Source organism: Amycolatopsis sacchari, from assembly GCF_900114035.1.
Taxonomy (GTDB): Bacteria; Actinomycetota; Actinomycetes; order Mycobacteriales; family Pseudonocardiaceae; genus Amycolatopsis_E; species Amycolatopsis_E sacchari.
Window position 1 is genome coordinate 110,290 of the sequence record NZ_FORP01000008.1, and the last position, 53,781, is coordinate 164,070.

A 53,781-nucleotide genomic window follows, 5' to 3' on the forward strand; every position below is an offset into this window, starting at 1 on the left:
ACGAGGACACCCCGGTCTTCGTCATTTCGGTGGCGGCACAGCTGTCCGGGCTGCACGCCCAGACGTTGCGCGCCTACGACCGGCAGGGTCTGGTGTCGCCCGGCCGCACGCCGGGCGGCGGGCGCCGGTACTCGATGCGGGACATCGCGCTGCTGCGTGAGGTGCAGCGGCTGTCCCAGGAGCACGGCGTCAACCTGGCCGGGATCAAGCGCATCATCGAGCTGGAGAACCAGGTCGACGCGCTGCGCTCCCGCGTGCAGGAACTCACCGAAGAGCTCGCCGCCGCCTACGCCGCGGCGGAACAGGCCGCGGCGGCGGTGCACGCCTCCTACCGAAAGGACCTCGTGCCGGTGCGGCAGGAGACGGCGCTGGTGGTGTGGAAACCCCGGCGCCGCTGAGGTTTTCCCGGAAGGGGGCGGGGTTTTCTCCGCCCCCTTCGTTCATCGCAGGTGCTGGGCGAAGAACGCGAGCACGCGCCGCCAGGCGTCCTCGCTGGACTCCCGGTGGTAGCCCACCCCCGCGATCCGCATCAGCACGTTGAGCGGGCCGAGGTGGGCCTGGTTGGCGAAGCTGTGCCCGGCTTCGGGGTATTCCTTGACGTCGTGCGGGATCCCGCGCTCGGTCAGTTCGTTCTCGAGCTTCGCCGCGGCACCCTTGAGCCCCGGGTCCCGCTTGCCGAAGCTCGCGACGACGGGGCACGCTTCGTCCAGAATGGACAGATCCTTGGGCAGCTGCCCGTAGTACGGCGCCGAGGCGTCGAACCCCTGCGTCGCGGCGACGAGCGCGAACCCGCCGCCCATGCAGAACCCGACGACGCCGACCTTCCCGCTGCAGTCCTCGCGGCCGGCGAGCAGCTCGCGGGCGGCGGAGATGTCGTCGAAGGCACGTCCGCGCCCGGCGGTCAGATCCTTGAAAACCGTTTTGACGCAACGGAAGAACCCGCCGCGCGAGTACAGGTCCACGCTCAGGGCGACGTAACCCGCGGTGGCGAACCGGTCGGTGATGTTGCGGGCGTCCTCGGTCAGCCCGGCCACGTCGTGGATCACCACCACCCCCGGCCACGGCGGTTCGCCCGACACCTCTCGTTGCGGGAGCGCGAGATAACCGTCGATCGTGCCGTCCGCAACGGGGATCATGTGCACCTCAATCGATCGTGAACGGGTCGTACCTGATCTGGTCGAGCGCCGTGCCCGCGACGAGCATCCGCGACACGGTGGCCCTGATCATCCCCGGGGAACCCGACACGAGCACGTCGTGCCCCGGCCAGGCGCCGTGGCGCGTCACGACGTCCGCGAGCGTGCCCTGCTCGCAGCCCGAGAGCCCCGGCCCGCGCTCGATCACGGGCGTGACCGTGAGCCAGGGGTTGCACGAGGCCAGCATCCGCAGCCCCTCCAGCGCGTACAGGTCGTCCCGCGTGCGGCCGCCGTAGAACAGCCGGACCCGCGGGTTGTCGCCCCACTGCTGGAGGTCGTCGAGCATCGCCTGCAGCGGCGCGACCCCGGTGCCGCCCGCGATCATCAGTACGTCGCGGCCGGACTCGCGGTCGACGTAGAGCCGCCCCAGCGGCGGCCCGAACCGCCAGACGTCGCCCTTCTGCGTGTGGCTGACGATCGCCCGCGAGACCCAGCCGCCGTCCACGGCGCGGACGTGGAACTCCAGCGAGCCGTCCTCGCGGGGCGCGTTCGCCGGGGACAGGTACCGCCACAGGCGCGGCCGCTGCGGCACCTCGACGCTCAGGTACTGCCCTGGCCGGTACGGGATGGGCTCCTCCGGCTCGACCCGCACCATCGCGAGGTCCCAGCTGAGCCGCCGGTGCTCGGCGACGGTGGCGGACCAGCTCGGCGGGTTGGTGTCGGCGGCCGCGGCCTCCTGCATCTGCCGGGCGATGATCGTGAACGCCTCGGCCCACGCCCGCTCGACCTCCGGCGTCCAGTCGGGGCCCAGCTGCGCGCGCATCGCGGCGAGCAGCGCCGTGCCGATGGCCTCGTAGTGGCGGGGGATCACGCCGAACTTGCGGTGGTCGCGGCCCAGCTGGCGCAGGAACGGCACGAGGTCGTCGGGCTGGTCCACCATCTGCACGACGTGCACGAGCGCCCGCACCATGCGGTTGCGCTGGACCTCCATGTTGATGGGGAAGAAGTCCCGGGTCGCCGGCGCGATGGTGAAGAGCATCCCGTAGAAGAACTGCGTCACTTCGGGTAAGTACGGCTCCGCCTTCGCCCAGGAATCCTGGATGAGCCGCACCATCGCGGTGACGGCTGGGGGCGCCTCCCGGTACACGGACCGGGGGACGGGACTCACGGGCTCGGCGGTCATCGGTTTCGAAGTGCTCCGGGGGGGCGCGCTGGTGATCGGACTCGATTATTCACGAACGCGCAATAGCAGGGGTGTGCAGCGCAGGTCCAGGTTACCGGGGGCGTCACTGCGTGAACTGCTCACGAATATTCCACCCCATTCGGTCAGGGGTAATCTGGAAAGTGGGACACGATTAAGTCGTAGAGTAACCGCTTCTGGGCTGAATGCTCCCGTTGTTGCTCCGTCTGGGTGGTAAAAGCCGTCAGCCAGAAGTGGTCCGGCTCACGTTCCCGGTGGTGTCCGCGACCGACTACGCCTCGTATAGTTGTATGTGACAACCAATCAGGAGGCGGCATGAGCCTGAGCGAGCAGGCCGGGATCGAACTGCTGCAGCAGCTGCGGATGGCGGGGCAGCTGCAGCACGCGTGGGGGACCGCCTCGTGGCAGCGCGACCAGCCGGGACTGCACCCCGCGGCGGCGATGCTGCTCGGCGACCTCGCGCTGCACGGCGAATCGCGGCCCTCGGAGCTGGCCAAGCGCAAGATGGTCGACGTCTCGGTGATCAGCAGGCAGATCGCGCAGCTGGTCGCCGCCGGACTGGTCGAGCGCCGCCCGGCGCCCGAGGACGGCCGCGCGGCGCTGGTGAGCCTGTCCGAGCAGGGCATGACGGAGCTGAAGCGCTGGCGGGAGAAGCACCTGGAGTTCTTCCGCACCGCGCTCGCGGACTGGAGCGAGGAGGAGGTCGTCGCGCTGAGCGAGCGCCTCGCCGCGATGAACGACGCGCTGCGCAAGGCCGTCGGGGAACGCTGATCAGGGTTTTTCCCCGTACCGCCCGGTGCGTGCGGCGGGCAGGATCGGGAGCATGGCAAAACTGGTCTACGGCGGACTGGCTTCGCTCGACCTGTACACCGCCGACGCCGACGGGAAGTTCGACTGGAGCGTGCCCGACGACGAGGTGCACGCGTTCGTCAACGACCTCGAACGGTCCATCGGCACGTACCTCTACGGCAGGCGGATGTACGAGACCATGTCGCCGTGGGAGACGGACCCGTCGATCCCCGGGCAGTCTCCGTCCCTGCGCGACTACGCGGAGATCTGGCAGGCGGCGGACAAGATCGTCTACTCGCGCACGCTGGAGCGGCCCCGCACGGCGCGGACCCGCGTCGAGCGGGAGTTCGACCCCGGCGCGGTCCGCGAGCTGAAGGAGCGCTCGGACCGCGACCTCTCGATCGGCGGCCCGGAGCTCGCCGCGCCCGCCATCCGGGCCGGGCTGGTCGACGAGTACCACCTGTTCCTCAACCCCGTGGTCGTGGGCGGCGGCAAGCCGTACCTGCCCGCCGGGACGCGCCTGGACCTCGAGCTGGCCGACGAGCGGCGCTTCGCGAACGGGGTCGTCTACCTCTGCTACCGAACTCGTCAGACTTGAGCGGAACACGCTCAACTTTTCTGACGTTGTACCTGGCGAGAACACAGGCTTTCGACATGGAGTGTGGGGATGGACGCTTTCAACCCGACGACGAAGACCCAGCAGGCGATCTCGTCGGCGGCGCAGGCGGCGACCGTGGCGGGCAACCCGAGCATCGCCCCGGCGCACCTGCTGGGCGCGCTGCTGGCCCAGAGCGACGGCATCGCGGGCCCGCTGCTGACCGCGGTGGGCGCCGACCTGGCGCAGGTCCGCAACGACCTGGAGCCGATCACCGGCGCACTGCCTTCGGCGACCGGTGCGACGGTGTCCACCCCGCAGTTCGACACCCCCGCGCTGAAGTCGCTGACGCACGCGCAGAAGCTCGCCACCGAGCTGGGTGACGAGTACGTCTCGACCGAGCACCTGCTGGTCGGCCTCGCCGCCGAAGGGGGCCAGGTCGCCGACCTGCTGAAGCGCCACGGCGCGACCCCGGAGGCGCTGCGTGAGGCCTTCACCAAGGTCCGCGGCTCCGCGCGCATCACGAGCCCCGACCCGGAGGGCACGTTCAAGGCGCTGGAGAAGTACGGCGTCGACCTGACCGAGCGCGCCCGCAAGGGCGAGCTGGACCCGGTGATCGGGCGTGACACCGAAATCCGCCGCGTCGTGCAGGTGCTGTCTCGGCGCACGAAGAACAACCCGGTCCTGATCGGTGAGCCGGGCGTCGGCAAGACGGCGATCGTCGAGGGGCTCGCCCAGCGGATCGTCGCGGGCGACGTGCCGGAGTCCTTGCGGGGCAAGCGGGTCGTCGCGCTGGACCTCGGTTCGATGGTCGCCGGCGCGAAGTACCGCGGTGAGTTCGAGGAGCGGTTGAAGGCCGTCCTCAAGGAGATCACCGACTCGGCGGGCCAGGTCATCACGTTCATCGACGAGCTGCACACGATCGTCGGCGCGGGCGCGACCGGCGAGGGCGCGATGGACGCGGGCAACATGATCAAGCCGATGCTGGCCCGCGGTGAGCTGCGCATGGTCGGTGCCACCACGCTCGACGAGTACCGGCAGCACATCGAGAAGGACGCGGCGCTGGAGCGGCGTTTCCAGCAGGTGCTGGTCGGCGAGCCGTCCGTGGAGGACACCATCGGCATCCTGCGTGGCCTCAAGGAGCGCTACGAGGTGCACCACGGTGTCCGCATCACCGACGCCGCGCTGGTGTCGGCCGCGACGCTGTCCGACCGCTACATCACCGCGCGTTTCCTGCCGGACAAGGCGATCGACCTCGTCGACGAGGCCGCGTCCCGGCTGCGCATGGAGATCGACTCCCGGCCCGTCGAGATCGACGAGGTCGAGCGGGCGGTGCGCCGCCTGGAGATCGAGGAGATGGCGCTGGCCAAGGAAGAGGACATCGCCTCGAAGGAGCGGCTGGAGGCGCTGCGTGCCGAGCTGGCCGAGAAGCGCGAGGAGCTGTCAGCGTTGACCGCGCGCTGGCAGAACGAAAAGGGCTCGATCGAGAAGGTCCGCGAGCTGAAGGAGCAGCTGGAGCAGCTGCGGGGCGAGGCGGACCGCGCCGAGCGCGACGCCGACCTCGGCCGTGCCGCCGAGCTGCGCTACGGCCGCATCCCGTCACTGGAGAAGGAGCTGGAGGCCGCGCAGCAGAGCACGGCGTCGAGCTCCTCGGGCGCGGACGTGATGCTCAAGGAGGAGGTCGGCGCGGACGACGTCGCCGACGTGGTCTCCGCCTGGACCGGCATCCCCGCCGGGCGGCTGCTGGAGGGTGAGACCGGCAAGCTGCTGCGGATGGAGGAGGAGCTGGGCAGGCGCGTCGTCGGGCAGCGCGAGGCCGTCACCGCGGTCGCCGACGCCGTCCGCCGCACGCGGGCCGGGGTCGCCGACCCCGACCGGCCCACCGGGTCCTTCCTGTTCCTCGGCCCGACCGGTGTCGGCAAGACCGAGCTGGCCAAGGCGCTGGCGGAGTTCCTGTTCGACGACGAGCGCGCGATGACGCGGATCGACATGAGTGAGTACTCCGAGAAGCACTCGGTGGCCCGCCTCGTCGGTGCGCCTCCCGGCTACGTCGGCTACGACCAGGGCGGCCAGCTGACCGAGGCCGTCCGGCGGCGGCCGTACTCGGTGGTGCTGCTGGACGAGGTCGAGAAGGCGCACCCGGACGTGTTCGACGTGCTGCTGCAGGTCCTCGACGACGGCAGGCTGACCGACGGCCAGGGCCGCACGGTCGACTTCCGCAACACCATCCTGGTGCTGACGTCGAACCTCGGCTCGCAGGCGATCGCCGACGCGGCCATGGACGAGCGGCAGCGCCGGGACGCGGTGCTCGCGGTGGTGCAGCGGCACTTCAAGCCGGAGTTCCTCAACCGGCTGGACGACATCGTGGTGTTCCACTCGCTCGACACCGAGCAGCTGACGTCCATTGTGGACATCCAGATCGAGCGGCTGGCGCAGCGCCTCGCGCAGCGGCGGCTGACGCTGGACGTGACGCCGGGCGCGAAGGAGTGGCTGGCGCTCAACGGGTTCGACCCGATCTACGGCGCGCGGCCGCTGCGGCGGCTCGTCCAGTCGGCGATCGGCGACCAGCTGGCGAAGAAGCTGCTGGCGGGCGAGATCCGCGACGGCGACAGGGTCCGGGTCGACATCCCGGACCTGGAAGCCGGTGACGCGCTGACGGTGACGAAGGCGTAAAGGCGCCTGTTCACGGCCGCCTCCGGAGTTCTTCCGGAGGCGGCCGTTTTCGTGTCCGGGTATCGACTGGAGCGGCACCGGTCGTCCAGAATGGCCCGAGCCCTGATCGACCGCCGGAGGCCGCCGTTACCGCACTGACCTCGCGCCCCGCGGTGCTCGTCCGCGTGTCGTTCGCCGTGCTCGCCGTGGTTTCGCTGGTGCTGGGCTACCTCGGGCTCGCCGAGCACCTCGCGCACAGCACCCAGTACGCGCACCGCCCGCTGGACCTCCTGTACTACGACCTGCAGCTGTTCGTCATCAACTCGGCGCCGGTGTCCAACGGCGGGCCGTACCCGTGGCCGCTGGAGGTGAGCCGGTTCCTGACCCCGGCGGTCACCGGCTACGCCGTGGTCGAGGCCGCGCGGCTGCTGTTCGCCTCGGAGATCGCGCGGTTGCGGGCCCGGCGGCGGGCGCGGCACATCATTGTGTGCGGGAACTCACCGGCGGCGAGGACGCTCGCCACGCACCTTTCCGCCGAGCACCGGGTCATCCGCGTGGAGAGCGCACGCAGCCCGGCCCCGCTCGTCGCCGCGGGCCTTCCGCGTGCGTCGCGGCTGTACGCCTGCGCCGACGAGACCGCCGCGAACATCGCGACCGTGCTCGCGGCCAGCCAGGTCGAGCGCCGGACGCGGGCGTCGCTGGAGATCTACGCGCACGTGTCGGATCCCGAACTCGGCGAAGCGCTGCGCGACCGCGGCTGGCGCGAAGGCCTGTCGGTGGACTTCTTCTCCCTCGACGGGGTGGCCGCCAAGCAGGTGATCGCGGCCGAGCAGCCGGACGGGGAACGGCTCGTGGTGAGCGGCCTGAGCGCCTTCGGCCGCGCGCTGCTGCTGGAGCTGGCGCGGCGCGCCCGGCAGCGTCCGGTGGAGGTGACGGTCGTCGATCCCGATGGCGAGGCCGTCGTCGCCGAGCTGCGCGCACGTCACCCGTTCTTCGCAGTGCACTGCCGCGTCACCGTGGTACCCGTCTACCAGCCGGAACCAGGTGTGCATCTGGTCTTCGTCTGCCACGATGACGAGGAACGTGCGCTTCGGGACGGCCTCAACGCCGCGGCCACCGTCGACGCGACGCGGGGCACCGTGATCGTCCGGATGGCGGAACTGGCCGGCGTCGGTGAGATGATGGTGCAGCACGGTCAGGAGGACCGGCTGCGATTCGTGGGAGTGCTGGACATGGCGAGCGTGTACCTATCCGAGCGGATCACCGATTCGCTGGCGCGGGCCGTGCACCGGCGCTACGTGCGGGACCAGCGGGCGCTGGGGCAGGACGAGCGCGTCAACCCGTCGCTCGTCGACTGGGACGACCTGCCGGACACGCTCCGTGACGCCAACCGCGCCTCAGCGGGTGACATCGAGCGCAAGCTGGAACTCGTGGGCTGCCGGCTCGTGCCGAGCCTGGAGGCGGTGCCCTTCGCCTTCACCCCGGACGAGGTCGAGCGGCTCGCGGTCGCCGAGCACGAGCGGTGGGTCGCCGAGCGCCGCGCGGACGGCTGGCGGTACGGCGCGGAGCGCGACAACCAGCGGAAACTGCACCCGGACCTGCGGCCGTGGGAGGAGCTCGGCGAGGCGGAGCGGCAGAAGGACCGCAACGTCGTGCTGGCGCTGCCGGAGATCCTGGCCGACGCCGGCTACCGCATCGAGCGGCGGTAGGTGCGGCTCAGCGGAGCCGGTGCAGCCACATCCGCCAGAGGACGGCGGTGGGCACCCCGCTGGTGAGGACGGTGCCGAGGACGAGCAGGAAGCCCGACTGCGCCTGCGCGCCCGCGACCAGGATGAACAAGCCCGCCACCATCGAGCAGAGGGCGCCCAGCGCCGCGAGTACCACGCTCGGCACCCGCATCGGCCGCAGTTCGGCCAGCCGCTGCGCGAGGCGCGGGTTCTCCTCGGCCAGCTGCCGCTCGATCTCCGTCAGCCGCCGTTGCTCTTCGCCGTGAAGTGCCATGCCGCACCGCCTTCACCCCCATTATGATCCCGCTCACGGTGCTTTGTCAGCGCGACGTTCGGAGTGAACTTTTTTCAGCTGTCGTCCTGTTGCTCACGGTGAGTAGGTAACATAACCTGCCGTTAACACTCGTGGGAGTTCGCAGTGGGGGACTGCGCCCGCGGGCAGGAGAGGGAGGTAAGCGACATGAGCGTGCGCCAGGAAGAGACCACGCCGATCTTCGCGGAACTGACCGCGGAGTTCGACCTCGAGAAGCTCCTCGGCGAGGCCGGCGAACCGGAAAAAGGTGCCGAGCAGGGCGAATGACCCCAGACCCGGCGTCGCCGGGGCGGTGATCGTGCCAGGCTGATCGCATGACCGATGCGATGCGGGCCGAGACGATCACGATCACCGGGGACGGCGGTGACGAGATCGAGGCCTACCTGGCCAGGCCTCTCGACGAAAAGCCGCGTGGCGGCGTGGTGGTGATCCACCACATGCCCGGGTACGACGCGGCCACCAAGGAAATCGTGCGCAAGTTCGCCGCGCACGGGTACAACGCGCTGTGCCCGAACCTGTACTCGCGTGAGGCACCGGGCGCGGATCCCGACGACGCCGCGGCGGCCGTGCGCGCCGCGGGCGGGGTGCCCGACGACCGCCTCGTCGGCGACGTCGACGGCGCCGCCCGGTACCTGAAGGCGCTGGACGGCGCGAACGGGAAGATCGGCGTGATCGGGTACTGCTCCGGTGGGCGGCAGACGTTCCTGTCGGCGTGCAGCCTGGAGATCGACGCGGCCGTCGACTGCTACGGCGCCTTCGTCGTCAACGAGCCGCCCCCCGAGCTGGCGAACATGAAGCCCCTGCTCGGTCTCGCGCCGCAGCTGTCGTGCCCGCTGCTGGGCCTGTTCGGCGCGGAGGACAAGTTCCCCGGCCCCGAGGAGGTCGCGAAGCTGTCGGCCGAGCTCGAACGGCTGGGCAAGGAGCACGAGTTCCACACGTACGAGGGCGCGGGGCACGCGTTCTTCGCCGTGGACCGGCCCAGCTACCGCCCTGAAGCGGCGACGGCGGGCTGGCGGCGCGTCTTCGACTTCTTCGGCAAGCACCTTTCGGCGTGAGGGGATCTCCCATGTGCACGTACCAGACGGAAAAGATCGAGGTCACCGGCAGCGGGAAGGCCGCGGGCGGCTGGTTTTCCCTGTCGCACGCGACGGTTTACGTGGACCACCCGGTGCACGCGCCGTTCGGGCACACGGTGAACATCGACTTCATCAACCCGGGCGAGGGCCCGTCGGCACGCGTTCCGGTGGAGCTGACGGAGGAAGCCGCACTGGCACTCGTGGACGCGATCCAGCGTGCGATCGCTTCGGCGCCGAAGGGCCTGGCGTCCGTGAATCAGTGACCACTGTGGACTGTCCACAGTGGTCAAGCGGGTAGCAGCGCGGACTCGGTCGGGGGCGTCGGGGCGGACTCGGTGCCCTTGCCGGGCCCGAGCTGCGTCCAGAGCACGACCTCGTCGCCCTCCTGGGCGCCCGCGGTGGCGATCGGCGCCTGCGCGACGACGATCCCGGAGGCGGGCTCGGGCTCGCCCTCGGGCCCGCGCGGGACGAGCCCCGCGCGGCGCACGATGTCACAGGCGTCCTGGGCGCCCAACCCCACCACGTCGGGTACCTCGGTCACCGGGCGCTGTCCCCGCATGGGTCGAGTGTAGGGCTCCCGGGGCCGGAACATCAGCTGTCGAAGAACAACCACCTGATCACGGTCCACAGCCCGATGCCGAGCAACCCGAGCACGAGCAGGACGATCGTGGCGAAGATGAGCCAGCCGACCACCTCCTCGCCGGGTTTGGCCTGGATCACCGTGCCCTCGTCCGGCTCGGGCAGCGGCCGCCGGAACCACTCGCCCGCGTGTTCCTGCGAGCAGAACCAGAGGTAGTACTCCCCTTCGTCGACGCGCACGTCGACGTCGAACCAGCCCTCCTCGTCGTCCTGGACCCGCTCGCAGAAGGAGCAGCGGGGCCCTGTCGTTTCCATGCACAGATCATGACCGAGCGGCGGTAGTGGGGCGAATGAGTTTCACTGATGCCATGACCCGGCACGGCGCGGCGCGGGCAGGAGCACGTTCGGCCGGGCGCAGGCGGAGGCGGCGGGCGCACCGGTGATCGAGGCGGCCTACCGGGTGTGGGTCGAAGCGCCGCGCGCCCAAGGGCTGGCGAGGGGAATCGCCCGCGACGGCGAGGACCACCGTGACCTGTGGTTGCGGTGGCAGCGGCATGAGGACTCCTTCTTCGCCACGGACGGCACCCGGGCACGGGCGGACCTGATCGTCGACACGACGACGCCGGTGCCGCCCCCGGGGTGAGGGGCGGCACCGGCCGTCAGAAGGGCCAGTTCGCGTTCCGACCGGCCTCGAGCAACGCGATCATCCCGAAGGACGCGTCGTTGAGCCCGGCGAACGTGTGGCTCCGCCCGGTGCCGCTGGGCGCGTGCCCGTAGCGGTACCCGGCCAGGTTCCACGTGTACATCGGAACTCCCGCCTGGACCGGGCCGTCGGCCGCCTGCTCGTCGGTCAGGACGACGATCCGGTCGTGCCGCCGGTAGTGCCGTTCCACGGCGGCAGTGGTGTACGTGCCGCCGTTGAGGAAGTACCCCGACGACTGCCACCGGTCCACCGCCCGCAGCAGGTTTTCCCCGCGCCGCAGGGAAAAGACCTTGCTGTCGTGCGAGTAGGAGACGACGTCGGCCCGGTCGCACGCCTGTGCCAGCGCGAGACCGAACATCCTCGCCGCGTTCCACCGGCGGAGCGTGCCGTCCCGGGAGAACCGGCTCGTCATGCTGCCGCTCGTGTCGATCAGGATCAGCGTCCGCCCCGAGAGCCGTGGCACGCCGCGCAGGGAGTGCTGCAACGCCTGCTCGAGCGGGCCCTTCCAGCGGTCGTGCGCGGCGGTGCGGTAGGCCGACAGGAACCGCAACGGCAGCTGGCGGCTCGTCCGCACGGCTTCGGGGTCCGACAGCTCGGCCGCCACCCGGGTGGCGACCTCGTCGCTGATCCCGGCCTCGTCGAAGTTGCGCAGGTTCCGCAGCTTCGCCATGTAGCCCATGGACGGGACGAGCGCCTCCCACGCGGCAGCCGTGATCGGCCCCTGCAGCCAGCCCGCGACCGACTCCCACGTCATGCCCGCCTCCGCCAGCGCCACCGGGGCCACCCGCCGCTGCCCGGCGGGCAGTGACGTGAGGCGCCGGCGAGCGGTGAGCGTGCCCAGCGACGTGGGGAGGTCGCTCCCGCGGTCGCGGCGGGCGTCGAGGATGTGCTGGAAACAGGTCGGCCTGCCAAGCGGTGCCTGCCTTGGGGTGCACCAGTTCCAGGACGTCCGCGAACCGGATCGCCCGCGCCGCGGAGTCCCACTTCAGGTAGGCGCGCTCGGTGTACAAACGCTCACGGCGTCCGCGATCCCCCGCTTGACGGGCTTCGGGATCGCGCGACCGTGTGCGGCGAACCAGTAGCCGAGCAGCTCACCGGGTTCGTCCGCGCGCTGCAGCACCGACGACACGACGGAACGGGAGAGCACGTGCGCACCCACGGACAGTCGCGCGTGGGCGAACTCTGCCGCACCGACGAGTGCGGCGGTGCGGAAGTTCGCCTCGGACCGCAGCCAGCGCAGGAACCGAACTGTCCACTCTGGATCGTCGAGGGTCGTTTCCCGGACCAGAGCGGTGAACCGGTTGTCGCGTTCTCGAGCGGACTCGTAGAAGGCGTCTTCACCGGCCAGGCGCCAGAAGTAACCCTCACCTGCGCACCGGTTCAGCGGGCCGCGGCTGGACCAATGTAGAGAAACCACCCGCGGCGGTTCAACCGGATTTTCCGGTGCCCGGCAACACCCGACCTCCGATGCGTCCTACCACTTTCGTACAGGGGTTGATCATCCCGTCGGTTGTCGCGGTCGCCGTGGCCGGGCCCCTAGCTTCGGGAAACGTTCCCCTCACAGGAGGTTTCCCTTGCCAGCAAGAACTTTGGCGGTCTGCGCGACCGCACTCGCCCTGGCCATGTCGGCCGTGACACCGGCGTTCGCGGTGTCCGGTGGACAGCCGGTGTCCGATCCGGCGACCGCGCCCTGGATGGCGACGATCGCCAGGAAGGGCACCGCGCCGCTGGTCCAGCGGGAATTGTGCGGCGGTGTGCTGATCGCGCCCGACCGGATCGCCACGGCGGCGCACTGCCTCGACCACACCGATCCGACCAACCTGGAGGTGCACGTCGGCGGCGGCACGCTGTCCACCGACCCCGGGCGCATCGTGCCCATGAAGGGGTTCACCACGCACCCCGGCTACCGGTTGATCTCCCCGCCCGGCAGCCCGGGCGACTTCGCCGGCTCGGCAGCGGCCGATGACGCCGCCATCATCGAGCTGGCGCGGCCGGTCCGGGGCGTGCCGGTACTGCCGGTCGCCCGGCACACCCCCGCGCCAGGCACGCCGGTCGCCGTCTTCGGCCACGGTCAGACCGGGCCCTACGACCCGCAGAACCCGTCGAGTTCCTACGGTGATGCGCTCAACGTCGGCAGGATGAGCGTCCTGGACCACGCGAGCTGCGACGAGCAACTCGCCGGGGTGGTCGACGCCGCCTCGGTGGTGTGTGCGCAGGCCGCGGGGACGACCATCTGTGCGGGCGACAGCGGCGGTCCCCTGGTCGAATACGGGGACGAAGGCCCGGCACTGGTCGGGCTGACCAGCTTCGGTGGCGAAGTGCGGAGCAAGCAGTGCGGGCAGGACGCTCCCGGTGGCTTCGCCGAGGCCGCCAAACTGCGTTCGTTCCTCACCCAGCGGCATCCGGTGCTCGCGCCGAGGCCGACCGGCGAACCCGCCATCACCGGCACGAAGGCGCCCGGCTCCACGCTGACCTGCCAAGCGGCCGGGTGGGCCGGCCGCGCCCCCGACTCGGTGACGTACACCTGGGATGAGGGGCTGGTCGACTCCACCGGCTTCGTCACCTACGTGCCGATCAAGGGCGCTCCCCTGACGCCCACGCTCGCCCTGAACGCGGATCTCGCCTCCCACAGCCTGTTGTGCGTGCTGGTCGCGCAGACCCGCGGTGGCGTCGTGGAACTGGTGTCCGACCCGCGGTAAGCCCCACAAAAAGAACCACTGTTCTGCTAGTATCGAGACAAGCAGAACAGCGGTTCTTTTTGTGGGAGGTGTGATGCCCCGGCTCACCGATGCGCGCAAGGAGCTCCGACGTGCGCAGATCACCGAGGCGGCGGTGCGGTGCTTCGGTCGCAACGGTTTGGAGCGGACGTCGATCACGGACATCACGGCCGAGTCCGGGCTGTCCACCGGGTCGATCTACGCGCACTTCCGCAACAAGGCCGAAATCGTGCAGGCCACGGCCCGCGCGACGCTGGCCCAGCGCGCGGAGGTGCTCGGCGAGTACGCCCGGGACGACAACCCGCCAGACCCCGACGAACTCCTCGCCCGCATGACCTCGGTCATCGATCCGGTCGAGGCCAGGTTCGGGGTGCAGATCTGGGGCGAGGCGACGACCAACCCCGCCATCGGCGCCATCGTCGTGGACATGATCGACCGGCTGCGGGCGATGGTGCGTGACTGCGTGGCGTCGTGGCTGGTCAAAGCCGAAGGCCACGAGCCTGCCGAGGCGCGGGAAAAGGCCGCGCCCATCGCGCACCGGGTGCTGGCGCTCTACCTCGCTGAACTGCTCCGCATTGCCCTGCCAGGTGAAGGAGAACTGTGAAGACCATCGTCTACCGCGACAACGGCGGCCCCGAAGTCCTCGAACTCGTCGAGCGCGATGTGCCCGCACCCGGCGCCGGGGAGGTCCGCGTCCGGGTCGCCGTGTCCGGCGTGAACCCGACCGATGTGCAGGCCCGCGCGGGAATGGGGCACGCCAAGAACTTCCCGGAGATCACCCCGCACCACGACGGTGCGGGCACGATCGACGCCGTCGGCGAGGGCGTCGATCCGGGGCGGGTGGGCCAGCGGGTGTGGCTGTTCATGGCCGCTGCCGGACGGCCTGCGGGCACCGCTGCCGAGTACACCGTCGTGCCCGCCGAGCGGGCCGTGCCGCTGCCCGACGACGCCGGGTTCGACGTCGGCGCCGCGCTCGGGGTCCCCGCCCTCACCGCGCACCGCGCGCTCACCGTCGCCGAGGACGGGCCGCGCCGGCTGGCGCCCGGTGCGCTCAAGGACAAGGTCGTGCTCGCCGCGGGCGGGGCCGGTGCGGTCGGGCACGCCGTGATCCAGCTCGCGCGCTGGGCGGGCGCGACCGTGATCAGCACCGTCAGCAGCCCCGGGAAGGCCCGCTTGGCCGCCGCCGCGGGCGCCCACCACGTCGTCAACTACCGCGAAGGCGACGCCGCCGCCGCGATCCGCGAGATCGCGCCCGACGGGGTGGACGTCATCGCCGAGGTCGCGCTCGGCGCGAACCTCGAACTCGACCTGTCGGTGCTCCGCTTCCGTGGCACGCTTTCCGTCTACGCCAACCAAGGCGGTGTCCCGGTCGAGCTCGACGTACGCCGCACGATGGTGCTGAACACCCGCTTCCAGTTCCTGGTGCTCTACACGGCCGGACCGGAGGTGCTCAACGCCGCCATCGAGGACGTCACCGCGGCCGTCGCCGACGGTGCCCTGCCCGTCGGCGAGGACCACGGTCTGCCCCTGCTGCGCTTCCCGCTCGACCGCGCGGCGGACGCGTACCGGGCCGTCGAAAGCGGTGCCGTCGGCAAAGTCCTGGTGGACCTCCCGTGACGTCGGCGGGGAGCCTTCCGCGAAGCACCCCGGCCGAGCAGGGCGTGGACATGAGCGGGATCGACGCGTTCCTCGACGCTCTGGCGCCGCTGCCGGATGTCGAGCTGCACAGCCTGATGGTGGTGCGGCACGGTCACGTCGTGGCCGAACGCTGGTGGCAGCCGTACCACCGGAATTCGCCGCGCTTGCTGTATTCGCTGAGCAAGAGCTTCGTCTCGACGGCCCTCGGCTTCGCGGTGGCGGAGGGCCTGGTGGACCTGGACGCCACCGTGCTGTCCTACTTCCCCGGCTGGGACAGCCTGGTGACCGACTCGCGGTCGCGGTCCACATTGGTCCGGCACGTGGCGGCGATGGCCAGCGGGCACGCGGACGAGCGGGAGGCGCAGGCGCTTCGGGCCGGCAACGGTGATCCGGTGCTCGGCCTGCTCCGGTTGCCGCCCGAGTTCGAGCCGGGCACGTTCTTCGCCTACAACCAGCCCTGCACGAGTGCCCTCGCCGCGGTCGTGCGCAAGGTCAGTGGCAGCTCGTTGACGGAGTTCCTGACGCCGCGGCTGTACGAGCCGCTGGCGATCGACGTCCACGGCTGGGCGCGTGACGAGAACGGTGTCGAAGCCGCGCATTTTGGACTGCACACCACGACCGAGGCCATCGCCAAGCTCGGCCAGCTGTACCTGGACGACGGCGTCTGGTGGGGAAAGCGGTTGCTGCCGGACGAGTGGATCGCGGAAGCCACGCGGGCACAGGTGAAAACCGACGGTACCGACCCGGACTGGCGGCAGGGTTACGGCTTCCAGTTCTGGGTCAGCAGGCACGGCTACCGCGCCGCGGGCGCACACGGGCAGTTCGCGCTGGTGCTCCCCGAGGCCGACGCGGTGGTGGCGATGACCGCCCAGAGTCCGAACATGCAGGCAGTGCTGGACGAGGTGTGGACGCACCTGCTCCCGGCGTTGATGGCGGAGCGCGGCCCGGCAGGGCCGTGGCCGACGCTGTCTCCGTCCCTGCCGGTCCCGGCGGGCACGGCCGGCCCGATCCCCGCCGGAAGGTATTTGCCCAAGCGCGGCAAGGATTTCCTGCGAGCGGTCGACCTGAGCGAGGACGCGATCACCCTGCTCGACGACGGCCCACCCGTCACGGCAGCGCTCGGCCCGCCGCGCAGTTGGACGACGAGCGGTACCCACGCCACGGCGTACGCGTGGTCCGGCGGGTTGCTCCAGGTGGACGTGATCTTCCTCGACACCCCGCACCGGCTACGTCTGACGTTGGATCCGGGGGATGCCACGTTCGAGGCGGTGTGGCAGTCGCCTCTGGTGGCGCCGCAGCCGTTGGCCCGACTGCGCATGCCGCGTGAAGTTGGGGCTGGGTAAGGGAAGAGGAAGCGTGCCGACCGATGCCCGTGGATGACGAACCGATAAGTCGTTCGCGCGGCGACCGCTCACGCTGCAAGACTGTCTCGACGGCAGCGTCGGGCGGGGATGCCTCAGCCAGTGCGGAGCAGATCTTGCAGGCGCCTCATCCTCACCGGGCCAAGCAGTTGGGCCGAGGTGTGCGCGGTTTCGACGAGCACGAGTGGGAGGCCTGCCGCTACGACATCGTGGTCGAGGGCTCCATCGCCAAGTTCAGCCGGTACCCCGAACTGCGCCGTTTCCTGGTCGGAACCGGCGAGCGGGTGCTGGTGGAGGCCAGTCCGCGCGATTCCGTCTGGGGCATCGGACTGACCCAGGACGACCCGCGAGCCAACGACCCCGAACAGTGGCAAGGCCTGAACCTGCTGGGCTTTGCCCTGGCCGAAGCCCGAAACGCGCTCGCCGGGCTGACGTGATCACGCTCCCGCCGGACAAGCACCTGGCGGCACGGGTGACGATCTCGGCCCCGCGAACCCGCAATCACAGGTCGGTGGCGCGGGGATGCCGGGGTCCGTAGAGGCCCACTTGACTGCCACCGGGTAGCGGGATCCGGCTCAGGCGCCCCCATCGGGCTTCGGTGACCTCCGCGCACGTGACGCCCTTGGCGGCCAGTTCGCTGATCGTCACGTCCAGATCGTCGCACATCAGGTACAGCTCGTGAGAAGCGTCGGCCTCGGCGGGGTGCACGGCGACCTCAGCGGGCGGAAGCTTGAAGATCAGCCAACCGCCGCCGGCGTCGACATGCGGGTAGTCGAGGACCTCACGGAAAAACGATCGGTCAGCTTCCGCGTCATGGCTGTAGATGATGACGTGCGCTCCAGAGATGCCCATGCGACCACCGTCGCAGTCAGCTGTCTCGAAGGGGAGAGTGGGGCGCCTGGGGCTCGAACCCAGAACCTACGGATTAAAAGTCCGCAGCTCTACCAATTGAGCTAACGCCCCCGGTGGCCCCTGCCGGAGCGGGGCACCGCCACGTAGCCTAGTCGTTCCTCTCACCCTTGCGGTACGCGGGCCGTCCGGCGGAGCCACAGCAGGCCGATCACCGGCAGGACCAGCGGGATGAACAGGTACCCCTCGCCGTAGCCCGACCACACCGTCGCGTCCGGGAAGGCCGCTTTGTCGAAGATGCTCAGCGTCCCGACCGTCAGCACGCCCAGCAGCTCCACCGTGCACGACGCCAGCGCCACCCGGAACGACATCGAGCCCGAGCGGGCCAGTGCGACCGTCGCCACGATGTAGATCACCGCGGCCACCGCCGACAGGACGTACGCGACCGGCGCCTCCGAAAATTTCGTCGCGATCTGGACCGCCGCCCGTGACGTCGCGGCCAGTGCGAAGATCGCGTACACCGCGACCAGGATCCGGCCGGGACCCGTCGCCGTCTTCCGCTGCTCAGGCACTCGCGCCTCCCCAGATCTCGTGCAGCCGCAGCACCATGACCGGGATCGCCAGGCACACCACGCCCAGGATCACCGTGCTCGACCGGCTCCGCTCCGCCAGCGCCCACGCCGTGCCGGCCGGGATGATCACCAGCGAACCCACCAGGTACGCCAGGAACGTCGCGAGGCTGCCCGGGTGACCGCCCCGCACGAGCCCCACGATCCCGATGACCAGCTGCACCACCAGCAACACCTCGACCACAGCCAGTGCCACGAGCAACGGCCGCTGCGGTTCCCGGTTCCGCGCGGCGGCCACGAAGGCCCAGGCGGCGACGAAAAGCGAGGTCACCGCCACCGCTACCGCGAAGCCCGAGATCACCTGCCGAGCTTAACCCGGGCCCCGTCACCCCTACTCGCGGGTGAAGCAGGGGCGGCAAAAGAACCGGCGGCCTGGAAGTTATGCCTCCATTTGGGTGGTGTAGTCGTTACGCCGGGTCTTCGTTACCTGGTGGTAACGCGGGCGTGCGTGGTCCCAACAACGCCGAAACGGCCTATTGGTATTCACCGGGGTCGGGGGTGCAAGATGGCGGCACCGCAAAAATTGCCGCGGAGGAGCCCCCGAAATGGATCTCAGGTACGAGGCGTTCTGCTTCGCCGATCCGCTCTTTTTCGACGAGCAGCGGAACACCGCCGAAAGCGGTGAAGAATTCTCGAAATCGCTGCCCGAACCTGACGGCGGGTGGCTGTGCGCCGAGCGGGGGGTGTGGCGCTACTTCCGCCCTGTCGACCGCGATCTTCCTTCGCAGGGCTGGAAAATCCACGTCTCGGGCACGCCGTCGAACGCCCGCCGGGTACTCGTCGAGGTGTGGCGGTACTGCCTGGAAAGATCGATTTCCTTCAAGCACCTGCGCACGGTCGAGATGGTGCTGGCGAACAATTCAAAGTACGCGGCGCGGGAGGGCAGCGGCAAGCTCGCCACTATTTATCCGAGTGACAACAATGAGCTGAAACGCGTACTTCATGATCTGTCGGGAGTTCTTTCCGGGGAGTCCGGGCCCTACATTCTCAGCGATCTGCGCTACGGTGGAGGTCCACTCCACGTCCGTTACGGTGGTTTCTCCGAGCGCTGGGTGGAGGCCGACGGCCGCAGAGTGCTCGCCGTGTGCAAGCCCGACGGGACACTCGTCCCCGACGAGCGGACCCCCACCTTCCAGCTGCCGGACTGGGTCGAGCTGCCCGAGTGCCTCGCCCCGGACCTGGCGGCCCGCCGCGGCGGCGACCCGGCGCAGTTCCCCTACCGGGTGACCTCCTCCCTGCACTTCTCCAACGGCGGCGGGGTCTACCTGGCCGAGGACAAGGCCGACGGCCGCGAGGTCGTGCTCAAGGAGGCCCGCCCCCACGCCGGACTGGACCGCGACCACGTGGACGCCGTGGCCCGCCTCCACCGCGAGCACGACGTGCTGCGCCGCCTCGCCGGCATCCCCGGCGTGCCCGCCGCGCACCGCCTGTTCACGGTCTGGGAGCACCACTTCCTCGCCATGGACCGCGTGCCCGGCATTTCCCTCGCCTCCTGGCTCGCCCACCACTACCCGCTGACGCGCCGCGACGCCGCCGAGCGTGACCTGCCCGCGTACGCGGAGCGGGCGAACGCTCTGCTCGGCAGGCTCGCGAAGCTCCTCGACGCGATCCACGAGCGCGGCATCGTCTTCGGCGACCTGCACCCCAACAACGTGCTGGTGGACGACGACGACCAGGTAGCGCTCGTCGACTTCGAACTCGCCTTCCCCGCCGACGCGCCCGGCCGCCCGGCGCTCGGTGCGCCCGGGTTCAAGGCCCCGCCGGGGCTGACCGGCGTCGCCATCGACGACCACGCGCTCGCCGCCCTGCGGCTGTGGCTCTTCCTGCCGCTCAACGCGTTGCTCGAACTCGCTCCCGGCAAGCTGCCCTCGCTGCTGGACTTCGTGCGGGACCGGTTCGGCCTGCCGCCGGACCACGGGGCCGAGCTGGTGCGGCCCGGCCTCGAACCGATCCACACCGACCTCGACGACCCGGAACCGGACTGGCCGCTCGTCCGCAAGGCCATCGCCACGGCCGTCCTCGCCAGCGCCACCCCCGACCGCACCGACCGGCTCTTCCCCGGCGACATCGACCAGTTCCAGGTCGGCGGCGCCTGCTTCGCCGTCGGGGCCGCGGGTGTGCTGCACGCGCTCGACCTGACCGGCGGCGGACGGCACCCCGAGCACGAGCGGTGGCTGATCGAGTCCGTGCGGCGTGACCCGCCCGCCCGTCCCGGTTTCTTCGACGGCGCCCACGGGATCGCGTACGTGCTGGAGAACTTCGGCTACCGGGACGAGGCGACCCTCGTGCTCGACGAGTCCGCCGCGCTGGTCGAGCAGACCACCGAGCCGGGCCTGTGGTCCGGGCTCTCCGGCATCGCGCTCAACCTGCTGCACTTCGCGGACACGCGCGACGACCGCGAGTACCGCGAGCAGGCCGTCCGCATCGGCGCCGAGCTGACCGGGTACACCCCGGCCCCACCGGGGAAGTTCGCCAAGGCCGGGCTGGTCAGCGGCTGGTCGGGGCCCGCGCTGCTGTTCGTGCGGTTGTTCGAGGAGACCCACGACCGGGCGTGGCTCGACGCGGCCGACCGGGCGCTCAACCGGGAGCTCGAGGAGTTCGTCGAGACCGACGACGGCTCGCTCCAGGCCAAGGACGGGCGGGCCCGCACCCTGCCCTACCTCGCGGTGGGCAGCGCGGGGGTGGCGCTCGTCGCCGAACACCTCGCCGCGCACCACCCGGACGCCGAGAGCGTCGCGCGGCTGCGGGGGCTGCGCGAAGCGTGCCGCGGCGAGTTCGTGATCCACCCCGGTCTGCTGTACGGGCGGACCGGGCTGATGGCCACGCTCGCGGCGGGCAGGCACCGCGGGGCGGACCCGGTCGCCGAACGGGCGATCGAGGTGCACCTGGCGCGGCTGGCCTGGTACGCGATCCCCTTCCGCGGCGGCATCGCGTTCCCCGGCAACCAGCTGCTGCGGCTGTCCATGGACGTCGCCACGGGTGGCGCCGGGATCCTGCTCGGGCTCGGCGTCGTCCTCGACGGCACACCGGTGCTGCCGTTCCTCGGCGGCCCACAGGCTTCGGTCCGACCGGACCGGGGAAAGTGACAGGAGAAAGGCGAAACGATGGATCTGGTTCTCGACCTGCAGGCCATGGAAGCCCCCGAGCACGGCGGCGGCGGCGACGGTGGCGGCCACCCGATCAGCAACCTGAGCCTGCTCGCCGGCTGCGCGAACAGCACGCTGAGCCTCCTGGGCTGCAGCACCATCTGATCGGAGCGGGTGGGAGCGGCGCAGGCCAAGTGCGCCGCTCCCATTCGTGCCTACCGCGTCCGGCCCCGTCGGGGCAAGGAGGTTCCACATGACGGGCGAGGAGCTGCTGCGCGCGGCGACGCGGCGCGTGCGGGGGCGCGCGCTGCTGGTCGTGCTCGTGACCGCGGGTGCGGCCGCGGCGAGCCTCCCGCTGCCGTCGGCGCTGGCGGGCGCGGTGGACTCCGCGATCGCCGGGCGGACGAACCTGGCGCTGGTCGCGTTCGTGCTGGTACTGGGGGCCGCGGAGATCCTCGCGGAGGTGGCCGGCGGGATCCTGACCACGAGCGTGACCAGCACGTCGACGGCGTGGCTGCGGCGGCTGCTGGTCGACCGGGTGCTCGCGCTGGGGCTGCGCTCGCGGTTCGCCGAGGGGGACGTGCTGAGCAGGCTGACCGGGGACTGCACGGCCGCCGGGGCCATCGTGTCGATCGTCGTGCAGCTGGGTTCGTCGGTGGTGATCAGCACCGGGGCGGTGGTGCTGCTCGCGCTCATGGACTGGCGGCTCGCGCTGGTCTTCCTCGGCAGCGTGCCGCTCGCGCTGCTCACCGCCCGCGCGCACCTGCGGCGCACGGCCGATGACGTGCTGACCTACCAGCGGGTTTCCGGCGAGTTGTCGGCGCGGCTGCTGGACGCGGTGCGCGGACTGCGCACGATCGCCGCGTCGGGCACCGCCGAGCGTGAGGCCGGGCGCGTGCTCCGGCCGCTGCCCCGGCTGCACGCGGCGGGACGGGGCATGTGGCGGACGCAGGCGCGCATGGTGTGGCGTGCCGCGTTGCTGCTGCCCGCCGTCGAACTCGCGGTGCTCACCGCGGCCGGGTTCGGGGTGCTCGCGGGGCGGTTGAGCATCGGGCAGGTGCTCGCCGCGCTCGGGTACGTGACGCTGGGGATGAGCCTGGTCCGCCAGATCCCGTTGCTCACCACGCTTTCCCGTGCTCGGTCGAGCGCCCACCGCATCGACGAGGTGCTGTCGGAACCGGTGCCGGAGCGCGGCGGGACGACCGTGCCCGAGGGGGACGGGGTGCTGGAGTTCGACGGGATCCGGATCCCCGGCGGCAGCCTGGTGGCGGTCGTGGGCCGTTCGGGTTCCGGGAAGTCCACACTGGCGGCGCGACTCGGGGGCCTGACGCCGGACGGGGTGCGCCTCGACGGCACGCCGGTCGCCGAGGTTCCACGTGCCCTCGTCGGTTACGCCTTCGAGCGGCCCGCCCTGATCGGGGACACCGTTGCGGACGCGGTCGCGTTCGGCGCCGGGGCGGGGCGCGACGCGATCCGCGCGGCCTGCCGCCAGGCGCAGGTGCACGACCTGGTCGTCCGGCTGCCCGAGGGGTACGACACCCCGCTCGCCGAAGCGCCGCTGTCCGGTGGGGAGGCGCAGCGGCTGGGGCTCGCGCGCGCGTTCGTCCGCCGTCCGCGGGTGCTGGTGCTCGACGACGCGACGGCCAGCCTCGACACCGTGACCGAGTCCCTTGTGGACAGTGCGATCCGGGAGTCCGGCAGCACCCGTGTGGTGGTGACGCGCAGGCCGACCACCGCCGCACGCGCGGATCTGGTGCTGTGGCTGGAAAACGGCGTGGTCCGGGCGGCCGCACCGCACGACGTGCTGTGGCGGGAGCCGGACTACCGCGCGATCTTCACGGAGGGGACGTGAGGCTGTACTGGCGCGCGCTGGGCGCGCAGTGGCGCGGCGGGCTGGTCCTGGCCGCGTGCTCGGTCGCCGAAGGGCTGCCCGCGTTCACCTCCGGACGGCTGGTGCAGCTAGCGGTGGACGACGGGTTCGCCGCGGGAAACCCGGGGCGCGGCGTGGCGTGGCTGCTCGTGTTCGGGGCGGTGGCGCTGGCCGGAGCGGGCGCGTCGCGCCTGGTGTGGCGGCAGCTGGGCACGCTGGTCGAACCGGTGCGGGACGCGCTGGTCACCGCCGTCGTCCGCGGGGTGCTGCACAACCCGCCGCGCCGCAACGGGGTCGACGCCGCCGCGGTCGCGCGGATCACGCAGCACATCGAGGTCATCCGCGACGCGACGGCGGGGTTGCTGGTGCAGGCGCGTGCGATGCTGGTGACCACCGGGGGCGCGCTGCTGGGCCTGTTCACCGTCGCCGGCCCACTGGCGTGGCTGGTGGCGGCGCCCGTCGGCGCGTCGCTGGTCCTGTTCGCCTGCCTGCTGCCCGGGCTCGCGCGGCGCCAGCGCGAGGTGACGCTCGCCGACGAGACCACCGCGGAGCGCGCGGGCACGGTGCTGGCCGGGATGCGGGACGTGGTGGCGTGCGGCGCCGAACCGGAGGTCGCGCTGTCGCTGCACGCCGCAGTGGAGCACCAGGCGCGGTCGGCGATGCGGCTCGCCCGGATGGCGGCCGCCCGCACCGCGGTCATCGCGACCGGCGGTTTCCTGCCGCTGCTGCTCGCGCTCCTCGTCGCACCGGGGCTCGTCGGGTCCGGCGCGCTGAGCGCGGGGGCCGCGCTCGGCTCGCTGGTCTACCTCGCGACCAGCCTCCAGCCCGCCGTCCACAACCTGGGTGCCACGTCGAGCAGCGTCGTGCTCCGGCTGCTGGTGGCCCTGCGGCGGGTCGGGGAGACCACCGTGCTGCCCCCGCAGCCCTCGGGCGACCGTGAACCGGCCGACGCGACCGTCGAAGCCCGTGGGCTGACGTTCGGCTGGGGCGAGCACGCCGAACCGATCGTGCGCGACCTCGATCTGCGGCTCGCGCCGGGTGACCACCTCGCCGTCGTCGGCCCCAGCGGTATCGGCAAGTCGACACTCGCGTCGTTGTTGACGGGGATGGTCCGGCCGCAGGCGGGTGAGGTGCTCGTCGGCGGGGTGCCCGTGCGCGAGCTGCGTGCCGCCGCGCTGCACCGGCTGGTCGCGCTCGTGCCGCAGGAGACCTACCTGTTCGACGGCACGGTGCGGGAGAACCTCGCGTTGTTCGCGCCGGGCGCCACCGACGAGCAGCTGGTCGCGGCGGTGCGGGCGGTCGGCGCGGACGGCGTGGTGTCCCGCCTCGGCGGGCTCGACGCCGAGCTGGGGCGCACCTCGGCGGGAGAAGCGCAGCTCCTCGCGCTCGCTCGCGTGTACGCGAGCCCGGCGCGGGTGGTCATCCTCGACGAGGCCACCTCCGGCCTCGACCCCGCCGCGGAGGTCCGTGCGGAAAGCGCTTTCTCGCAGCGTGGCGGGGTGCTGGTGGTGATCGCCCACCGGCTCTCGTCGGCGCTGCGCGCGGACCGCGTGCTCGTCATGGACGGCCGGTCGACCCTGCTGGGCAGCCACGACGACCTGCTGGCCGCCTCGCCCCGCTACGCCGCGCTCATGCGGGCGTGGACCGATCCGGTCGCGGCCTGAGCTCCTCCAGGCAGTCCCGCAGCCTGCCCTCGACCGGCACCGGCCGACGGGTCTCGCGGTCGACGAACACGTGCACGAAGTGCCCCTCCGCGACCAGGATTTCCCCGTGCCGGATGGCGATCTCGTAGCGGACGCTCGACTTGCCGAGGTGCCCGACGCGCAGGCCCACCGACAGCACGTCGGGGAACGAGACCGAGGCGTGGTAGTTGCAGTGGGACTCGACGCACAGGCCGATCACCTGGCTCTTCTCCAGGTCCAGACCACCACGCTCGATCAGCCAGGTGTTGATCACCGTATCCATCAGCGAGTAGTGCACGACGTTGTTGACGTGCCCGTAGACGTCGTTGTCCTTCCAGCGCGTCGGCACCGTCCGCCAGTGCGGGTACTCGTTCACCACAGCGACACCGACCGGCGCAGGATGCTCGCGAGGTCGTCCTCCGTGGGCGTGCGGGGCGCGATGGCGAGCAGCCGCTGCTGCTTGAGCGTGCCCTCGACGAGTGAGTCCACATCGGACTCGGTGTACCCCACGGCACCGATCCCGTTGGGGATGCCGATGCGCTCCATCAGCCGCCGCAGCACGGTGGGCAGGTAGTCGGCGTCGTCGTTCGGCCGGTCGACCTCGGGGCCGAGCAGCTGCGCGACCCGCAGGTGCCGCTCCGGCGCGGCTTGGAAGGTGAACCGGAACGCCTCCGGCGCGGTGAGTGACACCGCCATACCGTGTGGCACGAGCGGTTCCTCCGGCGGGTAGCCCTCCGGCACGAACTCACGAACGCGCCCCGCGATGGGGTAGGCGTTGGCGTGCGGGATGTGCACGCCGGCGTTGCCGAAACCGAGCCCGGCGAAGGTCGCCGCGAGCGCCAGGTTCTCCCGCGCGTGCAGGTCGTCCCCGTTCTCGACGGCGGCGGGCAGCGCGTCGCGCAGCAGCACGAGCGCGCGCTCGGCGAACATGTCCGCCATCGGGTTCGCGCCGCAGTAGGGTACGCGCTCCTCGGGCTTCTTGCGCTCGAACTCAGTGTACGCCTTGGCCGTGTAGCTCTCCGCCGCGTGGCACAGGATGTCCATCCCGCTGGCGGCGGTGACCGAGGGCGGCTGGGTGACCGTCAGCCGCGGGTCCACGACGGCGAGCGTCGGGCGCAGCCGCAGGTGGCTGATGCCGGTCTTGACCTGCAACGACAGCACGTCGAGCACGCACACCGTGGTGCTCTCCGCGCCGGTTCCGGTGGTGGTCGGGACCGCGACCAGCGGCTTGAGCGGCGCACTGGGCGCGCGGCCGCCGCCGACGGGCGGGTTGACGTAGTCCATCAACTCGCCTTCGTTGCTGGTCAACAGGTTCACCGCCTTCGCGGTGTCGATGGTGGAGCCGCCGCCGACCGCGACGAACGCGTCCCACGGGCCGGTTCCGCGCGCGTGCTCGACCGCCTTGGCCATGCTCACGTCCGTCGGTTCGACGTGCACCCCGTCGAAGATCTCGGCCCGCAGGCCGTACCCCGCCAGCCCTTCGGCGATGCGCCGCGGCCAGCCGGTCGCGGCTACGCCGGGATCGGTGAGCACGAGTACGCTCCGCGCACCGGTCTGAACCAGGTCGTACCCGATCTCTTCGCAGGCGCCTGCGCCGTACTTCAGCGCGGGCGCCCCGTAGGTGAACACGGTCTCGTTGGCCACGTCCTGAGCATAGGGGGCTACTTGACCAAGGTCGGCAACGCTGATTACCTAGGTGCCATCACGTATCAGCAAGGGTGGACGGTCGGGCGGACGGCGGTCCGGGTATTGGGTGACGCGGGCGTGCGGCGCGCGTACACCGTGCCCGCGGACTCGTTCCTCGACCTCCTCGACGTACTGCAGTTCGACTCCCCGCTCACCGTCGTGCACGCCCGGCACGAAACGGGCGCGGCGTTCATGGCCGAGGCGGAGGGCAAGCTGCGGGAGGTCCCCGCGTTGCTGCTGGGAGCCCGCGGCCCGAACACGTTGAACCTGCTCCCCGGCGTCCAGACGGCGCAGCGCGACGAGACGCCGATGATCGTGCTGCTGGCCGACCGCCCGTCGGTGGGCCTCCTCGGTGACGACGCCGACGATCCCGACCCGGTCGAGCCGTTCCGCCCGTACGCCAAGTGGAGCGCCCGCGCTGAGGTCGCCTCCGAGGTGCCCGCGTTGCTCGCCGAGGCGCTGGGCGAGGTGCGGCGCGGCCGTCGCGGGCCCGCGGTGCTCGCGGTGCCGGACGACTTCTGGATCGCGCCGTACGAAGGCGGCGTTCCCCAGCCCGAACCGCCGCCCGACCGCAGCGGCGCGTTGCTGCGGTCGGCCGACGAGGTTGCGTCGCTGCTCGCGGACGCCCGCTACCCGGTCGTCATCGCCGGCGCCGGGGTGCGCGCGGCACGGGACGAACTGGTCGAAGTGGCCGAGAAACTGGGGCTGTCGGTGTACAACGCGTTCCGCAGGCAGGACGCCTTCCCCGAGAACCACGCCCGCTACGCCGGTCACCTCGGGCTCGGCATCCCGGCCCGCCAGCTCGACGCGCTCGACCGCGCCGACCTGGTGCTCGCCATCGGGACCAGGCTGGACGAGGTGACCACGCAGAACCACCGCTACCCGTCACCGAGCCAGACGCTGGTGGTGATCGGCACCGGGCTGACCCCCACGCGCCGCCGGGGCCTCACGTTCCGCATCGAGTGCGAGATCGCGCCGTTCCTGCGGGAGCTGGCGGGCGTCGCGATCCCGCGCACGCGGCGCAGCTCGGCCGCGAACGCCTCCACGCACACCTACATGACCCCTCCGGACACGCGGGGCAGCGTGCTCGTGCACCCCGCCGACGTGGTGCGGGCGGTGCGCCGGACGGCCCCCGAGAACACGATCGTCGCGAGCGACTCCAGCAACTTCGCTGGATTCGTGCACCGCTACTGGTGCTTCACGGCCCCGCACACGCAGCTCGGGCCGGCGGACCGGACGGTGGGGTACGCGGTGCCCGCGGCGGTGGCGGCCAAGCTCGCCGCGCCGAAGCGCACGGTGGTCGCGATGACGGGCGACGGCGGCCTGCTGTCCAGCGGGCAGGAGCTGGAGACCGCGGTCCGCTACCGCGCGCAGGTGATCGTCGTGGTCAGCCAGAACGGGCTGTACGGCGACATGGCGATGCACCAGGCCCGCACGCACGGCAGGCTGTCCGGGGTCGCGCTGGAGCCGGTGGACTTCGCCGCGTGGGCGCGTTCGCTCGGCGCGGTCGGCTACACCGTCCAGTCGCCCGAGCAGCTGGAGCCGACGATCGCGCGGGCGCTGCGGCACCAGCGGCCCAGCGTCATCGACGTGCGCACCGACCCGGACGTGATCGACCCCGACGTGCGGCTCAGCGCCCTTTTCCCGGCGCAGCGCACCCGCTGAGGCGAGCTCGCCTCGCATTTTCCGCGGGACTCGCGTAGGGTCGGAATTCCTTACTATTTCCCGAATTCTGAAATTGGTACTTCTGCATGGTCACTGAAACCCCCGTCCGCAAACCGAAACCGATGCTCTCGGGTATGCGTTCGCTACCCGAACACGTACTGGTCAAGGTGTTCGTGTTGCTGCCGCTGGTCGCGCTGGCGGCGGCGGTGCCGTTCGCCTGGGGCTGGGGGCTGAGCTGGCTCGACGTCGGCCTCGGCGCGTTCTTCTTCGTCGTGTCCGGCCTCGGCGTGACCGCCGGCTACCACCGGCACTTCACCCACGGCTCGTTCAAGGCGCGGCGGCCGCTGCGCGTCGCGCTGGCCATCGCGGGCAACCTGTCCGCGCAGGGGCCCGCGACCACGTGGGTGGCCGACCACCGGCGGCACCACGCGTACTCCGACCGGGCGGGTGACCCGCACTCGCCGTGGCTGTTCGGCACCGGGCCGAAAGCCCTGGCCAAGGGCTTCTGGCACGCCCACATGGGCTGGCTGTTCGAGCGCGAGGTGACCAACGCCGAGCGGTTCGCGCCCGACCTGCTCGCCGACCGCGACATCCGCAGGGTGGACGGCCTGTTCCCCGTCTGGGTAGCCGCGACGTTCCTGCTCCCGGCGATCGCGGGCGGCCTGATCACCTGGTCGGTGTGGGGCGGGGTGACCGCCTTCTTCTGGGCCGGCCTCGTCAGGGTGGCGCTGCTGCACCACGTCACCTGGTCGGTGAACTCGATCTGCCACATGATCGGCGAGCGCCCGTTCGCCAGCAGGGACAAGGCGGCGAACTTCTGGCCGCTGGCGATCTTCTCCTTCGGTGAGTCGTGGCACAACCTGCACCACGCCGACCCGACGTGCGCCCGCCACGGCGTCCGACGTGGGCAGATCGACATCACGGCACGGCTGATCTGGATCTTCGAGAAGCTCGGCTGGGCCTCGCAGGTGCGCTGGCCGACACCCCAGCGGCTGAACCGGCTGGCGCTCCAGCCCGATCTGTGATTAACTGTAAGAGGTCTCAAGCTTTTGTGTTCGTGCTAACCCACGCTCGCAGAACTTAGCGGGCGTAGTGGTTTCCCATTCGGGAGAGCAAACCGCCTCGCGTTGACCCGGAGCATCGAAAAGGTGCTCTGCTTGTTTTGCAGTATATGGAGATTGTTTACATGGTTCAGGGCACTGTGAAGTGGTTCAACTCCGAGAAGGGGTTCGGCTTCATCACCCCCGACAACGGTGGCGGCGACGTGTTCGTGCACTACTCGGAGATCCAGGGCAACGGCTTCCGTAGCCTCGAGGAGAACGCCCGCGTCGAGTTCGAGATCGGCCAGGGCCAGAAGGGTCCGCAGGCCACCTCGGTCAGCGTCATCTGACACAGGCTTCGAAACGAGCCCCCCGCCTCCCCGTGAGGCGGGGGGCTCCTTCGTTTGCAACGGGGTGCAACCCTTCCCGGCGGGGGCCTCGCGGGTGTCCCATGGACAACTGTGACGGAACCCACAGTCGGGATCGTGGTGAACCCCGCGTCCGGCCGCGACATCCGGCGGCTGGTCGCGAAGGCCTCGGTGTTCCCGACCGCCGAGAAGGCGAACATGGTGCAGCGGCTGCTCACCGCGCTCGCCTCGGTCGGGGTCACCCGCGCGCTGCTCTCGACCGACCTCGGCGGCATCTCCGCCGCCGTCCTGCGGGCCCTGCGCACCGGGCGCAACGCCTGGCCCGCCGTCGAGTTCTGCGAGGACCCGCTCACCGACAGCGCGCAGGACACCACCAACGCCGTCCGCCGGATGGTCGCCGAGGGCGCCGGGGTGGTCGTCTGCCTAGGGGGTGACGGCACCGCCCGCGTCGCGGCCGCGGCCTGCGGGGACGTGCCGCTGCTGCCGCTGTCCACCGGCACGAACAACGCGTTCCCGCAGCTCCGCGAGGCCACGGTGGCCGGACTCGCCGCCGGGCTGGTGGCCACCGGCGCGGTGGACGCCACCCGCCGCGCGTCCGTTCTCGAAGTCACCGCGGGGCAGCGCACCGAACTCGCCCTCGTCGACGTCTGCGGGGCCAGCTCCCCGTACGTCGGCTCCCGCGCGCTGTGGGAGCCCGCCCAGCTCACCGAGCTGTACTGCACCTTCGCCGAACCCGACGCGATCGGCCTGTCCAGCGTCGCAGGGCAGCTGTGCCCGAGCCCCCGTGACGAACCGGGCGGCGTCGCGCTGCGGTTCGCGCCGCTCCCCGAAGCCCGCTGGATCGTGCGGGCGCCGATCGCGCCGGGGCTCGTCGTGCCCGTCGGCGTCCGCGACTGGCGCGTGCTGCCCGTCGGCGAACCCGTCGAACTCGCCCCGTGTGGCGTCGTCGCCGTGGACGGGGAGCGCGAACTCGAGCTACGGGACACCCCCGCGTCCGTCCGCCTGCGAGCCGACGGACCGCGCTGCGTCGATGTCACCGCCGCCCTCACCGAAGCAGCTTCCCGCGCACTGCTCACAGAAAGGAACGTCACCGATGACGGACACCTTGCCCACCCCGGCCGCACCCGGCCTTGACGCGAACGCCCTGCTGGAGGCGTACCGCACGATGCGCACCATCCGCGCGTTCGAGGAGCGCGTGCACGACGAGTTCGCGACCGGCGAGATCCCCGGGTTCGTGCACCTGTACGCGGGCGAGGAGGCGTCCGCGGCCGGCGTGTGCGCGCACCTGGACGAGCGCGACTCGATCGCCAGCACCCACCGCGGGCACGGGCACTGCATCGCGAAGGGCGTCGACGTCAAGGCGATGATGGCCGAGATCTACGGCCGCCGCACCGGCTCGTGCCACGGCAAGGGCGGCTCGATGCACATCGCGGACCTGTCGAAGGGCATGCTCGGCGCGAACGGCATCGTCGGCGGCGGGCCGCCGCTGATCTGCGGTACCGCGCTCGCCGCGAAGCAGCTGCGCACCGGCGGTGTCGGCGTGGCGTTCTTCGGGGACGGCGCGAGCAACCAGGGCACCACGTGCGAGGCGCTGAACCTGGCGTCCGTGTGGAACCTCCCGGCGGTCTTCGTGGCCGAGAACAACGGGTACGCCGAGGCGACGGCGAGCACGTGGTCGGTGGCGGCGGACAACATCGCCGACCGCGCGGCCGGGTTCGGCATGCCGGGCGTGATCGTGGACGGGTTCGACTTCTTCGCGGTGCACGAGGCCGCGGGGGAGGCGATCCGGCGGGCCCGCGAGGGTGGCGGCCCGACGTTGATCGAGGTCAAGTTCACCCGCTACTTCGGGCACTTCGAGGGCGACCAGCAGACCTACCGCGCGGGCGAGGTCGTCAACGCGCGCGAGAACCTGGACTGCCTGAAGCGTTTCCGCGCGCGGGTCACGGAGACGGGGCAGCTCGAAGAGTCCACTTTGGATGCCATCGACCAGCAGGTGGCGGACCTGATCGAAGCCGCCGTCACCGAGGCGAAGGCCGCGCCCAAACCCACCCGTGAGGACCTCGAAACCGACGTCTACGTCTCGTACTGAAGGAGCGCGACATGGCACGCACGATCAGCTACCGCGAGGCGATCAACGAGGCCCTCGCGCAGGAGATGGCCCGTGACAACACCGTCGTCGTCATGGGCGAGGACAACGCGGGCGGCGCGGGCAGCCCCGGCGAGGACGACGCTTGGGGCGGCGTCCTCGGTGTCACCAAAGGGCTTTACCACGCCTTCCCCGGGCGGGTGCTGGACACGCCGATCACGGAGTCGGCGTTCATCGGGGCCGCGATCGGGGCCGCCACGCGAGGCCTGCGGCCCGTCGCCGAGCTGATGTTCATCGACTTCATGGGCGTCTGCTTCGACCAGATCTTCAACCAGGCGGCCAAGTTCCGGTACATGTTCGGCGGCAAGGCGGAGACGCCGGTGGTGATCCGCACGATGTACGGCGCCGGTCTCCGGGCCGCGGCACAGCATTCGCAGGCCCTGTACCCGGTTTTCACGCACATCCCCGGGCTGAAGGTCGTCGTGCCGTCGAGCCCGTACGAGGCGAAGGGCCTGCTGATCCAGTCGATCCGCGACAACGACCCGGTGATCTTCTGCGAGCACAAGGCGTTGTACGACTCGACGGGCGAAGTGCCCGAGGACAGCTACACGATCCCCTTCGGCGAAGCGAACGTCGTCCGCGACGGCGACGACGTGACGATCGTGGCGATCGGGCGCATGGTGTCGGTCGCCGAAGCGGCCGCGACCGAGCTGGCGGCTTCCGGCATCGAGGCCGAGATCATCGACCCGCGCACGACGAGCCCGCTCGACACCGAGACGATCCTGGAGAGCGTCGAGAACACCGGACGGCTGGTCGTCGTGGACGAGGCGACCCCGCGCTGCAACATGGCGACCGACATCTCCGCGCTGGTCGCGAAGGAGGCGTTCGGGGCGCTGCGGGCGCCGATCGAGATGGTGACCGCCCCGCACACCCCCGTCCCGTTCTCGGACGCGCTGGAGGACCTGTACATCCCCGACGCGCAGCGCGTCGTCAACGCGGTCAAGGCGGTGGCCGGATGGACCCGATGATCGCCAGGGTCGTCATGCCCAAGTGGGGCCTGTCGATGACCAGCGGCAAGATCACCGAGTGGATCGCGAGCGAGGGCGACGAGATCACCGACGGTGACGAGCTGGCCGACATCGACACCGACAAGATCGCCGGTTCGCTCGAAGCCTCGGACGAGGGCGTGCTGCGCCGCGTGATCGCCCGTGTCGGCGAGGACGTCCCGGTCGGCGCGACCATCGCGTTGATCGCCCCGGCCGACGTGCCCGAGGAGGAGATCGAGGCCGCCGCCCGGCAGGCCCGCGAGGAGCTGGACTCCGGAGTGGTCCCGGAGGTCGGGGGCCCGGTCACCGGCACCGTCGAGGTCGGCGGCCGGACGCTCGCGTACGCCACGCTCGGTGAGGGCGAGGAGCACGTCGTGCTGGTGCACGGCTACGGCGGCGACAAGAACTCCTGGCTGTTCGTGCAGGAACCGCTCGCCGAACGGCACACCGTGCACGCGCTCGACCTGCCGGGCCACGGGGAGTCGGCGAAGGACGTCGGCGACGGCTCGCTGGAGACCCTCGCCGACGCGGTGCTCGGTTTCCTGGCCGCCAAGGAGATCCCGCGGGCGCACCTCGTCGGGCACTCGCTCGGCGGGGCGGTCGTGGTCGCCGCGGCGGCCCGCGAGCCGTCACGGGTGGCCTCGCTGACGCTCGTCGCGCCCGCCGGGTTCGGTGACGACATCAACGCGGACTACCTGCGCGGATTCGCCGACGCCACCTCGCGCCGCGAGCTGAAACCGCACCTGGGGGCGTTGTTCGGCGACCCGGCGCGGGTGACCAGGCAGCTCGCCGACGACCTGATGAAGTACAAGCGGATCGACGGGGTGGACAAGGCGCTGCACACGCTCGTCGACACGCTGCTGCGGCCGCTGGACGTGCGCCCGCTGCTGTCCGAAGTGGACATTCCGGTGACCGTCGTGTGGGGCCGCCGGGACGCCGTGGTGCCGGTCTCCAACGCCGCGTCACTGGAAAACGTGCGGTTCGTCGACGACGCGGGGCACATGGTGCACATGGAAGCCCCTTCGGCCGTTGTGGAAGTGGTCCCCTGAGTGTCACCCTCGACAGGATGGCCGAACACCTCGAGGCAGCGCTGCCGGTCGGGGAGGACCCCCGGCGGTACGCGCGCGCCCTCGCGAAGGTGTGGGAGGCCGCCCTGTCCGGCGAGGCGCTGCCGAAGCGGCCGCGCCCGGTGATCGGCGAGTCCTGGCAACGGATGCGGCGGCTCGGGGTCGATCCCGACCACGGGAACGAGCCCGAGCCGCTCACCCCGGCCGACGTCGCGGCCCGCCGCGAGGCGAGCGGGCTGGCCGGTGTCCTGCCGGTGCTGCGGGCCGGGCTCGTGGGCGTGGCGGAGCAGGCCGCGCACATCATGGTCGTGGTGGACCAGGGCGGCGCCGTGCTGTGGCGCGAGGGCAGCAAGGCGGTGCGCCGCCGCGCGGACGGGCTCGGGTTCGTGGAAGGCGTGTGCTGGCACGAAAACGTCGTCGGCACGAACGCGATCGGCACGTCACTGGTGGCCCGCCGCCCGATCCAGGTCTACTCCGCCGAGCACTACGTGCGCACGCACCACGCGTGGACCTGCTCCGCCGCCCCGCTGCGCGACCCGCGGGACGGGCGGCTGCTCGGCGTGGTGGACCTGTCCGGGCCCGCCGCGACCGTGCACCCGAGCACGCTGGCGCTCGTCGACGCCGTCGCCCGGCTCGCCGAATCGACCCTGCGCACCGCCCACCTCGCCGAACTCGACCGGCTGCGGGGCGTCGCGCTGCCGGTGCTGTCCAAGGTGCCCGGCCGCGCCGTCGTCGTTGACCGGCACGGCTGGGTCGCCGCCACCGCGGGGCTCGCCCCGGTCGAGCGCGTCTCACTGCCGTCGGGGTGCGCGCCGGGGCAGACCTGGTTGCCCGCCTTGGGCAGTTGCGTGCTCGAACCGCTCCCGGGTGGCTGGCTCGTGCGGCTCGCCCGCGAAGCCGATGCGCCCATCCGGGTGGTTCTCGACGATTCGACGCTCACGGTCACCGGAACCACCGGTTCCTGGACGCATTCGCTCAGCCCGCGGCACGCCGAAATCCTGCACTCGCTCGCGGTCCACCGCGAAGGCCGCTCCGCCGCCGACCTCGCGGAGGAGTTGTTCGGTGATCGTGCGCGCACCGTCACCGTCCGCGCGGAAATGTCGCGCCTGCGCCGGAATTTCGGGTCCGTGCTCGCCCGTGCGCCGTACCGGTTCGCCGACGGGATCGAGGTCGTCCTGACTCGGAAAGGCAACCGGGCAGACACGGTCCAATAACGTCGTGCGGAATTTTCCGAACCGCCCGGACTCGATGGCGGACGCTCCGGCCACTCGGCTACCTTCATTGCGGTAGTCGGCGGGCGAGGGGTGGAGTTTCATGACGAGTACCGCGGTGCGGCCTGGGGCGCCGAGCGGACCCGTACCCGAGCCACCCGCACCCGGCGGCGCCGGGCGCAGCGGGTTCGCCGGGCTGCTCGACCTGCCGGTCGCCGCCGCGCGCGGGCTGACGCGGTCGGTGCGCACGAGCCCGGGGCGGCTCACCGTGATCGGGGTCGGGCTCGTCGTGCTGGCACTGGTCTTCGGCGTCGTCGGCACGATCGCCGTGCAGGGCAAGAAGGACACGATCAACGACCTGATCGACCACCGCGAGCCGCTGACCGCCGCGTCGCAGGAGGTGTACCGCTCGCTGTCCGACGCGGACGCCACGTCGGCCGACGCGTTCCTGGTGATCGGCGCCGAACCGCCCGAGATGCGGGAGCGGTACGACCAGGACATCGCGCGCGCCGGTGCAGCGCTCGCGAAGGCCGCTTCGGACTCCGAGGGGGTCGCGGCCGCGGCGGCGCAGGTGGACATCATCAGCCGCAACCTGCCCGTCTACACCGGCATCATCGAGCGCGCCAAGGCGAACAACCGCCAGGGCTTCCCGGTCGGCGCGTCGTACCTGCGCGAGGCGTCGCACCTCATGCGCGCCACGATCCTGCCCGCGGCCGAGGAGCTGTACCGCATCGACACCGAACGGCTCACCGCCGAACAGGACGACGCGGCCGGCTTCCCGTGGGCGGGTGTGATCCTGCTGGTCGCCGTGCTCGGCGCGCTCGTCGCCACGCAGGTCTACCTGACGAGGCGCACCAACCGGCTGCTCAACATCGGGCTGGTCGTCGCGAGCGGCGCGATGGTGCTGGTCCTGCTGTGGGGTGTGGTCGCGTTGATCGTGCAGGGCACGCTGGTCGGCGGCGGCCGGGACGACGGCAGCCACCCCGCCGACGTGCTGGTCCGCGCCCGCATCGCCGCCGTGCAGGCCCGCGCCGACGAGATGATGACGCTCGTCGCCCGTGGTGACGGCAGCAGCTACGAGCAGGACTACCAGCGGCTCTCCCCGCAGTTCAGCGGGTTGCTGACGGAGGCGCGGGGGCTGCTGGACGGTCCGGCGGCGCAGCAGATCACCGAGGCGGGGGCGAGCGCGAACGCGTGGCTCGAGGCCCACAAGGACGTCCGCGCGCAGGACGACGGCGGCAACTACGCCGAAGCCGTGAAGAAGGCCGTCGACACCACCGCACCGGACAGCGCGGCGAGCGCCTTCGGCAAGCTCGACCAGGCGCTGGTGACGGCGATCGACGCCGCCCGCCAGAACTTCCTCGACGAGACGCGCAACGCCGACCGCGCGCTGACCCTGCTGGCGCCCGGTGTCGCGGTGCTGTCGCTGGTCGCCGCGGCGGGGGTGACGATGGGGATCCGCGACCGGCTGAGGGAGTACCGGTGAAGAAGCTCTACAGGCTCGCCGCGCTGTGTGCGGCGGCCGCGTTGCTCGTCGGCTGCGGCAGCGCGGGCACGCCCGTCGACCCCGCCCCCGTCGGCGCGGTGCAGGCACCGCAGCCCGCGAACGTCGGCGGGGCGGACCCGTCCGCGGGCGGCTCGACCGCGGCCACCTGCGACACGCGCAGCCTCTCGCCGAGCCCCGGCATCCCGTCCGGCTCGACGATGGCGCAGATCCGCTCGCGGGGACGGCTGATCGCCGGGGTGGACCAGACCACGTACCTGTTCGGCTTCCTCAACCCCGCCAACGGCAACCTCGAGGGCTTCGACATCGACATCGTCAAGCAGCTCGCGGCCGCGATCTTCGGGTCGTGGGAGGGGCACGTGCAGTGGAAGGCGATCCCGTCGTCCCAGCGGGAGAACGTGCTGCGCGACCACAGCGTGGACGTCGTGGTCCGCACGTACAGCATCACGTGCGCGCGGCTGAAGGACGTGAACTTCTCGGCTCCGTACTACCAGGCGGGGCAGCGCGTGCTCGCCACGCGCAACTCCGGCATCACCGGCCTGTCCGACCTGGGCGGCAAGAAGGTGTGCGCCACCAAGACGTCCACGTCGCTTTCGGCGATCCAGAACGCGCCCGCGCGGCCCGTGCCGGTCTCGGTGAACAACTGGTCGGACTGCCTGGTGATGCTGCAGCAGGGGCAGGTCGACGCGATCTCCACCGACGACGTGATCCTCGCCGGGATGGCGAAGCAGGACCCGAACCTGGAGGTCGTCGGCGACCGGTTCACGCAGGAGAACTACGGCGTCGGCATCCCGAAGGGCCAGGACGACATGGTCCGGTTCGTCAACTCCGTGCTGGAGAACGTCCGCGGCAGCGGCGTCTGGCAGCAGACCTACAACACCTGGATCGCGCCCGTGCTCGGGCCCGCAGGCCCGCCGCCCGTTTCGTACCGATGAGGGGACCATGCCCGACCACGAGCCCATCTCCGGCCGGCTCGACGAATCCCCGGCCGAGTCCACGCAGTTCATCCGTCCCGTCGCGCCGCCCCAGCAGGCGCAGCAACCGCAGCTGACCAGCGTGCTCGCCTCGCCGTCGCCGACGACGAGCATCCGGCCGCCCGCGCACGTCGACGAGGCGCGCGGCACCGGCCCGCAACTGCCCGACCCGGGCACGGAAAGCGTGCTGCCCGAGACGTCCAGCGGACGGCACACCGGCAGCGGTACGGGTCCGGGCACCGGCGGCACGGGTTCCGGCCCGTTCCCCGGCACGTCGCGGCGCACCGGCAGGCGCACCTCCCGGCGCGGCAGGCTGGGGCTGGGGCTGGTCGACGTGCCGCCCGTGCCCTACCGCGACCCGGCGTCGGCGGTGCTGACGAACCCGGTGGTGTCGGAGGAGAAGCGCTACTGCGGCAACTGCTCGGCGAAGGTCGGGCGCGGTGACGCCGGTCCCGAGGGCGTGTGCGAGAACTGCGGCACGCCGTATTCGTTCGTGCCGAAGCTGCGGCCCGGTGACCTCGTCGGCGGGCAGTACGAGGTGCTGGGCGCGCTCGCGTACGGCGGGCTGGGCTGGATCTACCTCGCGCAGGACCACAACGTCAACGACCGCTGGGTCGTCCTCAAAGGACTGATCGACGCGGGCGACGCGACGGCGACGGCCGCGGCGGTGAACGAGACCCGCTTCCTGGCGGAGGTCGAGCACCCGAACATCGTCAAGATCTACAACTTCGTGCAGCACCCGGACCCGCAGACCGGGCACTCCGTCGGCTACATCGTGATGGAGTACGTCGGCGGGCAGTCGCTGCGGCAGCTCGCGCTCGCGCACTACCGCAAGGCGGGCAGGCCGGAACCGCTGCCGATCGCGCAGGTCATCGCGTACGGGCTGGAGATCCTGCCCGCGCTCGGTTACCTGCACAGCCAGAACCTGCTGTACTGCGACCTCAAGCCGGACAACGTCATCCAGACGCACGAGCAGCTGAAGCTGATCGACCTGGGTGCGGTGCGGCGCATCGACGACTACTCCAGCCCGCTGTTCTTCACCACCGGCTACAGCGCACCGGAGCTGGCCTCGCAGGGTGCGTCGGTGGCGTCCGACCTGTACACGGTGGGCCGCACGCTCGCGGTGCTGAGCTTCGAGTTCAACGGCTACACCACGAAGTACAAGGACTCGCTGCCCAGCCCGGACGAGGTGCCGCTGTTCAAGCTGTTCGGGTCGTACTACCGGTTCCTCAAGCGCGCGACGCACCGCGACCCGGACCGCCGGTTCATCACGGCCGAGGACATGGCGGACCAGCTCGCCGGGGTGCTGCGCGAGATCATGGCGCTGGGCACCGGAAAAGCGCGGCCGGGTGTGTCCACTGTGTTCGGTCCGGAGACCAACACGTTCGGCGTGGACATCGTGGTGCCCGAGCCGGGGAAGCCGGTGGAGCTGCCCAAGGGTGAGGACGTCGTGGGTGGCCTGCCGATCCCGCAGGTGGACACGAGCGACCCGGCGGCCGGTGTGCTGGCGACGACGACGGCGCTGGACCCGCAGGGCGCGATCGACGCGTTGATCGGTGCGCCGCGGCAGTCGATCGAGGTGCGGCTGCGCATCGTCCGCGCCCGCATCGAGCTCGGCGAGCTCGCGGAGGCGAACCGGCAGCTGCAGGCCGCGCAGTACCTGGCGATCCGCGCGGGCTACCCGCATGACTGGCGGATCGACTGGCATCGCGGGCTGATCGAGCTGGCCGGCGGGCGGCAGCGCGTCGCGCAGGTGGCGTTCGAGGCGGTGTACGACGACCTGCCGGGTGAGATCGCGCCGAAGCTCGCGCTGGCCGTGAGCGCGGAAGGCGTCGGGGACTACTTCGCGGCGTCGCGGCTGTACGAGCTGGTGTGGCGGACGGACCGCAGTTACGTGAGCGCGGCGTTCGGCCTGGCCCGCGTGTACCTGGCGCAGGGCGCGCGGGCGAGCGCGATCGAGGTGCTGGAGTCGGTCCCGTCGTCGTCGACGCACTACGTGGCGGCGCAGGTCGCGGCGATCAAGATCAAGACGCGCGCGACGGGCAACGGCCAGGTGACCGAAGGCGATCTCGCGGACGCGGGCGCTCGCTTGGAGAGGCTCACCCTGGACGCGGAAAGCCGCACGCGCCTGACGGCGGAGGTGCTGGAAGCGGCGTTCGAGTGGGTCCGCGCGGCCCCGCCGAACCACACGACGAACACGCGGGTGCTGGGCTGCCGCCTGTCCGAACGCGACGTCCGGTTCGGCCTGGAGCGCTGCTACCGCACCCTGGCCCGCGTCGCCCACACCACGGAGGACCGCATAGCCCTCGTCGACCGCGCCAACGCCATCCGCCCCAGGACGCTGACGTAGCGCATCACGGGTTGATGCGGTCCTGGGCCTGCTGGAACTTGGACATGGCGTCCGGGTCACCGTGCGTGGTGAAGTGCTCGAAGCTCACCTCGACGAACAGCGCCCGCGCCCGCACGGCGACCGGCCCGTCCTCGGCGTCCAGGCGGCCTTCGGCGCTCGCGTAGAGCTTGCGCCCCGCCACGCCGTCGACCTTCGCCGTGATGAACAGCGTCGAGCCGACCGACACGGGCCGCACGAAGTCCGTCTCCAGCTTCCCCGTCACGGCGGGACGGCGCAGCAGGTTGCCGACCGTCGAGCCGAGCGCCTCGTCGAACGCGCAGGCCAGCAGCCCGCCGTGCGCCAGCCCGGGCGCGCCCTGGTGCGCCTCGGTGACGGTGAACTGCGAGTGCACCAGCGCGTGCTCGCCCATCGCCGACCGCATGTGCAGGCCGCCGTCCACCTCACCGCAGCCGAAGCACTGCTCGTAGTGCATCGCGAGCTTCGTGCCCGCCTGCGGCGCGTCGGGGTGCGGAGCCGGCGTCTCGGTCTCGACGGGCGGCCAGGGAGTGGACTTCATCCGCCCAAAGTAACTCTTCACGCCCCGAAAATCCCGCCCGTCCCGCGCTCGAAGAGACAAGGACCACGAGAAGCGGGAAAATCACTACCTGAACTCAGGATGCCACTAAGGTCGCAACCTTGACCGCTGGTACGGAACTGAAAGAGGAGGTCGGGGCGCATGGCGGAAACGGCGGCTCAGGAACCGGAAATCGACCAGAGAACGGTCAAGCGGGCGGTCATCGCGTCCGCGATGGGTAACGCCACAGAATGGTACGACTACGGTGTGTTCACGTCCGGGGCGATCGCCACGGCCATCGGCACCGTGTTCTTCCCCGGTGAGGGCAACGCGGTGCTCAAGTCACTCGCGCTGGTCGCCATCGGGTTCGTGGTGCGGCCCTTCGGCGGCGCGTTCTTCGGCCCGCTCGGGGACAAGATCGGCCGTCAGAAGGTGCTGGCCATCACGATCCTGCTGATGTCGGGGTGCACCTTCCTCGTCGGCTGCCTGCCGACCTACGCGGGTGGTTACGCGATCGGGATCGGCGCGCCGGTCCTGGTGCTGTTGCTCCGCCTGATCCAGGGCTTCTCGACGGGCGGCGAGTACGGCGGCGCGGCGACGTTCATCGCCGAGTACGCGCCGACGAGGCGCCGCGGGTTCTTCGGCAGCTTCCTGGAGTTCGGCACGCTGTCCGGTTACGTGCTGGGCAACATCGTCGTGCTCGCGGTGACGCTGTCGTTCACCTCGGAGCAGGTGTCGAGCTGGGCGTGGCGGATCCCGTTCTTCATCGCGCTGCCGCTCGGCCTCATCGGCCTGTACCTGAGGAACAAGCTGGAGGACACGCCGGAGTTCCGCCGGCTGGAGAAGGCGGGCGAGAAGGCGGAGAAGGCGCCGCTGAAGGAGACGCTCTCCCGCAACTGGCGGATGATCCTCAACCTGATCGGTATCGTGCTGCTGCTCAACATCGCGGACTACATGCTGCTCACCACGATGCCGACGTACTTCACGGACACGTTGAAGATCAACGACAACACGTCCACCGTGATCATCATCTGCGTGGAGCTGGTGCAGATGGCGTTGATCGCCCCGCTGGGCGCACTGTCCGACCGGATCGGCCGGAAACCGCTGCTGCTGACGGCCGCGATCGGCTACATCGTGCTGAGCTACCCGTCGATCAAGCTGATGCAGAGCGGCAACACCGCGCTGCTGGTGGTGGGTTTCGGCATCGTCGCGCTGCTGCTGGTGCTGATGCTCGCGGTGATCGGGTCGACGTTCCCGGCGATGTTCCCCACCCGCGTCCGCTACGGTTCGTTCGCGATCGGTTACAACGTGTCCACTTCGATCTTCGGTGGCACGTGCGGGGTGATCGTGACGGCGTTGATCCACGGCACCGGCAACGAGGACTGGCCGGCGTTCTACCTGATGATCGCCGCGGCGATCGCGCTCGTGCCGATCCTCCGCATCCCGGAGACCGCGCGGGTGCCGATGGCCCGCATCGACGTCCAGACCGCGCCGGCCGAAGGGCTGCGCACGGCCTGACGCCGGTACTGCCAGGGCCGCGCTCTCCCAGGAGGGCGCGGCCCTTTCGCGTCAGTCGGTCTCGGTCCGGCGCGCGAAGTGACGCCGGGACCAGGCCGCCAACGCCGCCGCGATACCGAACGCCACGCCACCTTCGACGAGCAGCGCCGTGAACACCATGGTTTTCTCCTCCTCCGGGCGAAGCCGCACCCGAGGACGTTCATCGTTCACCGACTGCCCGGTATTTCAGGAGAACCTGACGTTGAGCCGTGATCTCGGCCACGGCAAGATAGGGGCACCGCTGAGGAGGAAGGGCGGCAGATGACCGACCGCAACGACAGCCCCGGGATCGCCGAGGCCGCGCGGCTGCTCGACGACATGACCCAGCAACTGACCCCGGTGCCCGCGTTCCTCGACGAGGAGACGATCACCGAGCGGATCGAACGCACGAAGGCCGCCGAGGAGAACCTCGACGGCCACGTGTTCTAGCGGGGGATCAGGCGCTCAGGGCCGAAAGCTTGGTCCAGTCGTCCCAGGAGTAGGTCCAGTCCGAGTAGTCGCCGTCCCGCGGCGACAACTGCTGGGTGCTGCCGGTGATCTCGACCGGGTCGCCGGTGAGCACGCCGTCGTAGTACTCCTTGGCGCGGGCGGGCGACAGGTTCAGGCAGCCGTGCGAGACGTTCTGCTTGCCCTGCGCCCACACCGAGGCCTGGAGCCCGTGGATGAACTCGCCGTTGTTGGAGATCCGCACGGCCCACGGCACGTTGACGTCGGTGTAGCCGTAGCGCGGGTTGCTCATCGAGTACGTCGGGTACTTCTCCATCACCACGTGCGTGCCGCTGTGCGTGACGCGGCCGGGGTCGGAGTCGAGGCCGTAGCTCACCGGGTAGTCGGCGATCTGCTGCCCGTCGCGGATGACCTGCATGCGGTGGGTGCGGGTGTCGCCCTTGACGATCTGCGAGCGGCCGATGGTGAAGGACGCCGAGACGTCCTGCTTGCCGTAGACGCCGTCACCGATCTTGACGCCGTAGATCTTCGCGGTCACGGTCACCTTGGTGCCCGGCTGGTAGTACTCCTTGGGGCGCCAGTGCACCTGCGTGTCGGACAGCCAGGCCCAGGAGCCCTCGGTCTTCGGCGTGGTCTCGACGGAAAGCGCTTTCTCCGCAGCGGCCTTGTCGGTCACCTTGCTGCTGAAGGTCAGCGCGATGGGCATCGCGATGCCGTAGGTCTTGTCGTCGCCGACGTTCAGGCTGCCGGAGACCTGGCGCTTCGGGCTCACGGTCGTGAACTGGCCGGACAGCTGGACGGGCTTGCCGTCGGCACCGGTCGCGGTGCCTGCCCAGGTGTAGCTCTTGCCGTAGCCGAGCACCTCGGTGGTCGCCCAGCTGCGCTTGTCCGCCGCGAGCTGGCCGGCGACCTGCTTGCCCTCGGAGTTGGTGAGGGTGACGGACTCGAGCTGCCCGTCGGCGACGGTCACCTTGACCGGATCACCCGGCGCGACGTCGTGAGCCCCGGCCGCCGGCTGGGTGGTGAGCTTGGCGGGGAGGGCCTCCGCTGCGCTGCCACTGCCTCCCGCCGGGGGCTGGCTGGTCGGCGTAGGCGCCGGATCGCCCGAGCAGGCGCCGAGCCCGAGTGCGGCGGCCAGTCCCAGCGCGACGAGCGCGGCAGGCAGGCGACGTGCGGTCCTGAGTGATCTCACCAGTGATGCCCCTTCTCCCCTTTTGCCTGAACAGACGTCGAACGGGTGGTCATCGTTGACGTCCGTTCGGGTGATCGACGTCACGTCGCCTGGACTGCTCGGGCAGATGATCAGCCTAACGGGTGGAGTAGCCGTCGCTGTGTCACCGGATTGCGACGTTCCGGTGACATCGAGGAACGACGCGGAAGGGGCTTTCGCTTTCGTCAGATCTCGGTACGCTTCCCCCTAGGCCGTCGTTTTGCGTGTTCGTGGCTTCACACTCGCGGAACTTCTGACGCGAGCCATGAGCCGGACACGCTCTTCGCTCGTCTCGTTGGAACCGCCCGGGGCGGCCCGGGTGTCGCTGCGGTGGCGCTCGATGCGAAGTAACAAGGAGTAAAGCGGTGGCGCAAGGCACTGTGAAGTGGTTCAACGCCGAGAAGGGCTTCGGCTTCATCGCCCAGGACGGCGGCGAGGGCGACGTTTTCGTGCACTACTCGGAGATCGATGGTCGCGGCTTCCGCACCCTCGAAGAGAACCAGCGGGTTGAGTTCGAGGTCGGGCAGGGCCAGAAGGGCCCGCAGGCCCAGAAGGTGCGCGTCATCTGACGCTCCCTGCATGAACGTGACGAGCCCCCGGCGGTTTCCGCCGGGGGCTTGTTCGTTGTCGGGGTGGGGTTCGCGCAGGGCTCGGGGGTGCTCCGGCGCGGAGGGCGGGGGTCAGGACCAGCTGGACTTCTCGAAGAAGTGCTGGTCGGTGTCGGCGGTTCCGGCGTGGTCGGCGAACTGGCGCCGCTGGCTCGACGCGGCCTGGGCTTCCCAGGACAGGCGCTCGAGGACCCATTCACGGGCCAGCGCCTGCGGCGAGGTGCCGCGCTCCTCGGCGAGGTCGCGCAGCTGGGAGCTGGCGACGAGGTTCATGCGGAGCTGGTAGACCTGCGCTTCGCCGAAGCGCTTGCCGGTGCCCGTGCTTTCGGGTCCGGTGGTCTCGGGCGCGAGCGCGGCGAGGTAGCTGGTCAGCTCGTGGTCCTCGACCGCACCTTCGGTCTCCTTGGCCGGTGTGTTCCGGTGGCGACCGGGGTTGACGGCCTTGAGGTCGGTCCGCGTGTTGCCGCGGCGTCCTAATGATGGAAGAGGCACCCGGCCACGATAACGTTTGGATCTCGGCAGTCTGCTAAGTGTGACCCAAACCACAGGTCGCTACTCCATCCGAGCGCGGATTCCACTCACATGCAGCAAGCCGCGGTTCGCTTCGGGTGATCGCCCCTGATCAGCACGTTGAGGATCAACCATCACGCGGGGATGTTGGTCCAAGTTCCACGACGCTGCGAAAGCGGGAGCGGAAATGGAGTGGCCCCCGCGCCAGGGGGAGGAACGCGGGGGCCGGAGGGGATCTCCACAGGCGCTGACCGGGGGTGTGTCAGCACGTCGATTGTTACATGGAAGGGGCCGTGTTCGCGAGTGGTGAACGGGAAAAAGTCAGGCGGAGCGTCATGTTCCGGTCGCCGGGCGTTCACCTGGCTTTGTGGCTCTGCGTGGGCGTTTCCGCGAGCGAGGTTCACTCTGCGGGGGGCTGTGGTGCCCTGTTTTCTCTGGTTAGCCTCGCGCCAAGTTGCTTGTACTAAGCGTTTGGAGGAGCGATGAGCGGGTCTGTGGAAGTGCGACAGTTCCTCCTTCGGTACGAAGGCGGTGACGCCGGCGGCGGCATGGGCGGCGTGCCTTCGCAACGCGGTGGCCAGACCGAGGCGCCCCGCGTGTCCGACGACCAGGTCCGGAGGGCGCGCCTGGCGGTGGCGGCAGGCGCCCTCGACGCCGAGGACTGTGCTCAGCTGCTGGACATGCTGGGCCTCATCCCCGACGAGGACGGCACGATCCCCGCTCAGCGCTGATCCCCGGGTGTCTTTTGCAGGAAGGCCGACCAGGGGCACACCCCCTGGTCGTACCCCTGGTCAGCCTCCGCGCGGAAGCTATCGATGTGCCCGGCCGCCCGGCAACCGGTTTTCCGGGCGGAAGAGTGATCAGGGCCACTGCTCCACCGAGACGCCCGATTCCGGTCGCCAAGGCGGGTGTCGAGGGCTGTTTCTGCAGGTAGACTGGGGTTTCAGGCGTTAGGGGATACCGGGTTGGAGCCCGGTTCGGACGTGCCCTATGCTTGTAATCGCTCCCGGGGGGACCTGAGAGCACGGTCGGTCGGTTAGCCGAAACCGATCGAGCTCCCATCGTCCAGCGGCCTAGGACTCCGCCCTTTCAAGGCGGCAACGCGGGTTCGAATCCCGTTGGGAGTACGCAGTACAAGCAAGGCCCTGTGGCGCAGTTGGTTAGCGCGTCGCCCTGTCACGGCGAAGGTCGCGGGTTCGAGTCCCGTCAGGGTCGCAACAGCGTCTGGCACGTCGCCGGCGTTTCCGGCCAGGTAGCTCAGTTGGTACGAGCGTCCGCCTGAAAAGCGGAAGGTCGCCGGTTCGACCCCGGCCCTGGCCACGTCAACTACCAGCGCAAACAGGCCCCGCCGATCACGGCGGGGCCTGTTTCGCATCCGGGCGCGTTGCAGTTCTGGTTGCAGTTGCCCCTTGTCAGGGCTTCCAGAGGTACCCGTTCAGCCGGTCCGCGATGTCGCGCCGGAGTCCGCCGGTGATGTGCTGGTACCGCTTTGCCATCGCGGTGTTCGACCAGCCCATGAACTCCATGACCGCCCGCTCCGGCACACCGAGCACGAGCAGCACCGTCGCGGCCGTATGGCGCGCGTCATGCAGGCGAGCCTCCCGCACCCCGGCTTCTTCCAGCAGCGCCTTCCACTCGTCAAGGTCCCGGCGCGGGTCCAGCGGCTTTCCGTTCGGCTGGGCGAACATCCACCCACCCTCGTGCCACTCCGACCCGGCGAGTTCGCGTTCCTTCGCCTGCTGCTCCTCGTGAGCGATGAGGAGTTCGTAGAGCCGGTCCGGCAGCACGATCCCGCGTTTGCCTGCTCGCGACTTCACCTCCACTTCGACCAGGCCGCCCCCGTGCCGCTTCGGGCACCAGCGCGCATGGCTCGTGCAGTCCGGCGGACATGGGGGTGGGCAGGGCTTCCGCTGATGGCGTTTGCAGTCCTCCTTGCAGGGCTTCGTCTTGTGGTACTTCGCTCCGCACTGGTGAGGGTTGTCGCACCCGTGCTTCCACGTCTGCCGCTGCAACTGCTTGGCGATGCGGAGTGCCTTGTTCTTCTTGTCGAGGCGCGCCCACTTCAGGCCGATGGTCTCGCCCTGCCGCGTCCCGAGTGCCAAGGCGAGAACGAAGCGCACCCCGTTTCGACGGGAAAGCGCGGTCGCGAGCAACTGCCCGATCTCGTCGGCCTCGAACGGCTCAATCTCCGTCTCTTCCAGGCGAGGCGCCTTTGCCAACTCGACCGGATTTCGCACAATTCGCCCGCGCCGCATCGCCTCGCCGAACGCCGTGCGCGCCGTGCGATGCACCTGGTGCGCAGTTCCGGCCTTGAGACCGGAGGCCAGCATCTTCGCGTACAGCTTCTCGAAGTGCTCCGGCTCGATCTTGTCGATCCGGTGTGCCCCGAGGTTCGGGATCAGGTGCCGGTACACCGCGGTGCGGTAGGCGTTCGCCGCCTTGTGGCGGACGGAAGGTGCGGCGATGTTCTCGAACCAGTGCGTAAGCCACTTCTCGACGGTCCAGGCGCGACCCGGCTTCTTCACCTTCCCGCTGTCGCGCTGCTTTTCCAGCTCGCGCACGGCCTCGATCGCTTCGGCTTCGGTCTTGCGCTGGACGTGGCGCCGGTCGGGCTTGCCGTTGTCGCGGACGCCCATGGTGACCCAGCCGTGCCATTTCCCGTCGCTGCCTTGGTAGATGGAGCTGGCGCCGTTGGGCCGGCGGGTGCCTTCAGGTCGTTTCTTGCGTGGCACTTGTCGTGTTCCCCCTGTGTTGGTCAGGCTGCTTCGGGCTGGTCGTTGGCGAGTTGCTGGACGTATGCCTCCAGTGCGGCGAGAGGTACGCGGCGGAGGTGGCCGATTTGCACGGTGGCGATGTGCCCGGCCTTGATCAGGGCGTACATGGTGGTGCGGCCGATCGAGAGCGCGCGGGCGGCGTCTTCGACCTTCAGCAGAACGCGGCGGGAGTTGGTGTGGGTGGTGGTGTCCATCTGGTGGTGCTCCCCGAGGTCGTGGCGGCGCTGGCGATGGCAGATGGCACGGTGTTCTCCTCTCGTCGTGCAGGGCGAACCCGTCTCGGTTCTTGACGGGCTACGAAGTTGACGAACTTACGAACTTTGGCCCTGACCTGCGGTTTTGCTGGCCCCAAAGTTCGTAGCTACGAACTTTGGGCTCGGTGTTTTCCCTGGTCAGGGGCAAAGTTCGTTAGTTCGTAGAGTTCGTGGGGTCGGGTGCGCGGGCGGTGTAGACCTCGGTGCCGCGTCCGCCTTTGCCGTCGGCGCGGGGGACGGTGGTGCGGGTGAGGGTTCCGGCGGCGAGCAGGGGTTCGAGCAGTGTGTTGATCTCCTGGGCTTTCTTGTTGCCGCCGAAGAACCCGACGGTGATGTCCTTCTTCGTGCGGCCGGTGGGTCCGGCTTCGGCGATCCAGGCCACCAGGCGGGCGGGGGTGGCGGTGTCGACGAACAGGGCGCGGGCGGAGTCGATGGCGTAGCGCACGAGCGCGGCGGCGGCGTGCAGGTGCGCGGCGTGGATGGCCGGGGTGCCGTCGAGGGCGGCGTGGATTCCGGCGATGCGTTTGCAGTAGGGCAGGGCGCGGGAGACGAACTGGGCGACCTTGGGGTGGTGGGTGTCGGCGTTGAACTCCAGGTACAGCTCCCGCCACAGCCCGGTCGCGTCCCCGGCGAGGTCGAGCACCCCGAGCCGCCCGCCCGCGTCCAGCCGTTCCGCCAGGCCGACCGCGAGCGAGCACACCAGGCCGGGGTCGGCGCCGACGCTGTCCGGGAGTGCTTTGGACCAGGCGACGGCGAGCGGTAGGAACCGGTTGTAGGTGCCTCCGGCCATGTCGGCGTCCGACAGCTTGGCGCGGAACTCGTCGGGGGTGATGTGGGCGAGGATGCCGATGTGCGACTCCGGCGCGATGCGGGCGTTGACGGTCAGAGTCGAGAGGTCCCCGCCTTCCCACGCGGCCCGCAGGATGTGGGAGAGGCTGTTGCCCTCGCGTTTCATGCGGGCCATGACTCCGCCCCACTCGTTCTCGAACGCCAGCAGCCGCAGGTCCCGCGGTTCGGCATCGGGGTCGGGTTCGGCCTCGTCGTCGAGCGCGAACCGCTGGGCCAGGCCCTCTCCGGAGGTGAGGCCGGATTTGATGTTGACGGTCACGAACTCTCCGTCCGTATCCGCGATGAGGCGGCGGGCGGCGGACCAGGAGGAGCCTTTCTTGCCGGTGTTGGTGTGGCCGATGATCAGCGGCCACACGAGCAGGGGGTGTTTGTCGTCCCCCGCCCGCACGTGCGGTCCCTGTCCGAGGTGGACGCCGGCGAAGCAGATCAGGGAGGCGAGGATCGCCACCGGGTCGGCTTCGCTGGTGGGTTCGAGCTGCCGCACGAGGTGTCCGAGGTAGCAGTCGAACACCGCCTCGTCCAGCGTGGGCAGCCAGGCGCGGGCGCGTGCCACCGCGGCGGCGGCGCGGGCCTCGAACTCGTCCGCCCCGGGCGGCACCGGGGCCGGATGGACCATCCGTAGCGGGCGGGGGTGGGTCATCGAGCATCACCTCAGAGGTCGTTCAGGGACGCGGATACGGCGGGTCACGCCGCAGTGGCGCCCGGTTCCGAACGCTGGCGGGCGCGGGCGCGGTGGACGGTGCGCGGGTTGATGTCGAGCCGGGCGGCGATCTCCTCCGCGGTCAGTCCCTCGCGGGTCAGGCGCGCGATGCGGGCGTCCCGGTCGCGGCGGGGCCGGGTTCCGCGGGAGCGGGGTGGGCGGGGCCGGGCTTGTTCGGTTTCCCCACCCCAGATCCCGAACCGTTCGTGATGGCGGCGGGCGAAGGCGCGGCAGTCCGCCGCGACGGGGCAGGCCGCGCACACCTGCCGCGCGGCGGCGATGGTGCGGTGGATGGCGGTGCCGCGTTCGGGGAAGAACAGTGCGGGGTCGGCGTCGCGGCAGGCCGCGTCGCGTTGCCAGGTCAGGTCTTCCCCGTCCCGCCCGATCCCGGCGGGATCGAGCGCGGGGAACGGGCGGGCGGCGGTCAGGCCGCGCGCGGACAGAGGGCGGGTCACCATGCGCGGAGTCCTTCGTACTTGCGGCGGGCGCCGATGGCTTGGCGGAGCACGCGCCGCTCCAGTTCCTTCTTGCTCGCGCGGCCCAGGCGGGACAGACCGAGTGCGGTGGCGAGAGCGAGCAGGTCGTCGTGGTCGAGGTTGAGGGCCCGCAGGTGGGCGGCGCCTTCGGTCTCGGTGGGCGTTGCTCGCAGCTGCGCCGCGACGGCGGTCGGGTCGAAACGGCGTTTGGTCATGAGCCCCTCCGGGTGGGTGTGCAGGTGAGGGTGTGGAGTGCGTGGCCTGTCACGCGACCTCCTTGCGGGCAACGGGATTCGAGGCGCCTTTGGTGAGTCCGGCGTCGACGACGCGGGCGACTTCGCGGGCGTGGGGTGGCCAGTGGCCGGGGCCGATGAGGGTGTTTCCGGCGGCGATCAGTTCGGCTCGCGCCAGGCGCGGGTCGATGAGTCCGGCGCCGATTTTGCGGCCGATGGTGTAGGCAGCGGAGGCGAGGACTTCGTTGTGCTGTCCGGGTTTTGCCCCGCGTACCCGCTCGCACTCGCCTCGGAGGGCGGCGGTGCCGTAGGCGCCGGGGTCACCGCCGCGGATGCGTATCGGGGTGGCCACGGTCTCGACGGGGCGTGGGGCGGCGGCTTGCACGAGCCAGGCGGGCAGCTCGACCGGGTCGGTGTCGTCGAGTAGCTCATAGGCGCCGTGCTTGGTGATGGAGCCGGGGGCCACCACGTATCCGCCTCCGGCGCGGGTGTCCACGCGGGGCGCGATGACGCTTTGGGTGTTGCGCAGCCGCACTCCGGGTGGGCAGCGGTAGTACCGGTGCTGACCACCGGAGGGTGTGGCCACGGTGTAGGTGTCGGGCAGCGGCCCGCCCCGCTCCGCCGCCAGCGCAGCGAGCGCGGTGGCGCCGTCGGGGCCGGTCTCGCCGCCTTTGGCCGTGTCGAGGTCGACGACGACCAGCCTGGCGGGGCCGGTGGCGAGGCCGATGTTCCAGGCGTCGGCGGCCCAGGCGCGGCGGATACGGGCGGGGTCGGTGGTGGCGCGGTTCTCCCAGTCCCGCACGGCGGGCTGCCGCTTGGTGCCCGGCCGCAGCGGGAACACGGGCCAGCCCATCGCGGCGAGGTAGAGCGCCCAGTCGGCCAGCGAGTCGCGGATGCTCACAAGGTCTCCTTCCGGTCGGTGTGTCCTTTCGCGACGGTGGATCACAGCTGGGATCCGGACAGCCGCCCGGCCTTGTCGAGCCGGAGGGCGGCGCGGTGGACGCGGCCCCAGTGCCGGGAGACCAGGCGTGCGGCCTCGCGGCGGGCGTGAGCCTCGCTGATGCCGGTGCCGCGGGCGAAGCGGCGGAACCCGGCGAGGTCGCTGGCGGCGCCGTCGCGGGTGAGGCGGCGGGCGGTGCCGAGGCCGTAGCCGTTCTTGGCGACGTAGCGGGCGGCGGCCTCGTGCCCGGCGAGGATCATCACCAGCCAGCCCAGCACGTTGTCCGGGGCGGGCTCGTGTTCGCGCGGGGTCATCACCCCGTGGTAGGTGCTGATGATCTTCACCGACTGGACGCGGCCTCCGGCGACGAGATGGGCGATGGCGTGCCCCGCCTCGTGGTGGGCGGTGATGAGCCGGTTGAACGCGATCTCGGGATCAGTGGCCATCGTGATGCCTCCTGACATGGACGACAGTGGCGGGCTGCCGGGCCGCCCGGAGACAGGGCACGGGCGGCCCGGCAGCAGCACGGGACAGCGCCACGGCGACGGGCCGGGGCGCTGGCGTGATCGCTGTCCGTGACTGAAACAGGGGTCGGGCAGCGAGGGAATCGGGAGGGAACGGGCGAGGGAATCGGTGGGCGGGAAGGGAAAATTCCCTCACCCGCTCCCTTGCCGCGTTCCCTAGGGTTGATCAGCGGCGATGCGGTGGAAGGGAACGTGCTGGCGGAGGGAAAACCCGCCCCGGACGGGCCGTGTGGGGCGGGTTTTCCGGTCGGGTCAGGCGTTCCCTCCCTCGCGGGCGGCGAGCGCCGCGTGAACACGCTCGGTGAAGACGGTGAGGACGCCGACCTTGGTCACCTTGCAGCCCTGGGCCTCCAGCCGCTCCCGCAGCTCATCGGCGGTGAGGCTTTTGTAGTCGCGGTGGCCGGGGGCGAGGTCCCGCAGGCGGGCGCACACGTCGGTGGCCTTGACCTTCTCCTCACCCGGCTTGAGGACGGCGGCGACGTCGGCGAGCAGGTCCCGGTGTTCGGGCTCGGTCAGCTCGCGGCGGCGCACCTGCCCGCCCCGCAGCTCGATCCCGCGCTCGACGAGCGCGGTTTTCTGCTGGTGGGTGAGGTTGTAGGAGCGCAGCAGCCCGTTGTGCTCCATGTAGCCGACCGTCACGGCGGTGCCGACGTCGTTGAGGGCCACGACCTTGCCCGCCTTCTTCACCGCGGGTTTGAGTTCCAGGGCCGAGAGCCCGTTCTCGTAGGCCTTCTCACCGAGCACGATGTTGTTGCGGGCCTTGTCACCGATGGCGAAACACGCCTTGTTCGTGGTGACCGCGACCAGGTCCCGCGGCAGTGACTGGTCCGACGGGGTCGGGGTGGCGAACGCCAGCACGATCCCGTATTTGCGGGCGGCGGAGTAGAACCGCACCATCTGGTTGACCAGCTCGCGGCGGTCTTCGGGCTTGTCCTGCCGGAAAAAGCTCTGGCACTCGTCCACCACGACGATCCGCGGCCGCAACCGCGCGTCCTTCTCCGCCGCGTCACGGGTGACGGCGTCGATGCCGTACTCCCGCAACAGTTTCCCGCGTTCGGCGAGGCTGGCGTGCAACTCCTCGATGTGGGTGCGGCACGCGTCGACGTTGGCGGCGGTGTCGCCCATCGAGATGAGCGAGGCGACCGGCCGCAACCACTCGTAGTCGTTGTTGTCGGCGAAGCAGAACACGTCGATGTCCACCACCGGATCGAGCACGGCCCCGGCGAGCAGGTCCTGCAACAGGGTCGACTTGCCGGAGCCCATGATCCCGGCGAGCACGAAGTTGCGTTCGAACACCGGCGTGTCCACCGGGTTCCAGCGGGCGTCGATGCCGACCGGGAACCCGGTCCAGAAGTCGGTCCGCCCGCCGTCGAGCAGCGGATAGTCCGGCACCGGTTCCCGCAGCGACCCCGGGTCGAGGACCAGGCACTTCATCGCCATCGGGTCGGTGTCGGCGACCTCGACCCACACCTCCTCCGGGCGGCGCCCGAGGTTGTGCGCCAGCACGCTCTTGCGGGCGTTGATGCTGGTCGCGGGCACCCCACCGGGCAGGCGAAGGGAGAATTCCCAGCCGTGCCCGACCGGCAGCGGCGGCTGCACCCACGTCGGCTGCACCGCGGTGCCCCAGCCTTCCTTGAACTTCTTGTTCAGCGCGGGGTGCCCCAGGTTGCGCAGCGCGTTCATGATCATGGACTCGTCCACCGCCGCGTCCAGGGAGACTGCGCCGGCGGGGGTGGCGGCCAGCCAGGCGGGGGTGTCGCCGTAGCGTTTGCCCTGCTGGTAGAGGTAGGCCAGCCCGGCGGCGGTGCCCCCGGCGACCAGGAACACCCCGTAGGCGGTGACGAACCACACCACGAACGCCACCGCGTTGAGCACCGCCGTGATCGGGCCCAGCACGTCGCCGATGTCGCCGTTGTGGATCGCCAGCACCACTCCGCAGGCCAGCAGCAGCCCGGTCACCCCGGCGGTGCCGATCGCCCCGGCCTTGATCCACTGGCCGGGGGCGCGCACCCAGTCCATCGTGCGCTCGTGGCGGCGCTGCTTCTCCGCCACGTCGCGGGCCTCCCACTCCAGCAGCGCCTCGTGGTTGCCCTCCAGCTCCGCGGCGCGCATCATCCGCTCGTAGCGGGAGGCGCCGTGGGCATCGCGCCACCGCTTCACGACCACCCGCACCCCCGCCACCGGATACGCCAGCCCGTGCCGGGCCAGGGTCTTGGTGACGTCGTGTCCCACGACCGTCTTCACACCCCGCACCACCGTGACCGCGTCCCGCCGGTAGGCGCGGTAGCGCTCGATCGCTTTCTGCCGCTGCAACGCGTTGTACTGGGCGGCGGTCAGCACCTCCCCCTCCAACACCTCCCCCTCGTCCGGGTCGGGGCGGGTGGTGGGCAGGTAGTGCACCCGCGCCAGCTCGCGGTTCTCCTCATGGTCGGTCATCGGGTGTCGCCTCCCTGGCGGTGTTCGTCCCGCAGCTGGCGGGCGTTTTTCGGGGAGCAGCGCAGCGCCTTGCGGATCGACTCGGCCGATGTCGGGTCGACCCGATCCGGGTT

Annotated in this window: 56 protein-coding genes and 4 tRNA genes (2 of these 60 cut by a window edge); 35 read left to right on the forward strand and 25 right to left on the reverse strand. The window is 70.7% G+C overall.

Annotated features, from left to right (window positions below):
- A protein-coding gene (locus BMZ92_RS16040) for a heat shock protein transcriptional repressor HspR (protein ID WP_091508089.1) crosses the window boundary here: on the forward strand, nucleotides 1-398 show its 3' portion. Its footprint begins 31 nt before the window's first position; 398 of the gene's 429 nt are visible here — the last part of the coding sequence; the start codon falls outside the window, past its left edge; its stop codon occupies nucleotides 396-398.
- A 42-nt stretch (nucleotides 399-440) separates the two neighbouring features.
- Here the strand turns inward: BMZ92_RS16040 and BMZ92_RS16045 are convergent, their stop codons facing one another.
- Together BMZ92_RS16045 and BMZ92_RS16050 are read right to left on the reverse strand one after the other, a co-directional pair.
- A complete protein-coding gene (locus BMZ92_RS16045) occupies nucleotides 441-1,136 on the reverse strand; it encodes a dienelactone hydrolase family protein (protein ID WP_091508409.1) in 696 nt (231 codons plus the stop codon).
- Between the two features lie 7 nt (nucleotides 1,137-1,143).
- The gene (locus BMZ92_RS16050; RefSeq protein WP_177228724.1) at nucleotides 1,144-2,316 is read right to left on the reverse strand and encodes a globin domain-containing protein; all 1,173 of its coding nucleotides are present in this window, start codon (nucleotides 2,314-2,316) and stop codon (nucleotides 1,144-1,146) included.
- A 333-nt stretch (nucleotides 2,317-2,649) separates the two neighbouring features.
- Between BMZ92_RS16050 and BMZ92_RS16055 the strand changes: the two genes are divergently transcribed.
- The 4 genes from BMZ92_RS16055 (at nucleotide 2,650) to BMZ92_RS16070 (ending at nucleotide 8,079) form a co-directional block, all read left to right on the forward strand.
- Nucleotides 2,650-3,105, forward strand: coding sequence for a MarR family winged helix-turn-helix transcriptional regulator (locus BMZ92_RS16055; RefSeq protein ID WP_091508091.1), 456 nt, complete (start codon nucleotides 2,650-2,652; stop codon nucleotides 3,103-3,105).
- A gap of 52 nt (nucleotides 3,106-3,157) precedes the next feature.
- Nucleotides 3,158-3,721: a dihydrofolate reductase family protein gene (locus tag BMZ92_RS16060; protein ID WP_091508094.1), complete on the forward strand. Its 564-nt coding sequence runs from the start codon at nucleotides 3,158-3,160 to the stop codon at nucleotides 3,719-3,721.
- Nucleotides 3,722-3,790: 69 nt separating this feature from the next.
- Complete coding sequence (gene clpB / locus BMZ92_RS16065) at nucleotides 3,791-6,391, forward strand: ATP-dependent chaperone ClpB (protein WP_091508096.1); 2,601 nt, start codon at nucleotides 3,791-3,793, stop codon at nucleotides 6,389-6,391.
- 164 nt (nucleotides 6,392-6,555) lie between these two features.
- The gene (locus tag BMZ92_RS16070) at nucleotides 6,556-8,079 is read left to right on the forward strand and encodes a RyR domain-containing protein (protein ID WP_143249864.1); all 1,524 of its coding nucleotides are present in this window, start codon (nucleotides 6,556-6,558) and stop codon (nucleotides 8,077-8,079) included.
- A gap of 7 nt (nucleotides 8,080-8,086) precedes the next feature.
- Here BMZ92_RS16070 and BMZ92_RS16075 read toward each other — a convergent pair whose 3' ends face one another.
- Complete coding sequence (locus BMZ92_RS16075; RefSeq protein ID WP_091508101.1) at nucleotides 8,087-8,371, reverse strand: DUF3040 domain-containing protein; 285 nt, start codon at nucleotides 8,369-8,371, stop codon at nucleotides 8,087-8,089.
- 353 nt (nucleotides 8,372-8,724) lie between these two features.
- Here BMZ92_RS16075 and BMZ92_RS16080 point away from each other — a divergent pair, with 353 nt between their 5' ends.
- A complete protein-coding gene (locus BMZ92_RS16080) occupies nucleotides 8,725-9,465 on the forward strand; it encodes a dienelactone hydrolase family protein (RefSeq protein ID WP_091508103.1) in 741 nt (246 codons plus the stop codon).
- Between the two features lie 11 nt (nucleotides 9,466-9,476).
- Nucleotides 9,477-9,749, forward strand: coding sequence for a DUF6295 family protein (locus BMZ92_RS16085; RefSeq protein ID WP_091508106.1), 273 nt, complete (start codon nucleotides 9,477-9,479; stop codon nucleotides 9,747-9,749).
- 23 nt (nucleotides 9,750-9,772) lie between these two features.
- Here BMZ92_RS16085 and BMZ92_RS16090 read toward each other — a convergent pair whose 3' ends face one another.
- Both BMZ92_RS16090 and BMZ92_RS16095 read right to left on the reverse strand, forming a co-directional pair.
- Complete coding sequence (locus BMZ92_RS16090; protein WP_143249865.1) at nucleotides 9,773-10,045, reverse strand: PASTA domain-containing protein; 273 nt, start codon at nucleotides 10,043-10,045, stop codon at nucleotides 9,773-9,775.
- Between the two features lie 32 nt (nucleotides 10,046-10,077).
- Nucleotides 10,078-10,380 (reverse strand): hypothetical protein, encoded by a 303-nt coding sequence (locus BMZ92_RS16095; protein ID WP_091508108.1) that lies wholly within the window; start codon nucleotides 10,378-10,380, stop codon nucleotides 10,078-10,080.
- 124 nt (nucleotides 10,381-10,504) lie between these two features.
- On the opposite strand from BMZ92_RS16095, the gene BMZ92_RS16100 reads away from it, so the two are divergent.
- The gene (locus tag BMZ92_RS16100; RefSeq protein ID WP_091508111.1) at nucleotides 10,505-10,708 is read left to right on the forward strand and encodes a nucleoside/nucleotide kinase family protein; all 204 of its coding nucleotides are present in this window, start codon (nucleotides 10,505-10,507) and stop codon (nucleotides 10,706-10,708) included.
- Between the two features lie 16 nt (nucleotides 10,709-10,724).
- On the opposite strand, the gene BMZ92_RS38175 is transcribed toward BMZ92_RS16100, so the two are convergent.
- Nucleotides 10,725-11,543, reverse strand: a complete 819-nt coding sequence (locus BMZ92_RS38175; protein ID WP_245783079.1) for a TROVE domain-containing protein — start codon at nucleotides 11,541-11,543, stop codon at nucleotides 10,725-10,727.
- A gap of 210 nt (nucleotides 11,544-11,753) precedes the next feature.
- Entirely contained in the window at nucleotides 11,754-12,185 is a 432-nt protein-coding gene (locus tag BMZ92_RS38180) for a hypothetical protein (RefSeq protein WP_245783080.1), read from the reverse strand.
- Between the two features lie 157 nt (nucleotides 12,186-12,342).
- On the opposite strand from BMZ92_RS38180, the gene BMZ92_RS16110 reads away from it, so the two are divergent.
- The 5 genes from BMZ92_RS16110 to BMZ92_RS16130 all read left to right on the forward strand — a co-directional run bounded on the left by BMZ92_RS16110 (nucleotide 12,343) and on the right by BMZ92_RS16130 (nucleotide 16,921).
- The gene (locus BMZ92_RS16110; protein ID WP_143249866.1) at nucleotides 12,343-13,467 is read left to right on the forward strand and encodes a S1 family peptidase; all 1,125 of its coding nucleotides are present in this window, start codon (nucleotides 12,343-12,345) and stop codon (nucleotides 13,465-13,467) included.
- Between the two features lie 73 nt (nucleotides 13,468-13,540).
- On the forward strand, nucleotides 13,541-14,089 hold the full coding sequence (locus BMZ92_RS16115; RefSeq protein ID WP_091508116.1) for a TetR/AcrR family transcriptional regulator: 549 nt from the start codon (nucleotides 13,541-13,543) through the stop codon (nucleotides 14,087-14,089).
- The gene (locus BMZ92_RS16120; RefSeq protein ID WP_091508118.1) at nucleotides 14,086-15,102 is read left to right on the forward strand and encodes an NADPH:quinone reductase; all 1,017 of its coding nucleotides are present in this window, start codon (nucleotides 14,086-14,088) and stop codon (nucleotides 15,100-15,102) included. Before BMZ92_RS16115 ends, BMZ92_RS16120 begins: the two co-directional genes overlap by 4 nt.
- A gap of 50 nt (nucleotides 15,103-15,152) precedes the next feature.
- On the forward strand, nucleotides 15,153-16,466 hold the full coding sequence (locus tag BMZ92_RS16125) for a serine hydrolase domain-containing protein (RefSeq protein ID WP_091508413.1): 1,314 nt from the start codon (nucleotides 15,153-15,155) through the stop codon (nucleotides 16,464-16,466).
- 23 nt (nucleotides 16,467-16,489) lie between these two features.
- A complete protein-coding gene (locus BMZ92_RS16130; RefSeq protein ID WP_091508120.1) occupies nucleotides 16,490-16,921 on the forward strand; it encodes a riboflavin biosynthesis intermediates N-glycosidase in 432 nt (143 codons plus the stop codon).
- 64 nt (nucleotides 16,922-16,985) lie between these two features.
- On the opposite strand, the gene BMZ92_RS16135 is transcribed toward BMZ92_RS16130, so the two are convergent.
- The 4 genes from BMZ92_RS16135 to BMZ92_RS16150 all read right to left on the reverse strand — a co-directional run bounded on the left by BMZ92_RS16135 (nucleotide 16,986) and on the right by BMZ92_RS16150 (nucleotide 18,263).
- On the reverse strand, nucleotides 16,986-17,336 hold the full coding sequence (locus tag BMZ92_RS16135) for a VOC family protein (RefSeq protein WP_091508123.1): 351 nt from the start codon (nucleotides 17,334-17,336) through the stop codon (nucleotides 16,986-16,988).
- Nucleotides 17,337-17,374: 38 nt separating this feature from the next.
- Nucleotides 17,375-17,447: transfer RNA gene (locus tag BMZ92_RS16140), tRNA-Lys, on the reverse strand.
- Between the two features lie 50 nt (nucleotides 17,448-17,497).
- Complete coding sequence (locus BMZ92_RS16145; RefSeq protein WP_091508124.1) at nucleotides 17,498-17,905, reverse strand: hypothetical protein; 408 nt, start codon at nucleotides 17,903-17,905, stop codon at nucleotides 17,498-17,500.
- Nucleotides 17,898-18,263, reverse strand: a complete 366-nt coding sequence (locus tag BMZ92_RS16150) for a hypothetical protein (protein ID WP_091508127.1) — start codon at nucleotides 18,261-18,263, stop codon at nucleotides 17,898-17,900. The genes BMZ92_RS16145 and BMZ92_RS16150 overlap by 8 nt, the downstream gene beginning before the upstream one ends.
- Before the next feature lie 244 nt (nucleotides 18,264-18,507).
- Here BMZ92_RS16150 and lanKC point away from each other — a divergent pair, with 244 nt between their 5' ends.
- From lanKC to BMZ92_RS16170, 4 genes are all read left to right on the forward strand, one after another.
- Nucleotides 18,508-21,048 carry a class III lanthionine synthetase LanKC gene (gene lanKC / locus BMZ92_RS16155; RefSeq protein ID WP_091508129.1) on the forward strand — a complete coding sequence of 847 codons (2,541 nt, stop codon included), beginning with the start codon at nucleotides 18,508-18,510 and terminating at the stop codon, nucleotides 21,046-21,048.
- An 18-nt stretch (nucleotides 21,049-21,066) separates the two neighbouring features.
- A complete protein-coding gene (locus tag BMZ92_RS16160) occupies nucleotides 21,067-21,213 on the forward strand; it encodes a SapB/AmfS family lanthipeptide (protein ID WP_091508131.1) in 147 nt (48 codons plus the stop codon).
- Nucleotides 21,214-21,301: 88 nt separating this feature from the next.
- Nucleotides 21,302-22,900, forward strand: coding sequence for an ABC transporter ATP-binding protein (locus BMZ92_RS16165; protein WP_091508134.1), 1,599 nt, complete (start codon nucleotides 21,302-21,304; stop codon nucleotides 22,898-22,900).
- Nucleotides 22,897-24,582, forward strand: a complete 1,686-nt coding sequence (locus BMZ92_RS16170; protein WP_091508136.1) for an ABC transporter ATP-binding protein — start codon at nucleotides 22,897-22,899, stop codon at nucleotides 24,580-24,582. The genes BMZ92_RS16165 and BMZ92_RS16170 overlap by 4 nt, the downstream gene beginning before the upstream one ends.
- On the opposite strand, the gene BMZ92_RS16175 is transcribed toward BMZ92_RS16170, so the two are convergent.
- Complete coding sequence (locus BMZ92_RS16175) at nucleotides 24,548-24,979, reverse strand: acyl-CoA thioesterase (protein WP_091508137.1); 432 nt, start codon at nucleotides 24,977-24,979, stop codon at nucleotides 24,548-24,550. The two genes, BMZ92_RS16170 and BMZ92_RS16175, sit on opposite strands and share 35 nt — an antisense overlap.
- A complete protein-coding gene (locus tag BMZ92_RS16180; protein WP_245783081.1) occupies nucleotides 24,973-26,244 on the reverse strand; it encodes a hydroxyacid-oxoacid transhydrogenase in 1,272 nt (423 codons plus the stop codon). The genes BMZ92_RS16175 and BMZ92_RS16180 overlap by 7 nt, the downstream gene beginning before the upstream one ends.
- 57 nt (nucleotides 26,245-26,301) lie before the next feature.
- On the opposite strand from BMZ92_RS16180, the gene BMZ92_RS16185 reads away from it, so the two are divergent.
- The 11 genes from BMZ92_RS16185 (at nucleotide 26,302) to BMZ92_RS16235 (ending at nucleotide 39,597) form a co-directional block, all read left to right on the forward strand.
- The gene (locus tag BMZ92_RS16185) at nucleotides 26,302-27,951 is read left to right on the forward strand and encodes a thiamine pyrophosphate-binding protein (RefSeq protein WP_091508417.1); all 1,650 of its coding nucleotides are present in this window, start codon (nucleotides 26,302-26,304) and stop codon (nucleotides 27,949-27,951) included.
- Nucleotides 27,952-28,085: 134 nt separating this feature from the next.
- Nucleotides 28,086-28,976: an acyl-CoA desaturase gene (locus BMZ92_RS16190; protein ID WP_245783083.1), complete on the forward strand. Its 891-nt coding sequence runs from the start codon at nucleotides 28,086-28,088 to the stop codon at nucleotides 28,974-28,976.
- A 161-nt stretch (nucleotides 28,977-29,137) separates the two neighbouring features.
- On the forward strand, nucleotides 29,138-29,341 hold the full coding sequence (locus BMZ92_RS16195; RefSeq protein WP_091508143.1) for a cold-shock protein: 204 nt from the start codon (nucleotides 29,138-29,140) through the stop codon (nucleotides 29,339-29,341).
- A gap of 111 nt (nucleotides 29,342-29,452) precedes the next feature.
- Nucleotides 29,453-30,493, forward strand: a complete 1,041-nt coding sequence (locus tag BMZ92_RS16200; RefSeq protein WP_091508146.1) for an ATP-NAD kinase family protein — start codon at nucleotides 29,453-29,455, stop codon at nucleotides 30,491-30,493.
- Nucleotides 30,453-31,448, forward strand: a complete 996-nt coding sequence (locus BMZ92_RS16205) for a thiamine pyrophosphate-dependent dehydrogenase E1 component subunit alpha (RefSeq protein ID WP_091508149.1) — start codon at nucleotides 30,453-30,455, stop codon at nucleotides 31,446-31,448. The genes BMZ92_RS16200 and BMZ92_RS16205 overlap by 41 nt, the downstream gene beginning before the upstream one ends.
- An 11-nt stretch (nucleotides 31,449-31,459) precedes the next feature.
- Nucleotides 31,460-32,473 carry an alpha-ketoacid dehydrogenase subunit beta gene (locus tag BMZ92_RS16210; protein WP_091508152.1) on the forward strand — a complete coding sequence of 338 codons (1,014 nt, stop codon included), beginning with the start codon at nucleotides 31,460-31,462 and terminating at the stop codon, nucleotides 32,471-32,473.
- The gene (locus BMZ92_RS16215; protein ID WP_091508155.1) at nucleotides 32,461-33,540 is read left to right on the forward strand and encodes an acetoin dehydrogenase dihydrolipoyllysine-residue acetyltransferase subunit; all 1,080 of its coding nucleotides are present in this window, start codon (nucleotides 32,461-32,463) and stop codon (nucleotides 33,538-33,540) included. Before BMZ92_RS16210 ends, BMZ92_RS16215 begins: the two co-directional genes overlap by 13 nt.
- Before the next feature lie 17 nt (nucleotides 33,541-33,557).
- A complete protein-coding gene (locus BMZ92_RS16220; RefSeq protein WP_091508158.1) occupies nucleotides 33,558-34,772 on the forward strand; it encodes a GAF domain-containing protein in 1,215 nt (404 codons plus the stop codon).
- Nucleotides 34,773-34,872: 100 nt separating this feature from the next.
- Nucleotides 34,873-36,255 (forward strand): hypothetical protein, encoded by a 1,383-nt coding sequence (locus BMZ92_RS16225; RefSeq protein ID WP_091508161.1) that lies wholly within the window; start codon nucleotides 34,873-34,875, stop codon nucleotides 36,253-36,255.
- Nucleotides 36,252-37,208: a glutamate ABC transporter substrate-binding protein gene (locus BMZ92_RS16230; protein WP_091508162.1), complete on the forward strand. Its 957-nt coding sequence runs from the start codon at nucleotides 36,252-36,254 to the stop codon at nucleotides 37,206-37,208. Before BMZ92_RS16225 ends, BMZ92_RS16230 begins: the two co-directional genes overlap by 4 nt.
- A gap of 7 nt (nucleotides 37,209-37,215) precedes the next feature.
- Entirely contained in the window at nucleotides 37,216-39,597 is a 2,382-nt protein-coding gene (locus BMZ92_RS16235; RefSeq protein WP_091508165.1) for a serine/threonine-protein kinase, read from the forward strand.
- Between the two features lie 4 nt (nucleotides 39,598-39,601).
- Here the strand turns inward: BMZ92_RS16235 and BMZ92_RS16240 are convergent, their stop codons facing one another.
- Nucleotides 39,602-40,153, reverse strand: coding sequence for a PaaI family thioesterase (locus BMZ92_RS16240; protein WP_245783084.1), 552 nt, complete (start codon nucleotides 40,151-40,153; stop codon nucleotides 39,602-39,604).
- Nucleotides 40,154-40,312: 159 nt separating this feature from the next.
- Between BMZ92_RS16240 and BMZ92_RS16245 the strand changes: the two genes are divergently transcribed.
- Together BMZ92_RS16245 and BMZ92_RS37385 are read left to right on the forward strand one after the other, a co-directional pair.
- Nucleotides 40,313-41,668, forward strand: a complete 1,356-nt coding sequence (locus BMZ92_RS16245) for an MFS transporter (RefSeq protein ID WP_177228725.1) — start codon at nucleotides 40,313-40,315, stop codon at nucleotides 41,666-41,668.
- Nucleotides 41,669-41,968: 300 nt separating this feature from the next.
- Nucleotides 41,969-42,136 carry a hypothetical protein gene (locus BMZ92_RS37385; RefSeq protein WP_177228716.1) on the forward strand — a complete coding sequence of 56 codons (168 nt, stop codon included), beginning with the start codon at nucleotides 41,969-41,971 and terminating at the stop codon, nucleotides 42,134-42,136.
- Nucleotides 42,137-42,143: 7 nt separating this feature from the next.
- Here BMZ92_RS37385 and BMZ92_RS16250 read toward each other — a convergent pair whose 3' ends face one another.
- Complete coding sequence (locus tag BMZ92_RS16250) at nucleotides 42,144-43,346, reverse strand: L,D-transpeptidase (protein ID WP_218153471.1); 1,203 nt, start codon at nucleotides 43,344-43,346, stop codon at nucleotides 42,144-42,146.
- Nucleotides 43,347-43,729: 383 nt separating this feature from the next.
- Between BMZ92_RS16250 and BMZ92_RS16255 the strand changes: the two genes are divergently transcribed.
- Nucleotides 43,730-43,933 carry a cold-shock protein gene (locus BMZ92_RS16255; RefSeq protein ID WP_027941311.1) on the forward strand — a complete coding sequence of 68 codons (204 nt, stop codon included), beginning with the start codon at nucleotides 43,730-43,732 and terminating at the stop codon, nucleotides 43,931-43,933.
- 111 nt (nucleotides 43,934-44,044) lie between these two features.
- Here BMZ92_RS16255 and BMZ92_RS16260 read toward each other — a convergent pair whose 3' ends face one another.
- Nucleotides 44,045-44,464: a hypothetical protein gene (locus tag BMZ92_RS16260; protein ID WP_091508167.1), complete on the reverse strand. Its 420-nt coding sequence runs from the start codon at nucleotides 44,462-44,464 to the stop codon at nucleotides 44,045-44,047.
- 500 nt (nucleotides 44,465-44,964) lie between these two features.
- On the opposite strand from BMZ92_RS16260, the gene BMZ92_RS16265 reads away from it, so the two are divergent.
- From BMZ92_RS16265 to BMZ92_RS16280, 4 genes are all read left to right on the forward strand, one after another.
- On the forward strand, nucleotides 44,965-45,213 hold the full coding sequence (locus BMZ92_RS16265) for a hypothetical protein (protein WP_091508170.1): 249 nt from the start codon (nucleotides 44,965-44,967) through the stop codon (nucleotides 45,211-45,213).
- A 323-nt stretch (nucleotides 45,214-45,536) separates the two neighbouring features.
- Nucleotides 45,537-45,609 (forward strand) — tRNA-Glu (locus BMZ92_RS16270).
- A 14-nt stretch (nucleotides 45,610-45,623) separates the two neighbouring features.
- Nucleotides 45,624-45,697 (forward strand) — tRNA-Asp (locus BMZ92_RS16275).
- Between the two features lie 31 nt (nucleotides 45,698-45,728).
- Nucleotides 45,729-45,802: transfer RNA gene (locus tag BMZ92_RS16280), tRNA-Phe, on the forward strand.
- Nucleotides 45,803-45,894: 92 nt separating this feature from the next.
- Here the strand turns inward: BMZ92_RS16280 and BMZ92_RS16285 are convergent.
- The 9 genes from BMZ92_RS16285 to BMZ92_RS16325 all read right to left on the reverse strand — a co-directional run.
- Nucleotides 45,895-47,214, reverse strand: coding sequence for a tyrosine-type recombinase/integrase (locus tag BMZ92_RS16285; RefSeq protein WP_091508173.1), 1,320 nt, complete (start codon nucleotides 47,212-47,214; stop codon nucleotides 45,895-45,897).
- A 23-nt stretch (nucleotides 47,215-47,237) separates the two neighbouring features.
- Nucleotides 47,238-47,450: a helix-turn-helix domain-containing protein gene (locus tag BMZ92_RS16290; RefSeq protein WP_091508174.1), complete on the reverse strand. Its 213-nt coding sequence runs from the start codon at nucleotides 47,448-47,450 to the stop codon at nucleotides 47,238-47,240.
- Nucleotides 47,451-47,664: 214 nt separating this feature from the next.
- The gene (locus BMZ92_RS16295; protein WP_091508177.1) at nucleotides 47,665-48,999 is read right to left on the reverse strand and encodes a DUF3987 domain-containing protein; all 1,335 of its coding nucleotides are present in this window, start codon (nucleotides 48,997-48,999) and stop codon (nucleotides 47,665-47,667) included.
- A 44-nt stretch (nucleotides 49,000-49,043) separates the two neighbouring features.
- The gene (locus BMZ92_RS16300) at nucleotides 49,044-49,517 is read right to left on the reverse strand and encodes a WhiB family transcriptional regulator (RefSeq protein WP_091508179.1); all 474 of its coding nucleotides are present in this window, start codon (nucleotides 49,515-49,517) and stop codon (nucleotides 49,044-49,046) included.
- On the reverse strand, nucleotides 49,511-49,750 hold the full coding sequence (locus tag BMZ92_RS16305; RefSeq protein ID WP_091508182.1) for a hypothetical protein: 240 nt from the start codon (nucleotides 49,748-49,750) through the stop codon (nucleotides 49,511-49,513). The genes BMZ92_RS16300 and BMZ92_RS16305 overlap by 7 nt, the downstream gene beginning before the upstream one ends.
- 49 nt (nucleotides 49,751-49,799) lie before the next feature.
- Nucleotides 49,800-50,669, reverse strand: a complete 870-nt coding sequence (locus BMZ92_RS16310) for a bifunctional DNA primase/polymerase (RefSeq protein ID WP_091508188.1) — start codon at nucleotides 50,667-50,669, stop codon at nucleotides 49,800-49,802.
- A 41-nt stretch (nucleotides 50,670-50,710) separates the two neighbouring features.
- Nucleotides 50,711-51,154, reverse strand: a complete 444-nt coding sequence (locus tag BMZ92_RS16315) for a M50 family metallopeptidase (RefSeq protein WP_091508190.1) — start codon at nucleotides 51,152-51,154, stop codon at nucleotides 50,711-50,713.
- A 330-nt stretch (nucleotides 51,155-51,484) separates the two neighbouring features.
- Nucleotides 51,485-53,668, reverse strand: coding sequence for an FtsK/SpoIIIE domain-containing protein (locus BMZ92_RS16320; RefSeq protein ID WP_091508193.1), 2,184 nt, complete (start codon nucleotides 53,666-53,668; stop codon nucleotides 51,485-51,487).
- Nucleotides 53,665-53,781 carry the 3' end of an aminotransferase class IV gene (locus BMZ92_RS16325; RefSeq protein ID WP_091508427.1) on the reverse strand. The gene runs 1,041 nt beyond the window's last position, so the window shows 117 of its 1,158 coding nt (coding positions 1,042-1,158); the start codon falls outside the window, past its right edge — the gene reads right to left on this strand; the stop codon is at nucleotides 53,665-53,667. Before BMZ92_RS16325 ends, BMZ92_RS16320 begins: the two co-directional genes overlap by 4 nt.

Coding starts and splice junctions, on each gene's coding strand:
- BMZ92_RS16320 (WP_091508193.1), bottom strand. CDS start 53,668: ATGACCGACCATGAGGAGAACCGCGAGCTGGCGCGGGTGCACTACCTG.
- BMZ92_RS16060 (WP_091508094.1), top strand. CDS start 3,158: ATGGCAAAACTGGTCTACGGCGGACTGGCTTCGCTCGACCTGTACACC.
- BMZ92_RS16075 (WP_091508101.1), bottom strand. CDS start 8,371: ATGGCACTTCACGGCGAAGAGCAACGGCGGCTGACGGAGATCGAGCGG.
- BMZ92_RS16045 (WP_091508409.1), bottom strand. CDS start 1,136: ATGATCCCCGTTGCGGACGGCACGATCGACGGTTATCTCGCGCTCCCG.
- BMZ92_RS37385 (WP_177228716.1), top strand. CDS start 41,969: ATGACCGACCGCAACGACAGCCCCGGGATCGCCGAGGCCGCGCGGCTG.
- lanKC (WP_091508129.1), top strand. CDS start 18,508: ATGGATCTCAGGTACGAGGCGTTCTGCTTCGCCGATCCGCTCTTTTTC.
- BMZ92_RS16085 (WP_091508106.1), top strand. CDS start 9,477: ATGTGCACGTACCAGACGGAAAAGATCGAGGTCACCGGCAGCGGGAAG.
- BMZ92_RS16265 (WP_091508170.1), top strand. CDS start 44,965: ATGAGCGGGTCTGTGGAAGTGCGACAGTTCCTCCTTCGGTACGAAGGC.
- BMZ92_RS16240 (WP_245783084.1), bottom strand. CDS start 40,153: ATGAAGTCCACTCCCTGGCCGCCCGTCGAGACCGAGACGCCGGCTCCG.
- BMZ92_RS16210 (WP_091508152.1), top strand. CDS start 31,460: ATGGCACGCACGATCAGCTACCGCGAGGCGATCAACGAGGCCCTCGCG.
- BMZ92_RS16315 (WP_091508190.1), bottom strand. CDS start 51,154: ATGGCCACTGATCCCGAGATCGCGTTCAACCGGCTCATCACCGCCCAC.
- BMZ92_RS16125 (WP_091508413.1), top strand. CDS start 15,153: ATGAGCGGGATCGACGCGTTCCTCGACGCTCTGGCGCCGCTGCCGGAT.
- BMZ92_RS16160 (WP_091508131.1), top strand. CDS start 21,067: ATGGATCTGGTTCTCGACCTGCAGGCCATGGAAGCCCCCGAGCACGGC.
- BMZ92_RS16215 (WP_091508155.1), top strand. CDS start 32,461: ATGGACCCGATGATCGCCAGGGTCGTCATGCCCAAGTGGGGCCTGTCG.
- BMZ92_RS16245 (WP_177228725.1), top strand. CDS start 40,313: ATGGCGGAAACGGCGGCTCAGGAACCGGAAATCGACCAGAGAACGGTC.
- BMZ92_RS16220 (WP_091508158.1), top strand. CDS start 33,558: ATGGCCGAACACCTCGAGGCAGCGCTGCCGGTCGGGGAGGACCCCCGG.
- BMZ92_RS16300 (WP_091508179.1), bottom strand. CDS start 49,517: ATGGTGACCCGCCCTCTGTCCGCGCGCGGCCTGACCGCCGCCCGCCCG.
- BMZ92_RS16305 (WP_091508182.1), bottom strand. CDS start 49,750: ATGACCAAACGCCGTTTCGACCCGACCGCCGTCGCGGCGCAGCTGCGA.
- BMZ92_RS16095 (WP_091508108.1), bottom strand. CDS start 10,380: ATGGAAACGACAGGGCCCCGCTGCTCCTTCTGCGAGCGGGTCCAGGAC.
- BMZ92_RS16090 (WP_143249865.1), bottom strand. CDS start 10,045: ATGCGGGGACAGCGCCCGGTGACCGAGGTACCCGACGTGGTGGGGTTG.
- BMZ92_RS16295 (WP_091508177.1), bottom strand. CDS start 48,999: ATGACCCACCCCCGCCCGCTACGGATGGTCCATCCGGCCCCGGTGCCG.
- BMZ92_RS16135 (WP_091508123.1), bottom strand. CDS start 17,336: ATGGGCATCTCTGGAGCGCACGTCATCATCTACAGCCATGACGCGGAA.
- BMZ92_RS16130 (WP_091508120.1), top strand. CDS start 16,490: ATGCCCGTGGATGACGAACCGATAAGTCGTTCGCGCGGCGACCGCTCA.
- BMZ92_RS16080 (WP_091508103.1), top strand. CDS start 8,725: ATGACCGATGCGATGCGGGCCGAGACGATCACGATCACCGGGGACGGC.
- BMZ92_RS16225 (WP_091508161.1), top strand. CDS start 34,873: ATGACGAGTACCGCGGTGCGGCCTGGGGCGCCGAGCGGACCCGTACCC.
- BMZ92_RS16205 (WP_091508149.1), top strand. CDS start 30,453: ATGACGGACACCTTGCCCACCCCGGCCGCACCCGGCCTTGACGCGAAC.
- BMZ92_RS16290 (WP_091508174.1), bottom strand. CDS start 47,450: ATGGACACCACCACCCACACCAACTCCCGCCGCGTTCTGCTGAAGGTC.
- BMZ92_RS16115 (WP_091508116.1), top strand. CDS start 13,541: ATGCCCCGGCTCACCGATGCGCGCAAGGAGCTCCGACGTGCGCAGATC.
- BMZ92_RS16190 (WP_245783083.1), top strand. CDS start 28,086: ATGCGTTCGCTACCCGAACACGTACTGGTCAAGGTGTTCGTGTTGCTG.
- BMZ92_RS16050 (WP_177228724.1), bottom strand. CDS start 2,316: ATGACCGCCGAGCCCGTGAGTCCCGTCCCCCGGTCCGTGTACCGGGAG.
- clpB (WP_091508096.1), top strand. CDS start 3,791: ATGGACGCTTTCAACCCGACGACGAAGACCCAGCAGGCGATCTCGTCG.
- BMZ92_RS16165 (WP_091508134.1), top strand. CDS start 21,302: ATGACGGGCGAGGAGCTGCTGCGCGCGGCGACGCGGCGCGTGCGGGGG.
- BMZ92_RS16195 (WP_091508143.1), top strand. CDS start 29,138: ATGGTTCAGGGCACTGTGAAGTGGTTCAACTCCGAGAAGGGGTTCGGC.
- BMZ92_RS16055 (WP_091508091.1), top strand. CDS start 2,650: ATGAGCCTGAGCGAGCAGGCCGGGATCGAACTGCTGCAGCAGCTGCGG.
- BMZ92_RS16235 (WP_091508165.1), top strand. CDS start 37,216: ATGCCCGACCACGAGCCCATCTCCGGCCGGCTCGACGAATCCCCGGCC.